Consider the following 56140-nt stretch of genomic DNA (forward strand, 5'->3'; position numbering starts at 1 on the left):
CATGTTGTCTCCGTCCTCGCCTGATTAAAGGGATGCGGCTGCCGCTGCTGCGGTCTAGATGTTTGAACTGATTGTGCGCCTGTATTGGCAGACTGCACCCTAGGGTTTTCCAGGCGCAACGCATGGGGTGTGGCGGTTTTGCCGCAAGGGGTGCAGCATGAATTTCATGTGCGCGCGCAGCATTTCAATCGGCGTTCGATAAGGCCGTTTCAACGTTTGGATTGCGCTACGATGGCGGCATCCCATCACAGAAAAAGGCGGTCCCATGCCGCAGAGATTGCGCCCCGGCACGCGTGCCACGCTTCAGGTCAGGCAGCTCATGCCGGGCGAATTCGCATGGATCATTACTTTGCTCGACCCTGAAACCGGCAATGTGCACAGCACCAATTATTCGGAAAGACGCTATAGCAGCCAGGATGAAGCCTCTGCGGCAGGCAAGGCCGCCGTGGTGAAATTTCTGGGCAGTGATGGCAAAAATGTCACGACGATGCCGAAAGACGATAAAACCAAGCCCTGAACGCGCCGTGCTTCGGCTCGATGAATTAGCCCTCGCCTGAGGGCTTTTTTGTGTCTGGACACGGGCTGGCTCGCTGCCGGGAACGCCATTTGCTGTGCATCACCGCGGCGTAATACGCGCCGGAGGAGCAGAACATGACCCCAACCCCGCATCGAGAGCCCGGCTTGCCCGACGACTTGTCGCCGGATGATCCCGCGCTACCCGGCAACTTGCCGCCCGACGATCCTTTGCCGGACCCGAATCAGCCGCCCGACGATCCGCCGCCGCACGATCCCACGCCGCCTGCGCCCGATCCGCGTATGCCTGGCGCCATTGATCTGGCCTGAGCGGCGGGCGTCTGCTCGCATTCAATTCATCAAATCATCAGGAGTCCGATATGCGTTCCATCTTGCTGTGGCTGCTTGGCGTGCCAATCCCCATCATCATTTTGCTGGCGCTTTTCTGGCATTGATGTGTCTGCCGTTTCCCGCATCGGCGTTTGGGCTTGAAGCTGGCCTGACGGCCGGCGCGATAAAACAATGAATAAGGAATCACCATGGAAAACGCATCATCAGTAGTCGGCCAGCCCTACGCTGCTGGCGTACCTACGCAAGAATCAGCGGTGTCGGCGGTGTCCTGGGCGGCCGTTTTCGCGGGCGCGGTGATTGCCGCCGCGCTGTCGCTGGCGTTATTCGCCGGCGGCACGGGCCTGGGTTTTCTGTCGGTCTCGCCGTGGAGCGATGAAGGCATGTCGGCGCCCGCCGTGGGCATCGGTATCATCGTGTGGATGTTGCTCACGCAGATCATTTCTTACGGCATCGGCGGCTATGTGGCTGGCCGGTTGCGTACGAAATGGGTCGACGTGCATTCGGATGAAGTCTATTTCCGCGACACCGCGCACGGCTTTCTGGTGTGGGCGCTGAGTGCGGTGGTCAGCGCTGCGTTGCTGGGTTCCGCGATTGCCACGGTGGCTTCCGGCGCGGCGAAAACGGGCGCGACGGTGGCTGCAGGCGCGGGCGCGGCAGTTACCGCCACGGCGGCGGCTGGCGCGGCCGGTGCAGGGGGCGGCGGCATGGATCGGGCAACCGATTACCTGACCGACACGCTGCTGCGTTCGGACCGGCCCGATGCGGGTGGTGACCGCAATGCGGCCAAGGCAGAAGTGGGCCGCATTGTGGCGATGAGCCTGGCGCGCGGCGACATCACGCCCGAAGACCGCGACTATGTCGTGAAGGTCGTGGCCGCACAAACCGGCCTGGAGCCCGCCGTGGCGCAACGCCGTGTCGAGCAAACCATTGCCAACGCCAAGAAGGCGGCGGCAGACGCCAAGCAAAAAGCCAAGGAAGCGGCCGATGCCGCCCGCAAGGCAGCGGCGGCATTCGCGCTGTGGGGCTTCGCCTCGATGCTGATCGGCGCCTTCGTGGCCAGCCTGTCGGCCACGTGGGGCGGCAAGCGCCGGGATATGCTGCGCCGGCTGTAATTTGGCGTGTTGCTTTGGCGCGTTGCGGCGCTGGGGGGTATACGTTGAAGGCGTAGTTTTCCCCCCTTTCTCCCTCACCTTCCCCGCCCCAATGCAAAAGGCCCTCACCGAAGTGAGGGCCTTTTTAATTCTTGGTGGCGCATCCCTGATTCGAACAGGGGACCTGCGGATTATGATTCCGTCGCTCTAACCGGCTGAGCTAATGCGCCAATCCTTGTTCGCTGTCTGTGCTACGTAAGTAGTGCTGAGCAACGAAGAACGAAATTCTAGCATGAAACTTTTTTCGTTTGCAAGCGGGTGCGGCGCAAAAAATTTAAGACGCGTTTTATGCGTCGCGCGCCAGCCGGATGCCCGAGAATTGCCAGCGCGCATCAGGCGGGAAAAAGTTGCGGTAGCTGGGGCGAACATGGTCGCGCGGTGTGGCGCAAGAGCCGCCGCGCAACACGTATTGATTGCACATGAACTTGCCGTTGTATTCGCCGACCGCGCCCGCGTCCGGCTGGTAGCCGGGATAGGCGTCGTAGGCGCTGGACGTCCACTCCCAGGTGTCGCCGAATAGCTGCACGGGGCCGCCCGAACCGTTGCGGGCGGGGGCGGGGCGCGGGTCCAGGTGGCCGTTTTCCAGCATGTTGGCGCGGCCGGGAAATGCGGGGTCGGCCAGTTGGCGGGCGGCGTATTCCCACTCGGCTTCGCGCGGCAGGCGCACGCGAGCCCAGCGCGCGTAAGCGTCGGCTTCGAAATAGCTGACGTGCGTGACGGGCGCTTGGAGCTCAAGCTCCTGCATGCCGCGCAACGTGAAGACGCGCCAGTCGTCGCGCTGGCCTTCCCAGTAAAGCGGCGCACGCCAGCCTTCGGCGCACACGCGATCCCAGCCGGCGGATAGCCAGAGTTCGGGGCGCTTGTAGCCGCCGTCGCGGATGAAGGCCAGGAATTCATGTTGCGTGACAAGCCGGTCCGCCAGATGGAATGGAGCGACCAGCACTTCATGCGCGGGGCCTTCGTTGTCGAACCCAAAGCCGCGGCCATCGTGGCCGATGCGGGTGATGCCGCCTGAATAGCGCGTCCAGCCGGCGGGCGTGCCGGGGGGCAGGGCGGCCGAGCCCGGCGCGATGTAGGCGGGCTTGAGCGGGTTGCAGGACAGCATGTGCTTTACGTCGGTCAGGATCAATTCCTGGTGCTGCTGTTCATGGTTCAAGCCCAGTTCAAGCAGCGCGTCAAAGGCCGGGTCATTGCCGCCCAGCCGGGAAATCAGGTCGTGCATGGCGCCATCGACGTGCTGGCGGTATTGCAGCACATCAGACAGCGCGGGCCGCGACAGCAGGCCGCGTTGCGGACGCGGATGCTTGGCGCCGATAGCGTTGTAGTAAGAATTGAACAGCATGCGGTACTGCGGATGGAACATCGTGTACGGCGGGTGGAAATGCGTCAGCAGAAATGTCTCGAAGAACCACGTCGTGTGCGCCAGATGCCATTTGACCGGGCTGCAATCCGGCATGGATTGCACCTGGCAATCTTCAGGGCTGAGCGGCGCGGCAAGCGCCGTGCTGGTGGAGCGCACGGCATCGTAGCGATCGTGCTGGCCGGCCTGCCCGCTGGCATAGGGTCCGGTGGCGGGGTGTGTCAGCAGGCAGGCAGGTTCCATGGCGATCCTCCAGTGGCGTTGAGGGCGGGGCCGCGTCAGGCGCGGGCGCTGAAAACGGAAAACCAGCCGCGCGCATCCGACCAATGCATGACGTCGCGAAAGCCCGCGCGTTGCAGCAGATCGGTAAACGCCTCTGGCGTGAACTTGTAGGAATTTTCGGTGTGGATGCGTTCGCCCGCGGTGAATTCACGTGCGCCGCCAGGCCATGTCACGCGGACGGCGCGTTGCGCTTCCAGGTGCATTTCAATGCGCGAGCGCTGGCTGTTGAACAGCGCCACGTGACGCCAGTCGGCGACGTCGAAGTCGGTGTCCAGCACGGTGTTCACATGGCGCAGCAGGTTCAGGTTGAAGGCGGCGGTCAGATGCAGCGCATCGTCATACGCGGGTTCCAGCACCTGCTTGGATTTGACGCGGTCCACCCCCACCAGCAGTCCGCCGCCGTCGCATTGCGCGCGAATGCGTTGCAGCATGGCGAGCGCGTCGTCGGGACTCAGGTTGCCGATGCTGGAGCCAGGGTAAAAGAACAGGCGGTGATCGGCCGGCACATTGGAAGGCAGCGCCAGCGTTTGCGAAAAATCCTGGCCGATCGCCGTCACGCTCAAATCGGGATACGCCAGGCGCAGCCGCCGCACGGCGGCTTGCAGGTAGTCGGCCGAAATGTCGATGGGAATGTAATGCCGTGGGCGCAGACGGGCGAACAGGTTTTCGGCTTTGACGCAGTCCCCCGCACCCAGGTCGATCATGGACGTGATCTCACCCACATGCTGGGCGATGTCCGCGCCATGGCGCTGGAAAATCTCGGCTTCGCAGCGCGTGGGGTAGTACTCGGGTAACTGGGTGATAGCGGTGAACAGCGACGAACCCAGGGCGTCATAAAGAAACTTGGGATCGATATGGGCGGGGTCGTCCAGCAGACCGTCCCGCAGTTCAGCTTGTTCGGGACTCGGGGCCTGAGAACCGCGCGCCAGGAAAGCCGGCGCGGCATGGGCAAGGACTGCAGAAGGGGAAACCATGCGTTCATTTCCTTTTTTGAGGCGGTTGAAGCGCATTGCAAGGGGCTATTGTGGCGGCCAGGGGGGTTGCGGTGTCAAGCGCTAAGCCAATGAATGCAATGGACTTTTACGAAATTGAGGCGGTCGTCACGCTTGTTGCGGCGGCTCATCTTGCCTAGCCCTTAGCAAGTTTCGCTCCGCTGAAATATCGAATTACGGCTGGTTGCCAAAGCTCGGGCGGAAGCGCCGAATGATCGGCACAATGGGGACATGGTCAAACAAGCATCTGGCCGGACACAGCGATGTGTCCGGCCAGGCACTTGAGAAGACCCAATCTTCATAAGGAGCGACTATGAATCGAAAGCACCAACGCGCCGAGATGGCTCTGCATCGCGACCGGGTCAACGACAGCTTCCACGAGCTGCTTGCGGGTACGGAAGACCTTTTGCGTTCGACGGCTTCTTATACCGGCTCCGAAATTGAATCGGCCCGTGCGCGTTTGAAGCAGCAGCTGGCCGAAGCGCGCGACCACTCGCGCGACTGGGAAGGCGCCGCGCGCGAACGCGCGTATCGCGCCAAGGCCTATGCCGATGAGTATGTGCATGAACACGCCTGGAAGTCTGTCGGCGTGGCGGCACTGGTCGGCGCCCTGCTGGGGTGCCTGGTGGCAAGCGGCCGGCGCTAAGTCGCCGTTGCCATGAGGCCGTCTCCGGCCGGGGGCCGGATCGTAACGTGTCCGGGCGCGCTTAGCGGCTTGCCCGGCGCGCTGCCCGGCCTGCGCCGCTGGGCGCAGGCGCTGCTGCTGGCCTGCGCCACCCTCATGCTGGCCGCCTGCGCCAGCGTGCCTGATGCGCAGGAGCGGCAGGCGCGCAAGGCGCAAGCCGGCCTGTCCGCCGATGCGGCCCGCGACAGTTACCGCCGCGGGCAAGGCATTGCGGCGGACCCGAAGACGCCCAAAGATGATTTCCTGGCGCGCCATCTGGCCGTTGAACAAGCCGTCAGCGGCGCGCCGCTGGTGGCTGGCAACCGTGTTCGGTTGCTGGCCGACGGCCCAAGCACCTATCAAGCCATGCTGCAATCCATCCGGCAAGCGCGCCGGTATGTGCACATGGAAACCTATATTTTCGATGACGACGCCGAAGGCGCACGCTTTGCCGACGCGCTGATTGACGCGCGCAATCGGGGCGCCGAGGTGTCGCTGATGGTCGACGCCGTGGGCACCATCAAAACGCCTGACGCGCTGTTCCAGCGTATGCGCGATGCCGGCGTTCAAGTCGCCGTGTTCAACCCGGTGAATCCGGCAAGCGCCCGTGCGGGCTGGTCGCCGAATCAACGCAACCACCGCAAGGTGCTGGTGGTGGACGGCAAGGTCGGCTACGTGGGCGGCATCAACGTCAGCAGCGTGTATGAATCATCGCCGGGCTCGGGGTCAAGCTCAGTGGTGGGAGCAAGCGGCGGCGGCGCGGATACCCAGGCAAAGGGCGACGCCAAGGCTGCGCCGTGGCGCGACACGCATCTGCGCATCGAAGGCCCGGCGGTGGCGCAGGTGGAACAGGTGATTCAGGCGGGTTGGGCGTCGCAATCCGACGAACCGATCAAGGGCGGCGGCGCCTATATTGCGCCGGCAGTGGGCGCGACCAGCGTGCGCATCCTGGCCAACCAGCCTGACCGCAGCGACGGCTACACGGTCTACCTGACGCTGATGTCCGCGTTCGAAAGCGCGCAGAAATCCATCCACATCACGATGGCGTACTTCGTGCCGGACCCGGCTTTCATTGAAGCGCTGTCCAGCGCCGCTCAGCGTGGCGTGGACGTGGTGCTGGTGCTGCCGGGGTTCAGCGATTCGTCGCTGGTGTTCAACGCGGGGCGTTCGCATTACACCGACTTGCTGCGCGCTGGCGTGAAGCTCTACGAACGGCGCGACGCCTTGCTGCATGCGAAGACGGCCGTGGTCGACGGCGTGTGGTCCACCGTCGGGTCCAGCAACATGGATTGGCGCAGCTTTGCGCTGAACTATGAGATCAACGCCGTCGTGCTGGGGCCAGAATTCGCGAGCGAAATGGAAGCGTTGTTCCAGCGCGATGTGGCGGACTCGGTGCAGATCACGCCAGAAGCCTGGCGTGACCGAGGCGCCGATGACCGCTTCATGGAATTCTTTTCGCGGATGTTCGAGCGCTGGCTGTAGTGGGCCGTAGTCGGCCGTAGTCGGCCGTAGTGGACAGCGGTGAGCCGTCGTGGCCGGGGTTACCGGTCATAGGCCGTCTGAGCCGATCGCCGCCGTTGAACATCCGCTGTCTGTTGCCTTGAAACTTTAAGCGCGATGCTCCGCCAGCGCCGTCGTGATGTCTTGCGTCGGCTGGAACGAGCTGGCTTGCGCCATCGCCCAACCCACCCTGAAGACCTGATGGCGGAATTCGCCGCGCAGCAATTCGCCCGGCGCCAGTTCGGGGAACAGCGCCGACAGCAGGCGGATTTCGCTGGACGAAATGCGGCGTGCGATATGGTGCGGGCGCAGTTGGCCCGGGTGGGTCAACCCGGCTGCCGCCAGCAGTTCGGCCAGCGCATGCAGCGTGTTGCGATGGAAGAACGTCACGCGCTGCGCCTTGTCTGGTACGACCAGCGCGCGTTGGCGCAGCGGGTCTTGCGTGGTGACGCCCGTGGGGCATTTGCCGGTATGGCAGGCCTGCGCCTGAATACAGCCGATAGCGAACATGAAACCGCGCGCGGCGTTGCACCAGTCTGCGCCCATCGCCATGACGCGCGCCATGTCGAAAGCGGTGATGATCTTGCCCGACGCGCCCAGTTTGATGCGCTCGCGCAGGTTCACGCCAATCAGCGTGTTGTGCACCAGGCGCAGCGCTTCGCGCAGCGGCGTGCCGACGTGGTCGACAAATTCAACGGGCGCCGCACCCGTGCCGCCTTCCGCCCCGTCCACCACGATGAAGTCCGGGGTGATGCCGGTTTCCAGCATGGCCTTGACGATGGCGAACCATTCCCACGGATGGCCCACGCAGAACTTGAAGCCCACGGGCTTGCCGCCTGAAAGTTCGCGCAGGCGGGCCACGAATTTCATCAGGCCGATGGGTGAGTCAAACGCTGAATGGCTGGCCGGCGAATTGCAATCTTGCCAGGCGGCCACGCCGCGCGCTTCGGCGATCTCGGGCGTGACCTTGCCCGCAGGCAGGATGCCGCCATGCCCGGGCTTGGCGCCCTGCGACAGCTTGATCTCGATCATCTTCACCTGCGGCGTACAGGCGTTCTTTACAAAGGCTTCTTCCGAGAAGGCGCCGTGTTCGTCGCGGCAGCCGAAGTAGCCCGAGCCTATGTTCCACACCAGGCTGCCGCCGGGTTGGCGGTGGTAGCGGCTGATGCCGCCTTCGCCTGTGTCATGCGCGAAGTCGCCTTGGCGTGCGCCTTCGTTCAGCGCCAGAATCGCGTTGGCGGACAGGGCGCCAAAGCTCATCGCCGACACGTTGAACGCCGACATCGAATAGGGCTGCTTGCAGTCCGGCCCGCCCACCGTGACGCGGAAATCCGTGTCGTTGATGTGCGAGGGCGACATGGAATGGTTGATCCATTCGTAGCGGTCGCCGTAGACGTCTTCCTGCGTGCCGAAGGGGCGCTTGTCGATCTCGCGCTTGGCGCGCTGATAAACGATGGAGCGTTGCGCGCGCGAGAACGGCGCGGCTTGCGTGTCATCTTCCAGGAAATACTGGCGGATCTCGGGGCGGATGAATTCGAACAGGAAGCGCAGGTTGCCCAGCACGGGGTAGTTGCGCCGGATCGCGTGCCGCGTCTGGATCAGGTCATAGACACCCAGCACACCCAACGCCGCCAGCGGCACGGCCGCCCACAGCCACCAGAGTGAACCGGTGATGGCCAGGAAGGCGGTGATGGCCGCGCCTGCCAGGGTCAAGATAAAGGCCGTGTAGCGGCCGACAAACCAGCTCATAGTCCTCTCCGTGTTGCGGAATGCAGCAACCATACACCAGCTGATCCCCCAGAAAAAAAAGACCCCCTTAAATAAGGGGGCCGATTCTGGAACACTGTTTTTCAGCGCCGGGGTTAAGCCGCGAGGCTTAGCAGCTGGAAGCGGGCGGCGTCTTCTCAACCGCCAGGCCGAAGGCCGGGCGCAAATGCACGCCCAGGGCGCTGCCCGCGAATGCGGCCGGCAGCCACAGCCAGGCGTGCAGGCTGCCCGAGAGGATGCCGCTGAAGTAGGCGCCGATGTTGCAGCCGAACGCCAGGCGCGAACCATAGCCCAGCAGCAGGCCGCCAATGACGGCGCCAGCCAGCGAACGCGCGGGCACCTTCCACACCGGCGCGAACTTGCCCGCCGCGCTGGCCGCGGCCAGTGCGCCCAGCATCAGGCCGATGTCCATGACGGTCGTGACGTCCTGGCGCAGCGGCGCGCCCAGCGCGGGCTGCTTGCTCCAATAGGCCCAGGTGGCCACGTCGCCGCTGACGGCGTTCAGGGCCTTGGCGCCCCACAGCGCAAAGGCTGACGTGATGCCCCATGGGCGGCCGGCCAGCGCCAGCGTGGCAAAGTTCAGAACGACCAGCGCCACGCCGCCCCAGATCAGCGGCCAGGGGCCTTGCAGCAGCGACACCGGACGCGCGGTGCGCGAGGCAAACGACACCACGTGGCCGTGGCGGCGCTTCTCAAGCGCGGTGGCCACCCAGGCGATCAGCGCGAACACGGCCAGGTTGGCGGCAAGCGCCGGCGCCAGGCCCCAGGTCTTGATCAGCGAGGTGGGCGCCAGCGCGGGCAGCGCCGACCACCAGCCGAAGTTGGCGGTGGCAATCACCGAACCGATGATGAAGAACAGCAAGGTCACCAGCATGCGGGTATTGCCGCCGCCCACGGCGAACAGCGTGCCCGAGGCGCAGCCGCCGCCCAGCTGCATGCCGATGCCAAAGAGAAAGGCGCCCAACAAAACCGACACGCCGGGTGGCGACACCAATCCCGTGACGGGCTGGCCGAACAGCGAGCCCGATGCCAGGAACGGGAAGAACAGCAGCACGCCCACGCCCAGCATGAACATTTGCGCGCGCAGGCCCGCACCCCGGCGGTCAGACACAAACACGCGCCACGCTTGCGTGAAGCCGAACGACGCGTGATACAGCGTGACGCCCAGCAGCGCACCCACCACCCACAGCGCGCCTTGGCGCCAGCTGACGGTCTGGTTCAGATAGAGCGCGCCAGCCAGCAGCAGCAACAGCGCAATCCAAAGCGGCTTGCGGTTGATCTGGATGGGCGGCAGGGCCGAAGGCAGGGGAAGGGTCGAGGCGTTGGAGCTCATGGGTATCCCGATGGGATGGGTGATGTCAAAGCAAACGGGCGCATTGAGGGCGCCCGTGGGAATGAAGGAAGTTTAAGGGGGAGCTTAAATCTCCCAAACCATTAAATTCTGCTTGAATAATAACTAAAAGTTATTAAGAGAGGATCACGAAACCGGGTGCGCGCTGATCCAGGCCACCAGCAGGCTGACGGTCAGCACCGAGGCCACGGTCGAGACGAGGATGGCGCGCGACGTGACGCGCGCATCGCGGCCATACATATTGGCCAGCATGAACGGGCCGGTGCCGATCGGCAACGCGCTCATCAGTACGGCGGTCCAGGCCCACAGCGGGGGCATGGAAAAAACATAGAAGGCCAGCACCGCCGTGACGGCGGGCTGCAGCAACAGCTTGCCCAGCACCAGGCGCAGAACGCCTGGGCCGGCGCTGGCCGTTTCCGTTTGCGCCAGGAACAGGCCGATCGTCACCAGTGCGCACGGGCTGGCGGACGCGCCCAGCAAGGCCACGTAGCGGTCGATGCCTTCGGGCAGCGCGACGCCGGTCGCGGCCCAGGCCAGGCCCAGCACGGGGGCGGCCAGCAAGGGGTTGCGCATCAGCGCCCGGCCCACTTTGATCAAGGTGGCGGCGGCGTTGGGGGTTTGCTGGCGGTCGAATTCAATCAGCGCGATGGCGAAGCCGAACAGCACGCTGGCCGTGAGCAGGGTGGTGAATGTGGCGGGCGCAAGGCTGTCCGCGCCCAGCAGCGCCAGGCATAGCGGAATGCCCATATAGCCGGCATTCGCGTAAGAGGCCGCCAGGCCCTCGATGCTGCGGTCGGTGAGGGCGCGCCGCGTGTTCTTGTCAGCGCCCCGGCCAGGCAGAAACGCCACCAGAAACGTCACGGCGATGCCGCCGGCAAATGCGCCCACAAAACCCCAGTGCGCCATGTGCGCCAAGTCCACCTGCGTCATCGCCCGGAACAGCAGCGCCGGCAGCGACAGGTAGACCACGTAGCGGTTCAACGCGTCGGTTGCGCCGGGCCCAAGCACCTTGGCGCGGGCGGCCAGCCATCCAGTCAGGATCAGCGCAAAGACCGGCAGGGCGGCGGTGATGACGGCATTCATGGTTGAGGGGGAGGGCGCGGGAAGGCGCTCATTCTACTGGGCGCGCGCGGGCGCTGCGGGTCACCAGCAAAATGCCCAGCGCGGCCAGCGCCATGCCTGGCCATGCCAGCGCTGGAATGGGTTCGCCCAGCGCCATCAATGCGAACACCGCCGTGCAGGGCGGCACCAGGAAGAACAGGGCGGATACGCGCGAGGCTTCGCCGTGCCGGATCATCGTCAGCAGCAGGGTGATGGCGATAAGCGAATTGCCCACCACCAGATAAGCCAGTGCGCCCAAGAGCGGACCGGTCCATTCGATATGCATGGGTTCCAGCCAGAACGCCAGCGGCGCGGTGACCGCCAGGCCCACCGCGTACTGCACCAGGTTGGACGTGACGGGATGCGTGGCCGTGCCGTAGCGCTTTTCGTACAGCGTGCCGCTGGTGATGCAGAGCAGTGCGCCCACGGCGAACAGCAGCCCCAGCGGCGCCAGCACATCAATCGACGCCTTGGCGATGATGACGAGCGCGGCGCCCGAAACGCCCAGGCCCAGGCCAGCCCAACGCCGGAGGTCGACACGTTCCTGCGCGATCATCGGCGCCAGCAGTCCGATCAGAATGGGTTGCAGCGATGCAATCAGCGCCAGGCCGCCCGCGGACATGCCCAGCTTCAACGACAGGTACGTGCAACAGAAATAGCCCGCTTGCAGCAGCAGCCCGACCATCGCCAGATGGCCCCAGGCGCGAGCGCCGCGCGGCAGCGGCGGGCGCATGATCAGCATGAAGGGCGCCAAGATCAGCACGACGCAGGCGTAGCGCACCGCCAGAAACGTCATCGGGTCGGCATACGCCAGGCCGATCTTGAGCACGACGAATCCACTGGACCACAACAACAGGAAAAGCGCGGGCGCGATTTTCAGCCAGGTCGGCGGGGTGGCGGGCGTCATGTTGGGTGCAGGCAACGTGGGCAAGCCGCGATCGTACCCCTTTTCGGCGCGGCGTCATCCTTGCGAGAATGCGGCGTAGGATATTTATTGTTGATCCGTTGCACGCGAGGGAATGGACATGTCGACCAGCAAACCATCAAAAAAATCAGCAGTGCGTATCGCGCTCGGCACGTGGGACCGCTTGCGCGAAGACGCCTACTCGGTTCGATACGAAGTTTTCGTCGTCGAACAAAAGGTTCCTCCAGAGGTCGAGCTGGATGATGACGATGCCGTGTCAGTACACGCCGTGGCCTATGGGCCGGACGGCACGCCGATGGGCACGGGCCGCTTGCTGCCCGATGGCCATATCGGCCGCATGGCCGTGCACAAGAAAGCGCGCGGCATGGGCGTGGGCGGGCAGTTGCTGGATGCGCTGATCGAGCAAGGCCACGGCGACGGCCATCGCATGTTGGTGTTGCACGCGCAAACGCACGCCGCCGGCTTTTATCAAGCGCACGGCTTCGCGGTGGAGGGCGAGGAGTTCGTGGAAGCGGGCATCCCGCATGTGGTGATGACGCGCGAACTGAAGTAGGGCGGCCACGCAAAACCTAGAAGAAAAAACCAAAAGAAAAAACCCCGGTCGTTTTCACGAACGGGGTTTTTCTTGGCGCATCACGCAGGTACCTCGTGATGTAATAATTGGTGCCCAGGAGAGGACTCGAACCTCCACACCTTGCGGCACACGGACCTGAACCGTGCGCGTCTACCAATTCCGCCACCTGGGCGCTGTCGCTTTACTTGTTGCGTCGCTTTCGCGTCGTTTCTTGTTCAGCAGCAGAGGAACGAGATTATGCATACTTTTTTGAAGGTGTGCAAGCGACGGTGAATCTTTTTTTCTCTCTTTCCGCATTTTTTCGTGCGGCTCACTTTCGCTATAGTGTCGCCCCATGTCTCGCCCTCTTTGCACGCGCTGCCTGCGCCCCGAATCGCACTGCCTGTGCGCGCTGATCCCGGCCTTGTCCTGCCGCACCCGCGTCGTGGTATTGCAGCATCCCAGTGAATCGCGTCACGCGTTGAACACCGCCCGCCTGGCGGTGCTGGGGCTGACGGGGGCGCGGCGGGTGGTGGGTGAACACTTTGAGCCCAGCGCTTGGGCCGCGCCTGGCTACGCGCCCCGCTTGCTGTTTCCGGGGCCGGCTGCCGAGGTCTTGCATCCGGGGTATGGGCAGGATCTGGATCAGCCGATTCAATTGATCGTGCCGGATGGCACGTGGGGCCATGCGCGCAAGTTGCTGCACATCAATCCCGAGCTGGCGGCGTTGCCGCGCGTGATGTTGCCGCCGGGCCTGACCACGCGTTATCGCGTGCGTCATGCCGATATTCCTGGGGCGCTGTCCACCATCGAAGCCATCACGCATGCGTTGAATGCGATCGAGGCGCCAATGACTGTCGATGCGTTGCTGCGCCCATTCGAAGCGTTGATCGACGGGCAGATCGAAGGGATGGGTGAAGATCTTTATGCGCGGCATCATTTGCAGCGCAAGGTGCCATGGCGATAATTTGGCAGCCGGGCAGGGCGCGCAGAACATAATCGGGTTTGATTATGGCGCGCGCCATTTCTTTATGCGGATTGCGAGATGCGCAGAAAGAGATGTGTGGAAAGAGATGCGCAGAAAGAGGTGCGCAGAAAGAGGTGCGTAGAAAAAAGGCGAACATAAAGCAAAAGCCCCGAATATCTTTCGATTTTCGGGGCTTGTCGCCTTTGCTATCCAACCAGCTAAAAGCTGATCCGACGTATATGCGGGTGGTGCCCAGGAGAGGACTCGAACCTCCACACCTTGCGGCACACGGACCTGAACCGTGCGCGTCTACCAATTCCGCCACCTGGGCACAGAAAGAGCTGTTGGCTCTTTATGGTCTTGCTGATGTCTTGCTGTACTGACGTTTACTTCACTTGCTTGCTATCCAACTCGCTCGAAAGCCAATCGGACTTAAATTCCGTGGTGCCCAGGAGAGGACTCGAACCTCCACACCTTGCGGCACACGGACCTGAACCGTGCGCGTCTACCAATTCCGCCACCTGGGCACTGAGAGATACTGTGTCAGAACTATGTGCTACGCTGCCGCTCTAGTTGCGTTGTTTAAGTCGTAGTTTTTATTTAACTACAACTAAAACATGCGTCCTGAGCGCAGTTGGTTTTACAATGGGTCTTTCGACCCCTCTGACCATTTCTGCTTCAGTGTTCAGCCTTGGGCGAACCACAGAAGCTGCGCATTATATACGGAAATTTCAGCTTTGGCAAAACGATCGAATAACGAATCGAAAAACAACAGATCAACACCCTTGCCCGAAGCGCCGCCGGACTTCGACCCTGATGTCCCGTCCCGTGAAGCCATTTTGACGGCGCTGCGTTCCGCAGGCTCGCCGCTGTCTCCGGTTGAGTTGGCAGAGCGCATGGGCATCGAGCGCGCGGCGACGATGGTCGGTTTCGAGCGCCGATTGGGCGCCATGGAACGCGACGGGCAATTGATGCCCAACCGCAAAGGCGTGTTGTTGCTCGCTACCAAATTGGACTTTGTCGCCGGCAAGGTGCTGGGGCATCGCGACGGCTTCGGCTTCCTGCTGCGCGATGACGGCGGCCCGGACTTGTTTCTGTCGCCGCGCGAAATGCTCAAGGTGCTGCATGGCGACCGCGTGCTGGTCAAGCCGTCGGGCGAATACCGGGGCAAGCCGGAAGGCACCATCGTTGAAGTCATTGAACGCCGCACCAACAAACTGGTGGGCCGCTTCCTGCACGAGCATGGCCTGTCCATCGTGGTGCCGGAAGACCAGCGCATCAAGCACGACATCCTGATTCCGCCCAGCGACACCAACGGCGCCCAGCATGGGCAGGTGGTCGCGGTTGAAATCATGGAGCAGCCCACCCGCCACACGCAGCCGCTGGGCCGCGTGGCCGAAGTGCTGGGCGAAATCGATGACCCCGGCATGGAAATCGAGATCGCGGTGCGCAAGTTCGATGTGCCCGTCGAATTCTCGGAAGCCGCTCGCAAGCAGGCCGCGCGCCTTCCTGATGTGGTGCGCAAGAGCGACCTCAAAGACCGCGTTGACCTTCGCGATGTGCCGCTGATCACCATCGACGGTGAAGACGCGCGCGACTTCGACGACGCCGTGTATTGCGAGCCGGTCGAGCTTGGCACGGGGCAGCGCAAGCGCCCGGGCTGGCGTTTGCTGGTGGCCATTGCCGACGTCAGCCATTACGTGCGTCCGGGTGACGCCATCGACGACGACGCCATCGAACGCGGCACCAGCGTGTACTTCCCGCGCCGGGTCATTCCGATGCTGCCGGAGTCGCTCTCCAATGGCCTGTGCTCGCTGAATCCCGATGTCGACCGCCTGGTGCTGGTCTGCGACATGGTCATTCCGGCAACCGGCGCCAAGGCCGGCACGGTCACGGCGTACCAGTTCTATAACGCGGTGATGCACTCGCATGCCCGCACCACCTACACGAACGTCTGGGCGGCATTGCAGCAGCCGGGCGGCCCCGCCGCCGCAGCGATGCGCGCCGTGATGCCCCAGGTTCAGCATCTGTATGAGCTGTTCCAGTTGCTGGTGCAGGGCCGCAAGAAGCGCGGCGCGATCGACTTCGATACCGTCGAAACCAAGATCGTCTGCAACGAGCTTGGCCGTATCGAACAGATCGTGGCGTCGGTGCGTAACGATGCCCACAAGCTGATCGAAGAATGCATGCTGGCCGCCAACACCTGCGCGGCCGACTTCATGACGCGCAGCAAGCATCCCGGCCTGTACCGTATTCACGAAGGCCCCACGCCGGAACGCCTGCAATCGCTGCGTGAATTCCTGCGCACGATGGGCTTGTCGCTGGGCGGGGGTGAAACGCCCACCGCCAAGGACTACGGCGACTTCCTCGACACCGTGCGCGGCCGCCCCGATTACCAACTGCTGCAAACCATGTGCCTGCGTTCGATGCAGCAGGCCGTGTACAGCCCGGACAACATGGGCCACTTTGGCCTGTCGTACCCCGGCTACAGCCACTTCACGTCGCCCATCCGCCGCTACCCCGATCTGCTCACGCACCGGGTGATCAAGGCGTTGCTGGCTGGCCAGCGTTACGTGCCCAGCCTGGACGATCACCAGGCGGTGGTCATCGGCCGCACGCAAAAGGAACACGAGCAAGCCATCTGGGAAAAGATGGGCTTGGTGCTGTCGGCCAGCGAACGCCGCGCCGACGAAGCCTCGCGCGATGTCGAGGCCTGGCTCAAGTGCTGGTTCGTCAAGGAACGCGTGGGCGAAGACTTCAGCGGCACCGTCACCGGCGTGGCCAGCTTCGGCATCTTTGTCACGCTGGATACGCTGCACGTGGAAGGGCTGGTGCACGTGTCCGAACTGGGCGGCGAGTACTTCCAGTTCAACGACGCGCTGCATGAGCTGCGCGGCGAACGCACGGGCATGCGCTATCGCCTGACCGACAAGGTGCAGGTGCAAGTGGCCCGCGTCGATCTGGAAGCGCGCCGCATCGAATTCCGCTTGGTGCAGGGCACGAGTTTCGATGCCTTGCGCAAGGCGGCGGCCCGTGGGCCGGACGAGCCGGTGCGCCGCGTGAAGAAGGCGGCCGCGCCCAAGCCCGCTGCGCTCAAGGGCCAAACGGCCAAAGAGCGGCGTGCGGACGCCAAGAAGGCCAGCAAGCCGCCTCGGTCATCCAAGCGCGCCGCCCCGGCCAAAAAAGCCACGCACAAGCGGCACTGATCCCGCCCGATGTGTGCGCTTTATGGCCACCCTGTCTTAGGGCGGGGCGGCCATAAGGGGTAACATTGCGCTGATGGCCGGCTTGGTCCGGTGGCCCGCCCCCTCTGGGGCGGGTATTCGTTTATCTAAAGGTATTGCATCTATGGCGTCGACCCAAGTTCTAGCCGGGTTTCACGCGGTTGTCGCGCGGCTGCGCCACGCGCCCGAGTCGATCAAGGAAATCTATGTAGAAGCGTCGCGCCGCGACAAGCGCATGCAGACGCTCATCGAGCAGGCCGAGAAGGCGGGTTGCCGCCTGCATCCGGTCCCGATGGAACGCCTTGACGGTCTGGCGCGCGGCACCCGCCATCAGGGCGTGGTGGCGCTGGCTGACGAACGCCAATTGGCGGTGGATGTGGACGAAGTGCTTGACGTCATCGAAGGCCCGCCGCTGCTGCTAATTCTTGACGGCGTGACCGATCCCCATAATCTTGGCGCCTGCCTGCGCACCGCCGATGCCGCCGGCGTGCACGCGGTGATTGCACCGCGCGATCGCGCCGTGGGCCTGAACGCCACCGTGCAGCGCGTGGCGTGTGGCGCGGCCGACACCGTCCCCTATGTGATGGTCACCAACCTGGCGCGCACGATGCGCAGCCTGAAAGACCGCGGCGTGTGGCTGGTTGGCACCGATGATCAGGCCACCGACAGCATGCACCAGATCGATGCGCGCCAGCCGATGGCGTGGGTCATGGGGGCGGAAGGCGAGGGCATGCGCCGCCTGACGCGTGAAACCTGCGACCAGCTCGTCAACATTCCCATGCTGGGTTCGGTGGAAAGCCTGAACGTCAGCGTGGCCAGCGCCGTCTGCCTTTACGAAACCGTGCGTCAGCGCCAAGCCTGACCGGTTCAACCCTTCGTTTGTAGATCTTCCTTTACGCGTCAGCCCATCATGCACCAGAACGGCTTTACCACCACGATCCTCCATTCCGACCGCCAACAATCCGTCGAGCACGGAGCGGTGCACAAGCCGATGCATCCGTCATCGGAATTCGCTTACGACGACGCGCGCGAACTGGCTGCGGTGTTCCAGGGCAAGGCGGGCTTTACGTACGCGCGCCAAGGCACGCCGACCACCACGGCGCTGGAAGCGAAGATCAACCACATGGAAGGCGGCAAGGGCACGGTCAGCTTCGCCACGGGCATGGCGGCGTTGTCGGCCATCTTCACGACGCTGCTGCGCCGGGGCGACCACCTGGTGTCCAGCCAGTTCGTTTTCGGCAACACCAACAGCCTGCTGGGCACGCTGCTTGAGCTGGGCGTTGAAATCACCTTCGTCGATGCGACGGACGCCGCGCAGGTGCGTGCGGCCATTCAGCCGAACACGCGCATGGTCTTCACCGAAACCATCGCCAACCCGGGTACGCAGGTTGCCGACCTGGCCGTGATTGGCGAAATCTGCCGCGAAAAGCATCTGGTCTACGTGGTCGATAACACGCTGACCTCGCCCTGGATGTTCCGCCCGTCGACGGTGGGCGCGTCGCTGGTGATGAATTCGCTGTCGAAGTACATCGGCGGCCATGGCAATGCGCTGGGCGGCGCGGTAACGGATACCGGCCTGTACGACTGGGCGGACTACGCCAATATCTATGACGCTTATCGCAAGGGCGCGTCCACCAGCTGGGGCCTGACGCAGATCAAGAAGAAGGGCCTGCGCGACATGGGCGGCACGTTGGCCGCCGAGCCCGCGCACCGCATTGCCGTGGGCGCTGAAACGCTTGCGCTGCGCATGGCCAAGCATTGCGCCAACGCGCTGGCGCTGGCGCGCTTTCTGGAAGAGCACCCAGGCGTTGCCAAGGTGCATTACCCCGGTCTGGCCAGCCATGCGCAGCACGCGCGCGCGGCGGCCCTGTTCGGGTCGCGCTTTGGCGGGCTGCTGGGTGTGGAGCTTGCCGACGGCGTGGACTGCTTTGATTTCCTGAACCGCCTGCGCATTGTGCTGATGGCCACCCACCTGGGCGACACGCGCAGCCTGGCGCTGCCGGCCGCGCACACCATCTACTACGAGATGGGCGCTGAACGCCGCAAGCAGATGGGCATTGCCGACAGCCTGATCCGCGTGTCGGTGGGCATCGAAGACGAGGCCGATCTGCTGTTTGATTTCGATCAGGCGTTGAATGGGTGTCTGAAGGGATAATCCGGCAAGCGCACGCTGGCCGCTTGGGTGCGGCCGTGATGACGCCAGGACAATATTCATGCTGATACAGATCGCAGAAGTATTCACGCCCGACGAGGCGGCTGATATCCGGCGCAGATTGGATGCGTCCGAATGGGTGGACGGCAAGGTCACGGCGGGCTACCAGTCGGCCGAGGTCAAGCGCAACCGGCAGCTGCCCGAACAGCATCCCTTGGCGCAGGAACTGGGCAACCTGATCCTGCAACGCCTGGCCACGAACAACCTGTTCATGTCGGCCGCATTGCCGCGCAAGATCTTTCCGCCGCTTTTTAACCGCTATGAAGGTGGCGAGGCGTTTGGCTATCACGTGGACAACGCGGTGCGCGGTATTGCAGGCACGGCCGAGCGCGTGCGCACGGACCTGTCGGCCACGCTGTTCTTCTCTGAACCTGATTCCTATGATGGCGGCGAGCTTGTCATCGATGACACCTATGGTCCGCGCGCAGTGAAGCTGCCGGCAGGATATATGGTGTTGTACCCGGGCACGAGCCTGCACAAGGTGAATCCGGTGACGCGTGGCGCTCGCGTCAGTTCGTTCTTCTGGATGCAGAGCCTGGTGCGCGAGGACAGTCAGCGCGCCTTGCTGCTGGACATGGATGTGGCCATTCAGCGCTTGAATCAAGACGTCGCGGGGCATGCATCAATCGTGCAGCTGACCGGCATTTATCACAATTTGCTGCGCCGCTGGGCGGATGTTTGATTCAGGCTTGAAGCGTTGTTAAGGGGTGTCGCGCAAACCCCGAAATGCGCGTTTTTGTTTATTGCGAAATCAGCTAAAAGCTAGTATTGGCGCGGGTTGTGGTGAGGTTTTCGCTTGACAGCCGCTCTACGCCAAGGCCTAATACATCTCTGCGTCGCTGACGGTTTGAAGGCAGGAATGCCATCAAATCCTAAGCGGCGCAGCAGTTTAAAAGTTGTGCTTTGCAGCGCAAGAAAAAGTTTATCCACTGTCTGTTCGTCGTTTGTCGGGCCTAGCGTAAGTTGGTGGCGTCCCTGCATGACAGCCATGAACCGCACGGCCTCGCCAGACTCAATACCTTGTGAGGGGTACACCTGAATGAACAAAACCGAACTCATCGATCACATCGCCAGCAAGGCCGATATCTCCAAGGCTGCAGCCGGCCGTTCGCTCGACGCCCTGATCGGTGCCGTGAAGACCACGCTGAAGAAGGGCGGTACGGTCACGCTGGTTGGCTTTGGCACGTTTGCCGTGTCGGCACGCGCTGCGCGCACTGGCCGCAACCCGCGTACGGGCGAGACCATCAAGATCAAAAAGGCCAAGGTGCCGAAGTTCCGTCCGGGCAAGGCCCTGAAGGACGCCGTCAACTAATGGACGGCACGGCGATCGCGGGGCTGGCCCCACGCGATTTGCCGACAATCACGCGGTCCGGTATACTCCGGCCCGCGTATTGCTTTTGAGTACCCCGAGTTGGCAGTTGCTTCACACGAAACCTCGTTTTGAGGCATCAACGGAAGTGTCAGGATCGGGTGCTTAGCTCAGTTGGTAGAGCGGCGCCCTTACAAGGCGTAGGTCACAGGTTCGACCCCTGTAGCACCCACCATCAAAAGCCATCGACGCCATCGGTTTTCCGCTGGCGGCCGATACACCCAGCAAGTTCGAATCCTCACGGATTCCATATCAAACCCGCACACGTCGCCGTGGCGGGTTTTTTGTTTTCCGGCGTCCGCATCACGGGGGTGTGGCGCTGAGCACGTCCCGATGCGCTACGGCCGCACCGAGCACCAAGCACGTCGCAACTACCTGGGCTTGCGCCGGCGCGCAAGCAATTTCGTAAGCGTTTTGTGCATCCTGGCTTGATCGGAATCAGCAGTGTTACGCTACCCCAATCGAAATAGGACGTGCGAATCATTCGCATTTAAGATATTATGTTCGGCTTGTACCGGTCAGCCGACGTTACCCTTTTGCGCGCGTCCTTTCCCTGGCTGGCCGGCTAAGTCAATGCACCCCTGGCTGATTCATGCCTAGTTCTCAACGCGGTTGGAATTCTTCTTCGCCGTCTTCATTTGGTATACGCGCAGGCGCTGGCCTGGCGGTTGTCGCACTTCATGCGGCTGTGATCGGCGCCATTTTCATGGCTCCTGCGAATCGTCCTGAACTGGAGGAACCCGAGGCTGTCATGGTCAGTCTGGTGAATGCGCCCATCCCGCAGGTCGCCAAGGCCGAGCCCACGCCCGAAGTGCCGCAGCCCGTGGTGGAGCCGCCGCCCGAGCCCCAGCCCGAGATCGAGCCGGAACCCGAGCCCGAACCCGAACTGAAGCCCGAGCCGGAACCTGAGCCTGAACCGGTGGTTGAAAAGCCGCCGATGCCGGCCCCCAAACCTAAGCCCAAGCCGAAGCCCAAGCCCCAGCCCAAGCAGGAAGTCAAACCCGAACCCAAGCCGGAAACGCCGCCTCCGCAAACGCCGCCCGCCGGCGCCACGGATGGGGCTCAGGCTTCGCAGAGCCCGCAGCAAGGGCCTCCGCCTGACCAGCCGGTTCTGGTGTCGAGTATTGAGTTCCAGGGCGCGCGCCCCATGCCCACCTACCCGATGGCGTCACGCCGCATGCGGGAAGAGGGACGGGTGCTGGTGCTGGTGGAGATCAATACGCAGGGGCTGGTGGACCGCGCCACGATCGACACGTCGTCGGGATTCCCGAGGCTGGACGAATCCGCGCTGACCGCCGCCCGCAAGGCCAAGTTCAAGCCCTATACCCGTAATGGCGTGGCTTATGCCGCCAAAGCCAAAATTCCGTTCGATTTCGTAATGAGGAACTGAGATGTCCAACGCACTGCATAGCGCCACTCTGGTGGCGCAGGCGACCACCAGCCCGGCAGCGCCGGCTGCTGCCGGCGCCGCTGCGCCTGCCGCCGCCGCGGCTGCGCCCGCAGCCCAACAAGCCGCGACGACCGCTGGCGCGGTCGCCCAGCAATCGGCGGACGCGCTGCACAGCGCCGCCGCTGCGCTGCCGGCAGCCCCGGCTCCGGCCGCGGTTCCCGACATGGGCTTTCTGCACTTTGTCGCCCAGAGCGACTTCGTCGGCAAGAGCCTGTTCATCATCCTGATCCTGATGTCGCTGGTGACCTGGTACCTGATCCTGGTCAAGGCCGCCAGCAACGTCAGCATGCGCAAGCGTTCGGCCGACTTCCTGAACAAGTTCTGGAACGCCAGCTCGCTGGAGCAGGTTGAGCACGAAATCAGCACGCACGGCGCGCGCGATCCGTTCTCGCATCTGGCCAGCCACGCCATGCACGCGCAAGCGCACCACAACAAGTTCGGCGCGACCAAGCTGGAAGAGTCCGGCAGCAACTCCGATTTCGTCACGCGCACCATGCGCAAGGTGATCGACGAAGAAACCGCCAAGCTGGAAAACGGCCTGACGGTGCTGGCCTCGGTGGGTTCGACGGCGCCGTTTGTCGGCCTGTTCGGTACGGTGTGGGGCGTGTATCACGCGCTGGTGGGTATCGGCCTGTCCGATGGCGTCACCATCAACCGCATCGCCGGTCCGGTGGGCGAAGCGCTGATCATGACGGGCCTGGGCCTGGCAGTGGCCATTCCCGCCGTGCTGGCGTACAACACGTTCGTGCGCAACAACCGCGTGTTCCTGTCGCGCCTGGATGCGTTTGCCCATGACCTGTTTGCGTTCCTGACCACCGGCCAGCAAGTGGCGCTGTCCGACGGCAAGGTGCGCGCCCTGCGCCGCCAGAACGGTAGCGGCGCCGCGGTTCAACGCGGGAGCGAATAATGGCCTTTGGCAGCTTTGAGGGAAAAGGGTCCGGGAGCCATGCGGTTTCCGAGATCAACATGGTGCCGCTGATCGACGTCATGCTGGTGCTGCTGGTGATCTTCATCATCACGGCGCCGCTTCTGGCGCACTCGATCAAGATCAACATGCCCCAGGTGGCCGCCGAGCAGATCGAAGAAGAGCCCAAGACGGTGGACCTGGCCATTGACGCCAGCGGCGCAATGTTCTGGGACGAAAAGCCGGTCAATATCGATGACCTGCCCAATCGCTTCAAGTCGATCGCCGGCACCAAGCCGCAACCGGAAATCCGTATCCGCGCCGACCAGAACACCCGCTACGAAACGCTGGCCAAGGTCATGGCCTCGGCGCGCCGCTCGGGCATGTCGCGCATTGGGTTCGTGACGACGCCGCCGACAGGCGGGGCCGCCGCAGCCGAAGCGCCAGCCGCGGGTGGCGCAACGCCAGCTCCGGCCGGGGCGCCGTCCGGCCGGTGAACGAATCCTGCTAGAAGGGGGCGCATTTCGCGCCCCTTTTTTTTCGGATCGCGCTAGAATCGCGGCATGCGAGTACTGGTAATCGAAGACGACACCACCCTGGGCCACGCGCTCCAGGAATTCCTGGCCGACCAGGGTTATGCGGTCGACTGGCTGACAGAAGGCGACCGTGTCCTGGGCGCTCTGGCAGGCCAGCCGTACGACCTCATGCTGCTCGACCTGAATCTTCCCGGCATGAGCGGGCTTGATGTGCTGCGGCAATTGCGCCAAGACGGCAATCAGGTTCCCGTGCTGATCCTCACCGCGCGTGATGGCATCGAAGACCGCGTTGCGGGCCTGGATGCCGGCGCTGACGACTACGTCACCAAACCCTTTGAACTGCCCGAGCTGGCGGCGCGCGTGCGCGCCTTTGGCCGGCGGCGCGCCGGTCAGGCCCAGCCGCTGATCGAAGTCGGCCCCCTGGTGTTCGATACGGTCGGCCGCGAAGTGCGCGCCAATGGCCAACGCCTGTCGCTGTCCGTACGCGAGCTCTCTGTGCTTGAGATGCTGATGGCCCGGGTGGGCCGCGTCGTGACCAAGCGCCAGATCGTGAACTCGTTGTCCGCCTGGGATGCCGATTTCAGCGAAAACGCGGTTGAAGTCTATGTGTACCGTCTGCGCAAGCGCCTGGAAGGCACGGGCGCCAGCATCCAGACGGTGCGCGGCTTCGGCTACATGCTGGATGTGGAAACGGCCTGACGGGCCGGGCGCGACCGGCAAGCTCCGGCTGCGCATTTGCATCCGCCACAGCGAGGGTATCGCGTCATGACGCACGAACGCACTCCTTCCGCTCTTACTCCTTCACGCCCCTTGCTCCCTTCACGCTCGCTGGCGCGGCATCTGGTAATACGCCTGATGCCGCCGATTCTGCTGCTCGTCCTGCTGGATCTCGCAGCCACGTGGGTCATCACGCACAAGATCGACATGTCGCTCTGGATGCTGGAAGACTTCTTCTGGCTGATGGTCGTGGGGCAGGTGGCGCTGATCGCGCTGTTCACCTGGGTGGTGGTTCAGGGCGTGCGGTCGGGATTGCGGTCGGTGAACCATTTGTCGGAAGAAATCCGCCAGCGCTCCATCGATGACATGCAGCCGCTGGAAGTGGCGGGCGTGCCGGTTGAGATCGAACCGCTCGTGACGCACACCAACGACCTGCTGCTGCGGCTGGACGCTTCGCTTGCCGCGCAACGCCGTTTCATCGGGCATGCCGCGCATCAACTGCGCACCCCCTTGTCCGGCCTGCGGCTGGAATCCGAACTGATGCTGGCGCGCCCCTTGCCCGACGATGTGCGGGCGCGTGCCGAGCGCATCAAGGCCGTCAGTGACCGCATGATCCGCCTGGGCCAGCAGTTGCTGGTGCTGGCGCGTGCCGACCCCAACGCCCGGCCGCAAGACAGCTTTGTGCGCATCGACCTCTGCGAATGGGTGCGGGCGCATGGGGCCGAGTGGTTTCCGCGTGTGCGCGAGGCGCGCTACGAGCTGGACCTGGTGGCGCCGGATGCGCCCATCTGGATCGACGCCGACCCGCTGCTGCTGGCCGAACTGCTGGGCAACCTGATCGACAACGCCTTGCGATACGGCAACGAAACCGGGCGCATCACGCTGATCGTGGGCGCCAACCCGCCGTCGCTGACGGTTGAGGACGACGGCCCCGGCATCCCCGCCGAAGAACGCGACCGCGTGTTCGAAGCCTTTTACCGGTCACCCACTGCAACCGCGGGCGGCTCGGGATTGGGACTGGCGATTGTGCGCGAGATCGCGCACGCGCATGGCGCCTGGTGGAAGCTCACCAGCCGGCCCGACTTTTCCGGAACGCGGCTATCCGTCGTGTTCCCCGGCCCCCGCAAAGGGGCTCAACTTACTCGTCAAGAACCGACATCATGAGCCAAGCCTCGGCTGGTGTTTCTTCCCCGACCGGCGCGCACGCAGGCGGGGTGCATGCGCCATCGTCGCGCGCGGCGCTGATCATGGGCGCGCTGGGCGTGGTGTATGGCGACATCGGCACCAGCCCGCTTTACACGCTGCGCGCCTGCCTGACCGGCCTGAGCGTGCACACGGACCTTGAGCCTGCGCATTTGCTGGGCGTGCTGTCCATCCTGTTCTGGATGCTGATGGTGGTGGTGTCCTTGAAGTACGTGACGCTGGTGCTGCGCGCCGACAACCGGGGCGAGGGCGGCACGCTGGCCCTGCTTGAGCTGGCGGTGCGTAACCGCGACGGCAAGATGCGATGGGTGCTGATCGTGCTGGGCATTTTTGGCGCGGCGCTCTTTTATGGCGACAGCATGATCACGCCGGCTATTTCAGTGCTGTCGGCGCTGGAAGGGATCGGCATCGTGTCGCACACGCTGGATGCCTGGGTGGTGCCCGTTGCGCTCGTCGTGCTGGTGGCGTTGTTCGCCATCCAGTCGCATGGCACGGGCGTCATGGGCAAGCTGTTTGGGCCGGTGATGCTGGTGTGGTTCGGCACCTTGGCGGCGCTGGGCGGGTGGCAGATCTGGCAAACCCCCGAAGTGCTGGCGGCGCTGAACCCGATGTGGGGCTTGCGCTTCATCATCGAGTTTCCGCTGATCAGCTTTGTGTTGCTGGGCGCGGTGGTGCTGGCGTTGACGGGCGCCGAGGCGCTGTACGCCGACATGGGCCACTTTGGCCGGCCGGCCATTCGCAGCGCCTGGTTCAGCATGGTGCTGCCGGCATTGACGCTGTGCTATTTCGGCCAGGGCGCGCTGCTGCTGCGCGACCCGACGGCAATCCGCAATCCGTTCTTCCTGATGGCGCCGGAGTGGGGCCTGGCACCGCTGGTGGCGTTGGCGACAATCGCAACCATCGTCGCGTCGCAGGCGGTGATTTCCGGCGCGTATTCGGTGACGCGCCAGGCGGTGCAACTGGGATTCTGGCCGCGCATGCAGATTCTGCATACCTCGGCCATTGAGAAGGGCCAGATCTATCTGCCGCAGGTGAACGCGCTGCTGTTGTGCGCGGTGCTGGTGCTGGTGCTGCTGTTCCGCAATTCCGACAACCTGGCCGCCGCTTACGGCTTTGCAGTGACGGGCACGATGTTGACGACGTCGGTGCTGGCGTTTGCGGTGCTGCCGCGCGGCACGACAGGCGTGAAGCGGATGCTGTGGTTTGGCGTGCTGGGCCTGTTGCTGCTGTTTGACGTGCTGCTGTTTTCGGCCAACGTGTTCAAGATTCATGAAGGCGGCTGGTTGCCGCTGCTGGTGGCGATCGTGGTGTTCACGCTGATGATGACGTGGCGCCGCGGCCGTCATCTGCTGTCTGACATGCAGCATCGGGACCGCCAGCCGCTCAAGGAATTCATGGAGCAGCTTGAGGAGTATCCGCCGTCGCGGGTGCCGGGTACGGCGATCTTCATGACGATGAATTCGGGCAATGTGCCGCCGGCGCTGCTGCACAACCTGAAGCACAACAAGGTGCTGCATGACCACGTGCTGTTCCTGACGATTCTGGTGGCGGACGTGCCGTATATCTCGCCGGAAGAGCGTTTCGTGGTGAAGAAGCTGAGCGCGTCGAGCTGGACGGCGACGGTGAATTACGGCTTCAAGGAAGATCCGGATGTGCCGGAAGCGCTGCGGCTGGTGGCTGAAGCGTATCCCGAGCTGGATCTGGAACCGATGCGGACGTCTTATTTCCTGTCGCGGCAAACCGTGGTGGCGGCGAGAAAGCCGGCGCTTTGGCGGTGGCGGCGGGCGGTGTTCTCGTTCATGGCTCGAAATTCGACGCGGAGCACGAAGTTTTTCAAGATTCCGGCGAATCGGGTGGTGGAAATGGGCATGCAGGTGGAGTTGTAGGGCGCTTTGGGTGTTGTGGTTTCGCGCCCGCTGTCCTTTACCTGCCCGCAAACAAAAAACCCCTCGACATCGTCGAGGGGTTTTTTTATGGCGCTGAAGAATTACTTCTTCTTGCCGTCGTCTTTCAGTTGCGGCAGCGACGTGCCGCTCGAAGCCAGCAAACCGGTCTTCACGTACGTAAAGAGCTTTTCGCGGGTGTCGACGATGTCGAGGTTGCGCATGGTCAGCTGGCCGATGCGGTCTGCCGGCGTGAACGGGGCGTTTTCGACCTTTTCCATCGACAGGCGCTCGGGCGCGTACGTCAGGTTGGCCGATTCCGTGTTCAGCAGCGAGTAGTCGTTGCCGCGGCGCAGTTCGATGGTGACTTCGCCGGTGATGGCGCGGGCGACCCAGCGTTGGGCGGTTTCGCGCAGCATGATGGCTTGCGGGTCGAACCAGCGGCCTTGGTACAGCAGGCGGCCCAGCTTGCGGCCGTTTTCGCGGTACTGCTCGATGGTGTCTTCGTTATGAATGCCGGTGACCAGGCGTTCGTAGGCGATGAACAGCAGCGCCAGGCCCGGGGCTTCGTAGATGCCGCGGCTCTTGGCTTCGATGATGCGGTTTTCGATCTGGTCGCTCATGCCCAGGCCGTGGCGGCCGCCAATGCGGTTGGCTTCCAGCAGCAGTTCGACCGGGTCGCTGTATTCCACGCCGTTCAGGGCGACCGGTTGGCCTTCCTCGAAGCGGACGGTGACTTCTTCGGCCTTCACGGCTACGTCGTCGCGCCAGAACGCCACGCCCATGATGGGCTTGACGATGCGGATGCCGGAGTTCAGTTGCTCCAGGTCCTTGGCTTCGTGGGTCGCGCCCAGCAGGTTGGAGTCGGTCGAGTAGGCTTTTTCGGCCGACATCTTGTAGTCGAAGCCGGCTTGGCGCATGTATTCGGACATTTCCGAACGGCCGCCCAGTTCGTCGATGAAGCGCTGGTCGAGCCAGGGCTTGTAGATCTTCAGGTCGGGGTTGGTCAACAGGCCGTAGCGGTAGAAGCGCTCGATGTCGTTGCCCTTGAAGGTGCTGCCGTCGCCCCAGATGTTGACGTCGTCTTCCTTCATGGCGGCCACCAGCATCGTGCCGGTGACGGCGCGGCCGATGGGGGTCGTGTTGAAGTACGTGATGCCGGCGGTCGAGATGTGGAACGCGCCCGCTTGCAGGGCGGCGATGCCTTCAGCCACCAACTGCGCGCGGCAGTCGATCAGGCGGGCGTTTTCGGCGCCGTAGGCCAGGGCCTTGCGGGGGATTTCGTCGTAATCGGATTCGTCGGGCTGGCCCAGGTTCGCCGTGTAGGCGTACGGAATGGCGCCGTTATTGCGCATCCACAGAAGCGCTGCGCTGGTGTCGAGGCCGCCGGAAAAGGCGATGCCGACCTTCTGGCCGGTGGGAAGGTTCGGGAGGATAGTGGTCATTGTTTGAGGTGAGACGCCAACAGGACTTTGACAAAAGGCTTTGACAGCAGCAAGCCGCCAAACAAGAAAGGTAGCGGGCATTTTAACTCTTTTGACCGGGACGGGCGGCGCGCGTCGGGCGGCTGGCCGCATCTGTCCCCGTGCAGGCCTTGTCCGCCGCCCGCGACCGCGAACCTGTCCGTTTTGTCAGGATGCGGACAGCGTGGGGTCCGGGACCGGTTTCTACAGTGGAGCCATATCCACAAGTGGCCGGGGACCCGGCGCGCGACATGAACACGGGAAATCGCAGGGGGCCGCGTTGGGCGGGGGCAGGGTTGGCGGCCGCGCTGGCACTGGCCGGCTGTGCGGCCGGGCCGGATTACACGCGCCCGGCGATGGACCTGCCTGCCGCCTACAAGGAAGCCGGCCCGTGGAAGCCGGCCGAACCCGGGGCGATCGACGGCAATATGCGCTGGTGGGAAGCGTATGGCGACGCCACGCTGAACGCGCTGATCGACCAGGCCAACGCCGCCAACCAGACGATTCAACAGGCGCAGGCCCAGTACCGCCAGGCGCGGGCGGCCGCAGACGCTGCGCGGGCTGGCTTCTGGCCTACGGTGGGCGTCAGCGCTTCCGCCCAGCGGGCGCGCGCGAAAAGCAATGGCGTGACCGCGGTGTCCAATGGCTATGCCGCCGCGCTGGACGTGTCGTGGGAACCCGACCTGTGGGGCGCGGTGCGCCGCCAGGTCGAGGCCAGCGACGCCACAACCCAGTCCAGCGAGGCCAGCCTGGCCGCCGCCCGCTTGAGCATTCAGGCCGCGCTGGCGCAGGATTATCTGCAACTGCGGGCGGTCGACCGCGAAAAAGAGCTGTACGCCCGCACGCTGCAAGCCTATGCGCGCACGTTGAAGCTGACGCAAAGCCAGTACGACGCGGGCGTGGCCTTGCGCTCGGATGTGGCGCAGGCCGAAGCCCAACTTAAAACGGCACAGGCGCAGTCCATCGACCTGGACGCGTCGCGCAGCCAGTTGGAACACGCCATCGCCATCCTGACGGGGCGCACGCCCGCGCAGTTTGATCTGCCCGCCTTGCCGGCCAGCCAGCCCTGGACGTATCAGGCGCCGCCCGTGCCTACGGGCCTGCCGTCGGCGTTGCTGGAACGGCGGCCGGACATCGCCGCGGCCGAGCGCAACGTGGCCTCAGCCAATGCGGGCATCGGGGTGGCGCGTGCCGCGTATTTTCCGTCGCTGGTGTTGTCGGCCAGCGGCGGCTTTGGCGCCGCCAGCTTCGCGCAGTGGTTCAACGCGCCGGGCCGGGTTTGGTCGCTGGGCGCGCTGCTGGCCGAAACCGTGTTCGACGGCGGCTTGCGCAAAGCGCGTGACGCGCAGGCCGTGGCGGTATTCGATGCCAGCGCCGCGCAATACAAGCAGACGGTGCTGGGCGCGTTCCAGGAAGTGGAAGACAACCTGTCGACCTTGCGCGTGCTGGACGATGAAGCGCGCGTGCAGGACGACGCGGTAGCCGCTTCGCGCTTGAGCGAGCAATTGGCCCTGGCGCAATACCGCGCGGGCACCACCACCTTTCTGACCGTGGCCGTCGCGCAGGCGCTGACCCTGTCAAACGAACGCGCCGCGGTGCAACTGCGCGGCCGGCAGCTGGTGGCCAGCGTGGCGCTGGTGAAGGCCGTGGGCGGAGGCTGGAACGCCGCCGCCTTGAACACGCCCGATGCCGCCGCGCTGGCGGTGGCGGGCCCCGGGCAGGCCGCAAGCACAACTACCCAGAACGAGTGAGTCCATGGATCAAGTGTTGACTTCCCCCCATCGGCGCGCCGGGTTGCGCGCCGGGCTTGTGGCGCTGGCCGTTGCGGTGTGCGTGCTGGCCGCGTGGCTGCTGTTGCGCGATCGGGGCGCGCCGCCCGCCACGCCCGACCCCGTTGTGCCTGTCGCAACGGTGCGGGTGCAGCAGCAGGAAGTGGCGCGTTATCTGACCGGGGTCGGCACGGTAACGGCGGCCGCCAGCGTCACGGTCAAGGCGCGGGTGGATGGGCAGCTGGACAGCGTGGGGTTTGTGGAAGGGCAGGACGTCAAGGCAGGCCAGGTGCTGGCCAATATCGACCCGCGCGCGTTGCAGGCGCAACTGGCGCAGGCGCAGGCGCAGCGCGCGAAGGATCAGGCAACCTTGCTGAACGCCCGCCTTGATCTGCAACGCTACACCCGCTTGCAGCGCGAAGACGCCGCCACGCAGCAGACGCTGGATGCGCAACGCGCGCTGGTCGCGCAACTAGAGGCGGCAACCCAGACCGACGACGCGCAGATCAGCTACGCCCGCGTGCAGCTGGACTACACGCGCATCGTGGCGCCGATTGCCGGCCGGGTGGGCGCGCGGCTGGTGGACCCGGGCAACATCGTGCACGCGGCGGACGCGAATGGGCTGGTCGTGATTAACCAGATCGACCCGATCACCGTGCAGTTCTCGCTGCCCGAAGAATCGGTGCCCGCCATCAACGCCGCCATGAACCGGGGCCAGCCGCTGCCGGTTGTGGCGTATGCGCGCGACAGCAATGAACCTTTGGAAACGGGCACGCTGGTGCTGCTGAACAACCAGATCGACACCACCACCGGCACCGTGCAGTTAAAGGGCCGGTTCGACAACCCCCGTCATCGGCTGTGGCCCGGCTTGTATGTGAACGCCCGGCTGGTGCTGGACGCGCATGAAACCGTGCTGACCGTGCCAGCGGCCGCCGTGCAGCGCAGCCAGACCGGCACCTTCGTGTACGCGGTGGACGACAACGGCGTGGCGCAGCCGCAAGCGGTCACGGTGGAGCGCATGCAGGACGGCCTGGCGATTATCCAGAGCGGCCTGACAGCCGGGCAGCGCGTGGTGGTGGACGGGCAGTACAAGATCAAACCGGGCAGCAAGGTGCGTGAGCTGGCCGCTACGCCTGCCGCCACACCGGCCCCTGCGGGGAATGTGAAATGAGCATCTCGGCCAATTTCATCAAGCGGCCCATCGGCACGTCGCTGCTGGCGCTGGCGATTCTGCTGGTGGGCATCGCGGCCTGGCCGCTGTTGCCCGTGGCGCCGTTGCCGCAGGTGGATTTTCCTACCATCCAGGTGCAGGCCAACTTGCCGGGCGGCAGCCCCGAGACCATGGCGTCCAATGTGGCGCAGCCGCTGGAGCGGCAGTTTTCGCTGATCGCCGGTTTGTCGCAGATGACTTCCGTCAGCGCCATCGGCAACACGCAGATCACCTTGCAGTTCGACCTGAACCGCAGCATTGATTCGGCGGCGGTGGATGTGCAGGCGGCCATCAATGCCGCCACCGGGCAACTGCCGGCCAACCTGCCCAACCCGCCCACGTTTCGCAAGGTGAACCCGGCGGACGCGCCCATCATGGTGATGGCGGTGCAGTCCGACACGCTGCCGCTGATTCAGGTGAATGATTACGCCGACAACATTCTGGCGCAGCAGATTTCACAGATATCCGGCGTGGGGCTCGTCAACATCGGCGGGCAGCAAAAGCCTGCCGTGCGCATACAGGTGGACCCGGGCAAGCTGTCGGCGCTGGGCTTGAGCCTGGAAGACATCCGCGGCGTAATCGCCACCACCACCGTCAACCAGCCCAAGGGCACCATCGACGGCGCGCGCCAAAGCTTCACGACCTATACCAACGACCAGTTGCTGTCGGCCGCGCAGTGGAACGACATGGTGCTGGCCTACCGCAATGGCGCGCCCATCCGGGTGCGCGATGTGGGCGTGGCGGTGGACGGCCCCGAGAACACCAAGCTGGCCGGCTGGGCCTACGCGGGCAAGGCCTCGCCGCCTGACAACACGATCACCAACGGCCGATCCATCGTGTTGCAGATCAGCAAGCAGCCGGGCGCCAACGTCATCGAAACCGTGGACCGCATCCGCGCGGCGTTGCCCAGGCTCGAGGCATCGATTCCGCCCTCGGTGCATGTGAACACCATCATCGACCGCACGCAGACGATCCGTGCGTCCGTCACGGATGTGGAGTTCACGCTGACGCTGACCATCCTGCTGGTGGTGCTGGTGATCTTTCTGTTCCTGCGCAACGTGCCGGCCACGCTGATTCCCTGCGTGACGGTGCCGCTGGCGCTGATGGGCACCGCCGCCATGATGTATGTGGTGGGCTTCAGCCTGGACAACCTGTCGTTGATGGCGCTGACGATCTCGGTGGGCTTCGTGGTGGACGACGCCATCGTGATGCTGGAAAACGTGTACCGCCATGTCGAGGCCGGCATGTCGCCGCTGGAAGCCGCGTACAAGGGCGCGGGCGAAATCGGCTTCACCATCGTGTCGATCTCGGTGTCGCTCATCGCCGTGTTCATTCCGTTGTTGCTGATGGGCGGCATCGTCGGCCGCCTGTTCCGCGAATTTGCCGTGACCGTCACGCTGGCCATCGTGGTGTCGGTGCTGGTGTCGCTGACGTTGACGCCGATGCTGTGCTCGCGCTATCTGAAGAACCATCACGGCGAGCGCCACGGCCGGCTGTACCAGCTGTTTGAACGCGGCTTTGACGCCATGTTGCACGGCTACGAACGCGGGCTGAAGCTGGTGCTGCGGCACCAGTTCGCCACCTTGTGCGTGTTCCTGGCCACGGTGGCGTCCACGGTGGTGTTGTTCGTGGTGATCCCGAAAGGCTTCTTTCCGCAGCAAGACACGGGCTTTATCTTCGGCTTTGCGGAGTCGGCGCAGGATTCCTCTTTCGCGTTGATGAACCAGCGCATGATCCAGATGGCCGAGGTCATTCGGCAAGATCCGGACATCGCCAGCTTTGGTTTCAACGGCAGCCAAAGCACGTACAACACCGGCAACTTCTATATCGGCTTGAAACCCAAGGACGAAGGCCGCACGGCGTCTGCCGATGAAGTGATCGGGCGGCTGCGTCCGCAGCTGGCCAAGCTTGAAGGCGTGACGCTGTTCATGCAGGCGGGGCAAGACATCAACGTGGGCGGACGCCTGTCGCGCACGCAGTACCAGTACACGCTGACAGATTCCAACCTGGACGAGCTGAACGTCTGGGCGCCGAAACTGTTGACGGCGTTTCGCAAGTTGCCGCAGCTGACGGATGTGGCCTCGGACCAGCAGAACAACGCGGCCACGGCCTCGCTGACGATAGACCGCGCGCGGGCGTCGTCGTTCGGCATTTCACCGGCGCTGATCGACGCCACCATCTATGACGCGATCGGCCAGCGCCAGGTGGCGCAGTACTTCACGCAGATCAACAGCTACCACGTCATTCTGGAAGTGACGCCCAAGCTGCAACAAGACCCGAGCCTGTTTTCCAAGCTCTATCTGACGTCGCCGCTGACCGGGCAGCAGGTGCCGCTGTCCACCTTCGTGAAGCTGGACACGGACAAGACGGCGTACCTGTCGATCAGCCACCAGGGGCAGTTTCCCGCGGTGACCATTTCGTTCAACCTGGCGCCGGGCGCGTCGCTGGGCAGCGCCGTGCAGGCGATTCAGCAGGCGCAAAACCAGATGGGGGCGCCGGCCAGCCTGACGGGCGCGTTCCAAGGCACGGCCAAGGCGTTTGGGGATTCGTTGTCGACGCAGCCGTACCTGATTGCAGCCGCGCTGATCGCCGTCTACATCGTGCTGGGCCTGCTGTACGAAAGCTATATCCACCCGCTGACGATTTTGTCGACCTTGCCGTCGGCGGGGGTGGGCGCGCTGCTGATCCTGATGCTGGGCGGATATGACCTGAGCGTCATCGCGCTGATCGGCATCATCTTGCTGATTGGCATCGTGAAGAAGAACGGCATCATGATGATCGACTTTGCGCTGACCGCCGAGCGCGAGCACGGCATGGCGCCGGCCGAGGCCATCTACCAGGCTTGCGTCTTGCGCTTTCGGCCCATCATGATGACGACGATGTGCGCGCTGCTTAGCGGCCTGCCGCTGATGCTGAGCCACGGCCAGGGGTCGGAACTGCGCCGGCCGCTGGGCTATGCGATGGTGGGCGGCCTGATCGTGTCGCAGGCGCTGACCTTGTTCACGACGCCGGTCGTCTACCTGTATCTGGACCGGGCGCATTACTGGTACATGGAACGCAAGGCGGCGCGGGCGGCAAGCAAGGCGGGGCAGGTGACGATGGCGAATCAGGCGAAGGCGCGCAGCGCCGGGCGGACTTGAGTCAAAATAGCGGTCAACCGTAGCGTTTGCGGGGCGGCACATGAAAATCCTGATAGTCGAAGACGAACTGAAGACGGCGGATTACCTGCGCAAAGGCTTGGGCGAGCAGGGCTGCACGGTCGATGTCGCGCATAACGGCATTGACGGCCAGCACCTGGCCCTGGAGCACGATTACGACGTGATCGTGCTGGACGCCATGCTGCCCGGCATGGACGGCTTTGCGGTGCTGCGCTCGCTGCGCACGGTGCGGCAGACGCCCGTCATCATGCTGACCGCCCGCGACGGCGTCGAAGACCGCATACGCGGCCTGCACGACGGGGCCGACGATTACCTGGTCAAGCCATTTTCCTTTCTTGAATTGCTGGCGCGCCTGCAAGCGCTGACCCGGCGCGGCCGCGCGCAAGAACCCGTGCAGCTGCGCATTGGCGATTTGCAGATCGACCTGATCAGCCGCAAGGCCTGGCGGGCCGGCACGCGGCTGGACCTCACCGCCAAGGAATTCGCGTTGCTGGCCGTGCTGGCGCGCCGCCAGGGCGAAATCCTGTCCAAGACGGCGATAGCCGAATTGGTCTGGGACATGAATTTCGACAGCAACGTGAACGTGGTGGAAGTGGCCATCAAGCGGCTGCGCGGCAAGGTGGACGCACCCTTTGGCCGGCGCCTGCTGCACACGATACGCGGCATGGGCTATGTGCTGGAGCTGCGCGACGAGGCGGCCGCGCCATGATGGGCGAACGATGAAGCTCCCTTCATGAAGACGTCACTGAAATCCCGGCTGGTCATTCTGTACGCGGTAGCGGCGGCGGTGACGTTCGCGCTGACCGGGGTGGCGCTCTACGGCGTGCTGGACCGCCAGCTTGACCGCATCCAGCAAGACGCGCTGCGCACGACGGCGCAAGAGGTCAGCTATTCGCTGGCCCGCAGCGGCGACCTTGACCGCTGGGGCCGCTTCAAGACCAAGCTCGACACCCTGACGCCCGCCGATGGCAGCTTGCGCTTCTGGGTGCTGTCGGACGACCCCGCCTACGAATATGGCAAGGGCCTGGCCGATATCAGCAGCCTGGAACGTCACCCCGACGGCTTTGGCAAGATCACCTTGCCCGAACGCGACTACGCGCTGCGCACGCTGACGGTGACGGTCGACGCGTATCTGGCGCGGCCGCCGGTGCGGCTGATCGTCGGCATGGACTCCGCGCCTTATGCGCATACGCTGCGCTACCTGCTGTGGGCGATGGCGGGCCTGTCGCTGACGGCCATTCTGCTGGTGGCGCTGCTGGGGTTCTGGGTGACGCGGCTGGGGCTGCGGCCCTTGAACCGGCTGTCTGCCGAGGCGCGCGCGCTGCGTCCCAGCGCGTTGTCTCAGCGGCTCAGCATGGCCGAGTTGCCGGTGGAACTGGAAGACCTGGCCACGTCGTTCAACGGCGCGTTGGCGCGCTTGGAGGGCGCATACAACCAGCTGGAAGGATTCAATGCGGATGTCGCCCACGAGCTGCGCACGCCGCTGACGAACCTGATCGGCCAGACGCAAGTGGCCTTGTCGCGCCCGCGCAGCGCGGATGATCTGCAAGAGGTGCTGCAATCGAATCTGGAAGAGCTGGACCGCTTGCGCGCCATGATCAATGACATGCTGTTCCTGGCGCGCGCAGACCAGGGCGAAGCCGCCAGCGGACGGGTCCACGCGGTGCTGGCGGATGAGGTCGGCAAGACGGCGGAGTTCTTTGAGTTCCTGCTGGACGAAGCCGGCATGCGGGTGCGCATCGAGGGCGACGGCGAGGCCAGCGCGCTGATCGACACGGCATTGTTCCGGCGCGCCGTCACCAACCTGCTGCAAAACGCTATCCAGTATTCGCAGCCGGGCGCCGAGATCGGCATCGATATCCAGCGCCAGGGCGACCGCTTGGAGGTTGCCGTCAGCAACGCGGGGCCGGCCATCGACGCCGCGCATCTGCCGCACCTGTTCCAGCGCTTTTACCGCGTGGATGCGGCGCGGCGGGGAGATGGCGTGGAGCACAGCCACGGCCTGGGGCTGGCAATCGTGAAGGCGGTGGCGCTGATGCATGGCGGCGCGGTGTCCGCCAGCAGCGAAGGCGGCACCACGCGCGTGGCGTTCAGCGTCGAGGCGCGGCCGTAACGGCGGTAATGATTGCAGTGGCCGCAGTGTCCGCGGTGTTCGCACCTTCTGCCGTAGCCGTTGTCGCTACCCCGCCCGGCGCGCCTGGCCCGCAGGTTGGAACAATTCCGCGAGCTTCAATTGCCGGATCATCTGGCCCGTTGCGGTGGCCAGCCGCGTGGCCGGCCGATGGCGGGCGCTGGCCAGCACCAGGTTATTGGTGATCTTGGGCGACCCGATATCGCATAGCGACAGCGCGTGTTCGGCGGCTGGGCCTTGCGCGGCGGAGCGCGGCAAGATGGCATACGCGTCGCCTTGGGCCGCGAGCTCGACAATGGTTTGCACCGCGTCCACCTCGGCGGCCACCTTCAGCCGCACGCCTTGCGCGCGGCACACGCTTTCAACCAAGGTGCGGATGGCGTTGGGCAGGCTGGGCAGCACCAGCGGGTAATTGCCCAGCTGCGCCACGGCCACGCGCGCGGGCAGCGGCGGCTGATGCGCGGCCGCGGCGGCCAGCACCAGGTCTTCGCGAAACAGCGATTCATACGCCAGTTGGGGCGAGGGCGCGGGGTCATACAGCAGGGCCAGGTCGACCCGGCCCGCCAGCAGCCATTCGCGCACCTGGGCGCTCAGGCCTTCGGCGACCGCGATGGACGCATCAGGGAAGCTGCGGCGAAACGCCTGCACCAGCGGGGGCGTCAGCACGCGCGCAATGCGCGGCGGCAGGCCCACCACGACCTTGCCCGTGGGCGTTTCCCGCAGCGTCTGCAAATCTTCCTTGGCGCGTTCGGCCAGCGTCAGCAACGCGCGGGCGTGTTCCAGAAAGCGCAGGCCGGCCTCGGTGGGCTCCGCGCCGCGGCCGTTGCGGTACAGCAGATGCTGGCCCAGTTCGAGTTCCAGCAGGCGCACCTGCCGGCTGAGCGTGGGTTGGGCCACGTCCAGCATTTCGGCGGCGCGCGAGAAGCTGCGCCGCTCGGCGACCCTGACGAAGTATTCGATTTGCTTGAGGTCCATCTGATATATGGTTTTTCTATATCTGAAATCAAAGATATAGCATTGTTAGCCAGCCCGCAATCCGGGACGATGTCGGTTTTCCCCCGCAGGAATTCGCCCGTGCCAGATTGCCGCCCTCCGCTTGCGTCGCCTTCCCGTCCCCGCCACGCCTTGCCCCCTGGCGCGTGCGACACGCATTGCCACGTCTTCGGGCCGGGCGATGTGTTCCCGTACGCCGAGGGGCGCTCGTACACGCCGCCTGATGCGCCCTACGCAAAGATGGCGGCCTTGCACGCGCATCTGGGCATTGAGCGAGCGGTCGTGGTGCAGGCCAATTGCCATGGCTCGGACCACAGCGCCTTGCTGGATGCGCTGGCGCAAAGCGGCGGCCGTTATCGGGGCGTGGCGTTGTTGGGCGCGGACGCCACGGCCGACAGCGTCAAGCAATTGCACGACGGCGGCGTGCGCGCGGCGCGATTCAATTTCGTGCCGCACCTTGGGGGTGCGCCGGAGCCTGCGGTGTTCGACCATGTCGTGTCGCTGATTGCGCCGCTCGGCTGGCATCTGTGCCTGCATGTGGACGGCGCCATGCTGCCCGACTTGCTGCCGCGCCTGCTGGCGTTGCCGGTGCCGTTCGTCGTGGACCACATGGGCCGGCTGAAGGCGGCCGATGGCCTGGATTCGCCCGCGATGCGCGCCTTGCTCAGCCTGGCGGATGTGCCGCAAGCGTGGGTCAAGGTGTCGGGCATTGATCGCATCTCGTCGGGTAAACGGCCCTACGCCGAAGGCATTCCGTTTGTGCGCGCCCTGATCGACGCCATGCCCGGCCGCACCTTGTGGGGCACCGACTGGCCGCATCCGAACGTGGCGGGCGACATGCCCGACGACGGCGAATTGGTCGATACGTTCTTCCAAGCGTGCCCCGACGCGGCTTTGCGCCAGCGCGTGCTGGTCGACAACCCGGCCCGGTTGTACGGATTTCAGTAATCGGCAGACGCAGGATCGTCAGGCCATAAAAAATTCATTCATTGAGGAGACACCATGTTCAAGAAAATCATCTCGGCCACCGTGCTGAGCCTGGCTGCGTTCAGCGCAGCGCATGCCGATGGCCCCGTTCGCCTGATCATCGCGTTCCCGCCCGGCGGGCCGGTGGACCTGGTGGGGCGTGTGTTGGCCGAGCAATTGGGCAAGGAGCTCAAGCAGCAGGTCATCGTTGAAAACAAGGCCGGCGCCAACGGCAACATTGCCGCGGCCTATGTGGCCAAGGCGCCGGGCGACGGCTCGGTGCTGTTCCTGACGAGCGTGGGCGCGGTGGCGATCAGCCCGGCGCTGTACAAAGACCTGCCTTACGACCCGGTGCGCGACTTTGCGCCCGTGTCCAAGGTCGTGAACAACGCAACCGTGTTTGTCGTGAACCCGTCCAACCCGGCCACCGACGCCGCCGATTTCGTGAAGAAGTCGCAAGCCGCGTCGCAGTCGGTGGCGATTGGCTCGTCGGGCATCGGCAGCATTCCGCATCTGACGATGGAAATGTTTGCCGACGCCAGCAAGGCCAACGTGCTGCACGTGCCGTACAAGGGCGCCGCGCCCGTCATCAACGACGTGATGGGCAATCAGGTTGCCGGTTTCTTTGGCGACGTGCCGGGCCTGATCGGCCACATCCAGGGCGGTAAGCTGAAGCCGCTGGGCATTGCCGCGCCCACGCGCCACCCGCTGTTGCCGGACGTGAAGACGCTGGCCGAGCAGGGCATTGCCGGCGTCGAGTCGAACAACTGGTATGGCATCGTGGCCCCCGCGTCCACGCCGGCCGCCACCGTCGACAAGCTGAACCAGGCCGTGCGCGCCGCATTGGGCAATGAAGCCGTGCGCGCCAAGCTTGAGAAGTTCGGCGCGCAGGCGGCGCCCAGCTCGCCGCAGGAACTGACCGCCTTGATCGCGTCCGACCGCGACAAGTGGACCGCGCTGATCCAGCGCAAGAACATTCGTCCGGAGTAAGCATGAGCGCAAGCCGAGTCGCGCCCGTTGAACCGGGCACCCGTCAGGAACTGGCCACGCTTGAGGCGCGCATCAGCGCCGCGCGCGGCCGGATTTCACCGCTGTATCAGGTGCTGCTGAACAGCCCGGCCGTGGTCGAAGGCTGGGAGGCCATGCTGACCGCCATCCGCCAGAAGACGTCGCTGGCGCCGCGCTTGCGCGAGCTGATCATTCTGCGTGTGGCGACGTTGAACAACGCGCCCTATGAATTCGATGCGCACGTGCCGCATGCGCTGGCGGGCGGCATGCCGCAGCAGGTGATCGATGCGCTGCGCAGCAACCCTGCGCCCGATGCCGTCGAAGGGCTGGCCCCCGGCGAGGCCGAGGTGCTGGCGCTGACCGACGCCATGACGCGCGACATTGAAGTGCCGGACGCCGTGTTCGCACCCTTGCGCGCACGCTACGATGACACGCAACTGGTCGAGCTGGCGGCCACGGTGGGGGCGTACAACATGGTGTCGCGCTTCCTTGTCGCGTTGCGCGTCGGCCACTGAAAGGAGAAGACCGTGCAGGAATCGGTATTGCTGGTGTCGCTGGGCGAGCGCTTTGACGAAGCGCGCGCGGCGGATATGGCCCAACGTTTGACGCAGGGGCTGACGGGCGTGTCCGTCAGTGCATTTGCCGCGCTGGAAGAGGAAGACACCTACGTGTATCTGCGCGGCGCGCCGGACGCGTTGCCCGAGATTCAGGCGCGTCTGGCGGAAAGCTTTCCCGGTGCGCGGGTGCGCGTGCTGCATCAGACGCTGGATTTGGCGGGCGCATCGGCCGGGCAGGATGCGCCGTGGCACTACATCGTTGAAACCGATGTCGTGCCCGAGGCCGAAGCCGATCTGAACGCCTGGTACGACCAGGAACACTTGCCGGGTCTGGCGTCGGTGCCTGGCACGGTGCGCGCGATGCGATATGAATGCCGCGACGAAGCGCCGCGCTATCTGGCCTGCTACGACCTGCACACGCGCGAAACCTTCGGCAGCCCGCCGTGGCTGGCGGTGCGCGCCACCGATTGGAGCAGCCGCGTGCGCCCGTCGTTTCGCAATACGCGCCGGACGATGTTCCGCAAAATCCTGTAAACGCAGCGGGCGCAGACCCGAACCGAGGAGACATGATGATGAAGTTCTTGCTAAGCGGCTTGACGCTGTCGTGCGCGGCCGTGGCCGCCAGCCCCGCGTTGGCCGATGCGCCCAAACGCGTGAATGTGGTGGTGGGCAACGGCGCCAGCATCGAAGTGCTGGACCAGGGGGCTGGCCCGGCGCTGGTGTTGCTGCCGTCGCGCGGCCGTGGCGCGGAAGATTTCGATGAGCTGGCCGACCGTTTCGTGCAAGCCGGCTACCGCGTATTGCGTCCGCAGCCGCGCGGTATCGGCGGCAGCACGGGGCCGATGTCCGGCATCACGCTGCATGATCTGGCCGAAGATCAAGCCGCGGTGATTCGCAACGTGGCGCGCCAGCCTGTTGTGATGGTGGGCCATGCCTTTGGCAATTGGGTGGCGCGCACGACGGGCGTGGATCACCCCGAACTGGTGCGCGGCGTCGTCATCGTGGCCGCCGCGGCCAAGCAGTATCCCAAGGGCTTGAGCGAACACGTGGACCGCAGCGCCGAGCTGTCGCTGCCGGACGCCGAACGCTTGAAGTCCATTCAGTACGCGTTCTTCGCGCCGGCTAACGACGCACGCATGTGGCTCAACGGCTGGTATCCCGCGGTCAGTGAAAGCCAGCGTCTGGCGGGCAAGGCCACTCAGCAATCCGATTGGTGGTCGGGCGGCAATAAGCCCCTGCTGGATTTGCAGGCCGAGCTGGACTTGTTCAAGCCGCCCGCCACGCGCAACGAAATCCGCGATGAATTCGGCAGCCGGGTGTCGGTGGTGGTGATTGATGGGGCAGGGCATGCGCTGGTGCCCGAGAAGCCGCAAGCGGTCGTGGACGCCATCGCCGCGTGGGAACGCACGCTGCGCTGATCGCTGCCGCCAAGCAACGAAAGAAACAGAAAGGGCCTGGATATCGAAAGACATCCAGGCCCTTTGCCATGTTCAGCGGGCTTACTTCAGTTGGCCCAGCAGCAGGAATTCCATCAGCGCCTTTTGCACGTGCAGGCGGTTTTCGGCTTCGTCCCAGACCACGCTTTGCGGGCCGTCGATGACTTCACCGGTGACTTCTTCGCCGCGGTGGGCGGGCAGGCAGTGCATGAAGACGGCTTCGGCGTCGGCCGCGGCCATCATTTCGGCGTCCACGCACCAGTCGGCAAACGCCGCGCGGCGTTCTTCGTTTTCCGCTTCGTAGCCCATGCTGGTCCAGACGTCGGTCGTGACCAGGTGCGCGCCCTTGCAGGCTTCCATGGGGTCTTTGAACTGGCGCAGCACCTTGGCGGACGGCGTGCCGATGCGCGAGGCTTCAAGCTCGTAGCCGGCCGGCGTGGACACATGCAGCGTGAAGCCCAGCATTTCAGCCGCGTGCAGCCACGTGTAGGCCATGTTGTTGGCGTCGCCCACCCAGGCCACCGTCTTGCCGGCGATGGGGCCGCGGTGCTCGATGTAGGTGAAGATGTCGGCCAGGATCTGGCACGGGTGGAATTCGTTGGTCAGGCCGTTGATGACCGGCACGCGCGAGTGGGAAGCGAAGCGCTCGATGCGGGTCTGCTCGAACGTGCGGATCATGACAATGTCGACCATGCGCGAGATGACGCGCGCGGTGTCTTCAATGGGTTCCGAGCGGCCCAGCTGCGAATCGTTCGAGGTCAGGTTGATGACCGATCCGCCCATCTGGTACATGCCGGCTTCAAACGACACGCGGGTGCGGGTGCTGGCCTTTTCAAACACCATCGCCAGCGTGCGGTCGTGCAGCGGCATGTGGGGTTCGTAGCGCTTGAACTTTTCTTTGATCAGGCGCGCGCGGTCCAGCACGTAGGCGATCTCGGCGGGCGAGAAATCTTTGAACTGAAGAAAATGCCGCAACGGGCCGTTTTGAGTCGTGGGAGGAGTCATGGTGATGTCGCAGGTCATTGGGTCCCGCCAGGCTCGTGGCCCGGGCGGGACGTTGATTATGGTTTTTCGGCCAGGAACTGTTGGATGAGCGGAACCAGCGTGTTGACGATCTGGTCCGCTTCTTGATGGTTCAGGATCAGGGGCGGCAGCATACGGATGACGCGGTCGCGCGTGACGTTGATGAGCAGGCCGGCTTCCAGCGCACGCAGCGCCAGTACGCCGCAGGGGCGCGCAAGCTCGATGCCCAGCATCAGGCCCCGGCCACGCACCTCGGTCACGCCTGGGGTGCCTGACAGGGCGCTGGCCAGCTTGTCTTTCAGGTAGTCGCCCACGGTGTGGGCGTTGTGCAGCAGGTTTTCGGATTCCAGCGTGTCCAGCACGGCAAGCCCGGCGGCGCACACCAGCGGGCCGCCGCCGAAGGTCGTGCCATGGCTGCCCGGCGTGAAGACGCCCGCGGCGGGGCCAGCGGCCAGCATCGCGCCAATGGGCACGCCGCCCGCCAGGCCCTTGGCCAGCGTCATGACGTCCGGCACGATGTCTGCCCACTGGTGGGCGAACCATTTGCCGGTGCGGCCGATGCCGGACTGCACTTCGTCGATCATCAGCAGCCAGCCGCGCTCGGTGCACAAGCGGCGCAGCGCTTGCAGATAGGCGATGTCGGACGGGCGTATGCCGCCTTCGCCTTGCAGCACTTCCAGCAGCACCGCCGTGGTGCGCGGTTCGGCGTCGCCCGCTTCGCGCACGGCGTCAAGATTGTTGTAGGGAACCTGGATGAAGCCCGAGGGCAGGGGTTCGAAACCCTTGCGGGCTTTGTCGCTGCCGGTGGCCGCCAGCGTGGCCAGCGTGCGGCCATGCCAGGACGAGTCCATGGTGATGATGTGGGCGTGCTTGTTGCCGCGCTGGTAGGCGTAGTAGCGCGCCAGCTTGATGGCGGCTTCGTTGGCTTCAGAGCCGCTGTTGTTGAACGCGACTTCCTGCATGCCGGACAAGGCCGTGAGCCGGGCGGCCAAGGCCGTCTGCTGAGGCACTTCGTAGATATTCGACGTGTGGATGACGCGCGCGGCTTGCTCGCTGATGGCGGCAACCAGTTTCGGATGGGCGTGGCCCAGGCACGACACGCCGATGCCGGCGAGCGCGTCCAGATATTTTCGGCCTTCGGCATCCCACAACCAGACGCCCTGGCCGTGCGTGAACGCAACCGGCAGGCGGGCATAAATATTGGCCAGAGGCGAGGTCATTGCGGCTCCTCCTGGGGGATTACCAAAAAAAGCGGCCCTCTTTTCGATAGGTTCAGGCGCGATTCCCTGGGAGAAACGGCTTTTGAAAGAGGGCAAAGGATCAATCATATACAATTCGCGGCGCAGGGCGCATGTTTGATCACGCCGAAGATCCGGCTTTCGTGAAAGGCGCGCTGTAGTGAAGAACTCATGGCAACTCGCGTCAGACAATTCGTAATTCATGGCGTTACCGAAAGCGGTAGCCGATTCCGCCCCAGCGATTGGGCGGAGCGGCTCGCTGGCGTAATGGCACAGTTCCGGCCCGCCGGCTGTGCTGGTAACCACCTCACCTATTCGCCTTATGTGCTGCCCGTCGTTATCGACGGCGTGCGCGGAATCGTGGTCGACCTGCGTTTGCGCGACCTGGAACCGCTGGCGTACAAGTTCGTGGTGGATTTCGCTCGCGACAACAACCTCAAGACGGAAGAACGCGAAATCTAGGCCCAAGAACGAAAAAGCGCCCCGACCGGGCGCTTTTCTCATTCTCGGGGGAACCGGCACGCCCATCGGGCGGGCTAGCCCCTACGTGCCGTATCGATCCAGGATCTTGCGGATATCCCGCACGCCTGCGCCATCCGTGCTGAGCAGCGCGCGCGCGGTGACGGATTCCAGATGGTGCTCCAGCAGATGCAGCACATGCTTCTCGTCGCGCGCACGCAAGCCTTCCACGATTTCCATGTGTTCGCTGACCGCGCATTCGCTGGAATGCGGCCGGCCGTAAAGCGCCAGGATCAGCGAGCAGCGCGACACAATCTCGTTCACGTAGCGCGCATACACCGCATTGCCCGAGAGCTCGGCCATCAGGATATGGAATTCGCCCGACAGCCGGATGGATTCATTGGTGCTGTTGCGCTTGCGGGCGGCTTCCTCTTCTTTCACATGCTGCGCCAGCCGCGTCAGCCCGGCTTCGGTGATGTGTTGCAGCAGCCGGCGCGCCACGTCGCGTTCCAGGCAGCGGCGGGCTTCGAAAATATCGTGCGCTTCTTCCAGGCTCGGGCGCGCGACCGCCGCGCCCCGGTTAGGCCGTAAATCGACCAGCCCTTCGCTGAACAGCCGCGTCAGCACCCCCCGCACGATGGTCCGGCTGACGCCGAAACGCTCGCCGATGATGTCTTCGGGCAGCTTGTCGCCGGGCAGCAGCGCCTGCTCGATGATGGCGCGGCGCAAATTTATGTATACGATTTCGCTGCGATTTGTGTCTTTCTTGGCAGGCTCGTTGGCCGGCGGCGCGAGGGTTGTCATCGTCTTATTGGCTCCTGTGCATGCGCATTTTCGTTGTAATGGGAGGGGTCCGGCATTCGCTGCCGGCGCGCTCTGCGGGGTGTAGGCAAGCATACACCAGCTGACGGTAAGGGTTAGCGATAGCTTGAAGGCTGATTTGAAGCGCGTACATTGTCGGCATAAATCGTATACAAACATTTATACAAAATGGCTAAGGACTTCAGGAGTTAAGCCATGTGTTTGTATACATACCGACAGAGGTCTGTTTCATGCCAGCCACGCTCGACGCCATCGTCCTTGATCCGCCCGCGATCAATCCGACCGCCTTTCAGCCCTACCGCCTGCTGGTGGTCAACGGCAACACCACGTCTGACCTGACCGCCAGTCTGGCCGGCCAAGCCCGGGCGTTCTTCGACGGCGCCGCTCATGTGCATGCGGTGACCGCCGTGTTCGGCCCGGCCTATATCGCCAGCCGCGTGGAAGCCGCCGTGGCCGCCCACGCCGTGCTGGAAACCGTGGAGCGCGAAGTGGCGCAGGCCAAGGCGCCTTTCGATGCCTGCCTGCTGGCCTGTTTTGGCGAACCCGGCATTGGCGCCGTGCGCGAAACCTTGAATGTGCCCGTGGTGGGCATGGCCGAAGCGTCCATCATGGCCGCCATGCAGCGCGGCGACCGCTACGCCATCGTGACCGTCGGGCAGCGCTGGCCCGGCATGCTGCGCGAACAGATCCGCCAGTTGGGTCTGGACGCCCGCTGCGCCGGCATCATCGCCTTGCCGGGCAACGCGCTGGACTACGTGTCGCGCACGCCCGAGTCCGCCGCCGAGGTCAGCCGCGCGCTGGATGCCGCCGTGGCGCAGGGGGCCGACGTGGTGATCGTGGCGGGCGCGGCGCTGGCGGGCTATCTGCCCGTGCTGCCGCAGAAACCGGCCGTACCCATCATCGATTCCTACCGCGCCGCGCTGGCGCAAGTGCTGGCGCTGGCCTCGCTGGACCGCGCGCAACGCCAGTTCGCCCCGGCGTGATCACTTCACACATTGCGCCGGGCCTGCCCCTGGCGACATCAAACCGGTATTGAAAACCGATAGACAAGGGAGAGTTGCAGCCATGAAGACGTTGCTCAAATGGACAGCCGGCGCCGTGATCGCGTTGTCGGCCATCTCGGGGGCTTCGGCCGCCAACACGCTGAAGTGGGGCGCCGCGCGCGACCTGGATTCGCTGGACCCGTATTCCTACGGCAGCACGTTCAACCTGGCGTTTCTCAACCATGTGTACGAAGCGCTGATCCGCTACGACGACAAATTCAACATCACGCCGGCGCTGGCCGAATCCTGGGAAGCCACATCGCCCACCGTGTTGCGCTTCAAGCTGCGCCAGGGCGTGAAGTTCCACAACGGCGCGCCGTTCACGGCGGACGACGTCGTGGCGTCGATGACCCGCGTGTCGGATGACGCGTCGCCCTTGAAGGGCAACCTGCCGGCCTTCAAAGCCGTGCGCAAGGTGGATGACTTCACCGTCGACATCGAAATGACGCATCCGTATCCGCTGATGCTGAACGACCTGACCAACATCTTCATCTTCAACCGCCAGTGGCTGGTGGACAACAACAGCACCAAGCCGACGGACGCCGCCAAGAAGATCGAGGGCTACGCCACGCACAACGCCAACGGCACTGGCCCGTTCAAGGTGGAGTCGTACCGGCCGGACACGCGCACCGTGCTTGTCGTGAACAAAGACTGGTGGGACAAGCCCCGCCATAACCTGGACCGCATTGAATTCACCCCCATCGCGTCCGCGCCCACCCGGGTTGCCGCGCTGCTGTCGGGCGACATCAACTTCACCGAGAACGCGCCCTTGCAGGATCTGGACCGCCTGCGCGCCGCGTCCAACGTCAAGGTGCTGGCATCGACCGAGTTGCGCACGCTGTACTTCGGCTTCAACCTGGGCGACAAGCTCGTCGGTTCGAACATCACCGACAAGAACCCGCTGAAAGACCTGCGCGTGCGTCAGGCGCTGTACATGGCGTTGTCGCCCGACCTTTTGCAAAAGCGCGTGATGCGCGGCCTGTCGCGCAGCACGGGCGCGCTGGTGGCGCCGTCGATTCCGGGCTACGAGGCCAAGCAGGAAGCGCGCTTGCCGTTTGACGCCGCAAAGGCCAAGACGCTGTTGGCGGATGCCGGGTATCCCGATGGCTTCACGGTGTCGCTGCTGTGTTCGAACGACATGTTCGTCAACGAGGAAGAACTGTGCCAGGCCGCCGCGTCGATGTGGGCGCGCATTGGCGTGAAGGCGTCGCTCGCCAGCGGGCCGCGTTCGTTGCAGAACCCGAAGCGTTCGCGCGGCGAGTTCGACATCACCATCCACGGCTGGGCCAACGAGCCGCAGATTGATGCCTTGTCGATTCTGCTGCAAGTGATGCACAGCCGCACCGGCCCCGCCGGCGTCTTCAACTGGGGGCAGTGGGGTGATGCCGCGCTTGACGCCAAGATCGATGCGGCCGCGGCCGAGATGGACCGCCCAAAGCGCATCCAGATGATGTCCGAGGTGTTGCAAACCCTGCATGACGACGTGCGCTTCCTGCCGCTGCACCAGCAGCCAATGGCCTGGGCCGTGGGCGACAAGGTGGGCGACGTGCTGCAAATGCCGGACAACAAGGCGCGCCTGTGGACGGTGCGCATGCAGTAGCGCGCCGCGCGCGGCGTATGAGCGGGGGCGGCGTCTGAAGCCGGGCGCTGCCGCCAGAGTCTGACATCGGGTTTGAAGGGAGCCACACATGCTGGCGTTCATTGTTAGACGGGTCTTCAACGCGGTTGGCGTGATGCTGGCGGTGGCGTTGCTGGCCTTTGTGATATTCCGCTTTGTCGGCGACCCCGTCGACATGATGCTGAACGAGCAGGCCTCGCAGACGCAGCGCGACGAGCTGCGCGAACGGCTGGGCCTGAACGCGTCGGTAGGCATGCAGTTTGTGCACTTCGTCACGAACGCGGCGCAAGGCGAGTTCGGCATTTCGTACCGCAACCAGCAGGACGTGTTCGCGCTGGTGGCCGAACGCTTTCCCGCCACATTTGAACTGGTGATGATGGCGACGCTGCTGTCGCTCGTCATCGGCGTGCCGCTGGGCGTGCTGACGGCCATCTACCGCAAGTCCCGCGTGGCGCAGGCCTTGCAGTTTGTGTCCATCCTGGGCATTTCGCTGCCCAGCTTCGTGGTCGGCATCATGCTGATCCTGATCTTTTCGGTGCAGCTGGGCTGGCTGCCAGGCTTTGGCCGGGGCGAAACGGTGAAGATCGGCTGGTGGTCCACGGGCTTGTTGACGCCATCGGGCCGGGCCGCGCTGGTGCTGCCGTCGATCACGCTGGCGTTGTTCCAGATCACGCTGATCATGCGGCTGGTGCGCGCCGAGATGCTGGAAACGCTGCGCACGGAATTCATCAAGTTCGCGCGCGCGCGCGGCCTGCCGAACCGCATCGTGCATTTCCGGCTGGCGCTGCGCAACTGTCTGATGCCCGTCATCACCGTGACGGGCATGCAGATCGGCAACCTGATCGCCTTTGCGCTGATCACGGAAACCGTCTTCCAGTGGCCGGGCATGGGGCTGTTGTTCATCCAATCGGTCATGTTCGTGGACATTCCCGTCATGGCTGCCTATCTGGTGATCGTGTCTTTCATCTTCGTGGCGCTGAACACGTTGGTCGACATGATGTACGGCGTGGTTGACCCGCGCCTGCGCAGCCAGCACGTCAAAGGAGGCGCAAATGCTCACTAATCCCTTTACCCGATCCGCCTCCAAGCCCTTCAAGGGCGGCGCGCAAAGCCGCATGTCGCGTTTCCTGCAAAGCGATCTGTGGTGGAGCCTGCGGAACGATTACGTGGCCATGGGCGCGGGCATCGTGCTGCTGGTGGTGGTGCTGCTGGCCGTGTTCGCACCGTGGATTGCGCCGCAGAACCCCTACGATCTGGCGCAGCTGGACTTGCTGAACGCCGAGCTGCCGCCGTTCTGGGTGGACGGCGCCGACCCGCAGTTTCTGCTTGGCACCGACACGCAAGGCCGCGATGTGTGGTCGGCCATTTTGTATGGCTCGCGCATGTCGCTTGTCATTGGATTGGCGACGGTGGTGTTGTCGCTGGCGATCGGGCTGATGGTGGGCTTGGCGGCCGGCTACTTCGGCGGCTGGGTCGATAACGCGCTGATGCGCCTGGGCGACACGCTGCTTAGCATCCCGACCATTCTGGTGGCCATCCTGGTGACGGCGGTGTTCCGCCAGCTGTTGCCGCCGGGCCTGCGCGAAACGTTGTCAGCGGTGATCCTGATCCTGGCGATCTCGATGACGAACTGGGTGCAGTACGCGCGCACGGTGCGGGCGTCGGCGCTGGTTGAGCGCGGCAAGGAATATGTGCAGGCGGCGCGGCTGATCCGCGTGAGCTCGATGCGCATCATGCTCACGCACATCCTGCCCAACACGCTGACGCCGGTGATGGTGACGGCCACGCTGAACCTGGGCCTGGCCATTTTGATCGAGGCCACGTTGAGCTTTCTGGGCGTGGGCATGCCGCCGACTGAACCGTCGCTGGGCACCTTGATTCGCCTGGGCAACCAGTTCCTGTTTTCGGGGCAATGGTGGGTGGTGGTGTTTCCCGCCCTGTATCTGAGCCTGATTGTGCTGGTGGTGAACTTGCTGGGCGACTGGCTGCGCGATGCGCTGAACCCCCGTTTGCGCTGAGGCGCGCTGTTGAATAAAGGTTGAAGCATGGAAAACGCAACGCTGTATACGAACGTCCGTCCGGCCGGTGGCGAGCTGACATCGGTGCTGGTGCGCGACGGGCGAATTCAGGCAGTGGGCAACCCGGCGCTGTGCGGCTTGCCGCTGGAAGGCGTGCTGGTGGAGGATGGGGGCGGCGCGCTGATGCTGCCCGGGCTGATCGACGCCCACGCGCATCTGGACAAGACGATGTACGGCATGCCCTGGTATCGCAACGAGGTCGGGCCGCGGCTGATCGACAAGATCGAAAACGAGCGCGCCGAAAAGAAGCGTTTGGGCATTGATCCGTACCGGCAGTCGGCGCGGCAGATCGTGATGTCCATCGCCGATGGCACCAGCCATATCCGCAGCCATGTGGATGTAGACACGGATATCGGCCTGGCTGCCATCGAAGGCGTGATGCGCGCGCGTGAACAATACCGTGACCAGATCGACGTGGAGCTCGTCGCCTTTCCGCAAAGCGGGTTGCTGATTCGCCCCGGCACGCTTGCGCTGATGGACGAGGCGCTGCGCATGGGCGCGGAAGTGGTGGGCGGGTTGGACCCGGCCGGCATGGACCGCGATCCCAAGGGCCATCTGGACGCCATCTTCGGGCTGGCCGAAAAACACGGCAAACCCATCGACATCCACCTGCACGAGGCCGGCGAGCTGGGCGCGTTCTCCATGCAGATGACGATAGACCGCGTGCTGGCGCTGGGCATGCAGGGCAAGGTCACCTTGTCGCACGCGTTCTGTCTGGGCATGCCCGACACGCAGGCGGTGCAGGCGCTGACGGAGGGGCTGCTGAAGGCGGGCGTGCACATCATGACAACGGGCTCGGCGTCGCGCCCGGTGCCGCATGTGGCGAGCCTGCGCGCGGCGGGCGTCACGGTCTGTACCGGTAACGATGGCATGCGTGACACCTGGGGCCCTTACGGCAAACCCGACATGCTGGAACGCACCATGCTGGTGGGCCTGCGCAACAACTTCCGCCGCGACGACGAGCTGGCGCTGGCGCTGGACGTGGCCACCTATGGCAACGCCCGCGTCATGAAGTTGGCCGACTACGGGCTGGCGCCAGGCTGCCATGCCGACTTCGTGTTGGTGCAAGCCGAGACCGTGGCCGAGGCCATCGTGGCGCGTCCGGTAAGGAAACGGGTCGTCAAGCGCGGCCGCGTGGTTGCGCGCGATGGCCGCGCATTGGTGGAGGCGCCGTGATGCCCGCCGCCGAAGGCCCCATCCTGCTGACGGCCCGTTGGGTGGTGGGCCACGAGAACGGCCGCCACTGCCTGTATGAAAATGGTGAAGTCGTGTTCGAGGGCGACCGCATCGTCTACGTAGGCCACCGCTATCCGGGGCCGGTGGCGCGCCGCCACGATTACGGCCGCGCGGTGATCGGGCCGGGCTTCGTAGACCTGGACGCCTTGTCTGATCTGGACACCACCATCCTGGGCTTTGACAATTCGCCCGCGTGGCGCAAAGGCCGCATTTGGCCCGACAGCTATATGAAGCGCGGGCCGTATGAAATGTATACCCCCGCCGAATTGGCGTTTCAGAAGCGCTACGCGTTTGCGCAGCTGATCCGCAACGGCATCACCACGGCGCTGCCGATTGCATCGCTGTTCTATCGCGTCTGGGGCGAGACCCGCGAAGAGTTCCTGTCGGCGGCCAACGCCGCAGGCGAGCTGGGCTTGCGCGTGTACCTGGGGCCGGCGTACCGCAGCGGCCACACGTACGTGGATGCCGAAGGCAAGATCCGTTGCCACTACGACGAGGCGCGCGGCATGGCGGGCCTGTCCGACGCCTTGGCGTTTTGCGACGAGATCGACGGGCGCCACGATGGCCGCGTGCGCGCCATGTTGTCGCCCGACCGCATCGAAACCTGTACGCCGGACTTGTTGCGTGCGTCAGCCGCCGCCGCGCGTGAACGCGATATGCCGATCCGACTGCATTGCTGCCAATCGCGTTTGGAGTATGACCTGGTCGTGGAGCAGCACGGCATGAGTCCGCCGGAATGGCTGCACAGCCTGGGCTTTCTGTCCGAGCGCGCGCTGCTGCCGCATGGCACGTATGTGTCGGGGTCGCGCCATATTGATCGCCCGGGGCGTGATCTCGACATCATCCGCGACGCCGGCGCCAGCATCGTGCATTGCCCGCTGGTATCCGCACGCCATGGCGCGGCGTTGGAGTCCTTCGCGCGGTATCGCAAGCAAGGGGTGAACATCGGCATGGGCACGGACACCTGGCCGCCCGACATGGTGTTGAACATGCAGGTAGGAATGATGCTGTGCCGCGTGGCCGACGGTTCGACCGAAGCCGTGCGCTCCGAAGACTATTACGACGCCGCCACGGTGGGCGGCGCCAATGCGTTGGGGCGGCCAGACCTGGGCCGCCTGGTCGTGGGCGCCAAGGCCGACATCGTGGTGTTCGACTTCTCGCATGACCGCAACGGCCAGATGATCGACCCGATCCAGACCTTGATGGTCAGCGGCAGCGGCCGGGATGTGTCGCAGGTGATCATCGATGGCCGCTTCGTCATGATCGACGGCCACATCCCCGGCTTTGACGCCCGCCTGGCGCAAGAGCAGGCGCAGGCGCAGTTCGACGGCCTGGTCGCACGCTATCCCGACCGCACCTGGGGGCATCCCCCGGTGGAACAGATTTTTTCCTCAAGCTATCCGCGTCCCGCAAGGAGCCCGTCATGATGGCCATTGTTCCCAACAACACGCAGCCGCCCGCTTCGGCCGGCCAGGCCGGCATTCCGACGTTGTCCGTGCGCGGCCTGTCGGTGGAATTCCCCACGCGCCACGGCACGCTGGTCGCCACGCGCGACATCAGTTTCGATATCCAGCCCGGCGAAATCCTGGGCATGGTGGGCGAGTCCGGCGCGGGCAAGTCCCTGACCGGGATGGCGGTGATTGGCCTGCTGGAGCCGCCCGGCCGCTTGGGCGGCGGCGAGATTCATCTGGCGGGCAAACGCATCGACAACCTGCCGCCCAAGGCGCGCCAGCGTCTGCGCGGCAAAGAAATCGGCGCCATCTTTCAAGACCCGCTGACAAGCTTGCACCCCTTGTTCACGGTGGGCGACCAACTGGTCGAGACCATTCGCCACCACGACAAGTCGTCCGCGGCGGCCGCCCGCGCGCGTGCGCTGGAGCTGCTGCTGGCGGTGGGCATTCCCGCAGCCGACAAGCGCATTGATCACTATCCGCACCAGTTCTCTGGCGGCATGCGTCAGCGCGTGGTAATTGCGCTGGCCTTGGCCGCGCGGCCGGCGCTGATCATCGCCGATGAACCGACGACGGCGCTGGACGTATCGGTGCAGGCGCAGATCACCGCGCTGCTGCGCCGGCTGTGCCGCGAGCAGGGCACGTCGGTGCTGCTGGTGACGCACGACATGGGGGTCATTGCCGAAACGGCTGACCGTGTGGCGGTGATGTATGCGGGCCGCATTGTGGAGATCGGCCCGGTGCTGGACGTGTTGCGCCGGCCGGGGCATCCCTACACGCAAGGCTTGATGAACGCCATTCCCGGCTTGCGTCATCGCGCAGCACGCCTGAACCAGATCGACGGCGCCATGCCGCGCTTGCACGCCATGCCCGATGGCTGCGCGTTTCATCCCCGCTGCACGCTGGCGGGCCCGCGCTGCGCACAGACACGCCCGGCGCTCGCGCCATCGCCAACCGGCGCGACGGTCAGCGCGTGCTGGCTGCATCAAGGAGGCGTCGCCCATGCCGCGTAACGATGATTTTCTCTTGCGGGCCGATGACCTGGCCTGCTGGTTCGATGTGTCGCCGCCCTGGCTGGAACGCACGCTGTCACGGCAACCGGCGCAAATGCTGAAGGCGGTGGACGGCGTGTCGCTGGCCGTGCCAAGAGGCACGACGTTAAGCATCGTAGGCGAATCGGGTTGCGGCAAGTCGACGCTTGCGAAGCTGCTGGTGGGCCTGGTTGCGCCCACGCGCGGCAAGCTCGCGTATGGCCGCAACCGTTCAGGCGGCGTGCTCTACCCGCAGATGATTTTCCAGGACCCCTACGCGAGCCTGAACCCGCGCTGGCGGGTGGGCAACATCGTGGCCGAACCCATCATCACGCTGGGCTTGCGGCCCACGCCCGCCGAAACGCGCCGCCGCGTGGACGAGCTGCTTGAACTGGTGGGCTTGTCCGCCAGCGACGCGGGGCGCTTTCCGCATGAGTTCTCGGGCGGTCAACGACAGCGTATTTCGATTGCCCGGGCGTTGGCGACGGAAGCGGAATTTCTGGTCTGCGACGAACCCACGTCCGCGCTGGACGTATCGGTGCAGGCGCAGATTCTGAACCTGATGGGCGACTTGCAAAAGGAGTTCGGGCTGACGTATGTGTTCATCAGCCACAACCTGTCGGTGGTGCGCCATGTGTCGGATAACGTGGCGGTGATGTACCTGGGAAGAATCGTCGAACAGGCGCCCGCGGATCAGCTATTCGACGCCCCGCAGCATCCGTACACGCGGATGTTGCTGGACACGATTCCCGATCTGGAAGACCCCAGGCGGGATCGGGAGCCGATGGGGGGAGAGGTGCCAAATCCGATCCAACCGCCAACGGGATGCACGTTTCATCCCCGGTGTCCGGAAGCAAGGGATGAGTGCCGCATAGACGTGCCGGAGGTGAGTGTCGTGGCGGGGCGGCAGGTACGGTGCCATGCGGTGAATTGGGTTCGGGCTGTGGCGGCTTAGGGTTTTTTTAGTGGTACTGGGTTGGCTGGTGGTGCTGGGTTGTCTGGGGGTATTGGGTTCTCTGCTGGTATTGGGTTCTTGTGACGCCCGGGGTGTCGGGGGCCTGGGGTGCGCGGGGCAACGATTGCGGTCCGGAGCCTTCGCTCCGGACTTCCCCGTCGTCATCTTCGTCACCCGCCTTCGGCGGGTTCCTTCAGATTCCCTCGGGCTTATCGACGCCCCGCGCACCCCAGGCCCCCGACACCCCGGGCTCCGTCAGTTGCAATCTGACGTCAGCGGGGGAGATTTGTTTCCTTAGGGTTCTCGCCACGAATTTTGGGGTGGGGGAAGATCTTGCGGGGCCCGCTCCAGGCCGGCCGCGCGGGCGGCCTTTTGGAGCTTACGCGTCGTGGTGCGTCGTCGCGGTGTTCGCTTCGCGTGTGGCGGCGTTGTTCGTAATTTCGGTGTCAGACTGCATTTCCCATCCTACGAATGACAGCCGGCACTTGAACCCCGGTGCGTGGCGCGCAATGGGTCGGCATGCGCAAGACAGTGCGCGCTGCGCGCCACCTTTCTCCCCCCCAAAAAATCGGGAAGGACATTAGCAAACAGCTCTAAAAATCCGCGAATGGATCTGCAATCAGACTGCATTTCTCATCCTACGAATGGCAGTCGGCACTTGAAACCCGGTGTGTGGCTCGCAAAAATGACAGCCGGCACTTGAACCCCGGTGCGTGGCGCGCAATGGGTCGGCATGCGCAAGACAGTGCGCGCTGCGCGCCATCTTTCTCCTCCCCAAAAAAAATCGGGAAGGACATTAGCAAACAGCTCTAAAAATCCGCGAAAGCGACCGCCGCCCAGTCGACCACCGACGCGTATGCCGAGTAAGGCCGCCCGCGCGGCCGGCACTCGGCGGGCCCCGTTGCACTCGTGATTAAGGCAAATCCTAGCGGCGCCCCGATCCAAGACATCGGCAGCCCGTCGGCGCGGTGGCCCTGACGGTGCGCAACCTCGATGCGCCCGAGGGAATCTGAAGGCAGCGGCCGTAGGCCGCAACGAAGATGACGACGGGGCAGTCCGGAGCGAAGGCTCCGGACCGCAATCGTGGGCGCGCGCCGTCAGGGCCACCGCGCCGACGGGCGACCTATACCAGCATCTTCCGCCACCCGCCAAATCAACCCGCTAAATCAACCCGCTCACTTCCCGTAAACCAAATCCCTTAACCCCAGTGATAACCCCGGCCAATAAGTAATCACCATCAGGCAAACAATCACCACCCCGACAAACGGAATCAGCGGTTTGATCAACCGCTCAAGCGGCAGCTTCGCCACGGCACACGCCGCGAAAAGATTGACGCCGAACGGCGGGGTAATCATCCCCAATGCCAGGTTGACCACCATGATGATGCCGAAGTGCACCGGCTCTACACCGAACTTCAGCGCCACCGGAAGCAGCAACGGCGCCAGCACCACGATCGATGCCGACGTTTCGATGAACATGCCGATCACGAACAGTGCGGCGTTCACGCCCATCAGGAACGA

The 56140-nt window shown here is 64.4% G+C and carries 50 protein-coding genes and 5 tRNA genes (2 of these 55 running past the window's edge); 38 read left to right on the top strand and 17 right to left on the bottom strand.

All coding sequences use genetic code 11. From position 1 onward, the window contains the following. Positions 1-3, bottom strand: the 5' portion of a protein-coding gene (locus ACFZAI_RS11700) for a hypothetical protein (RefSeq protein ID WP_054423414.1). Its footprint begins 189 nt before the window's first position; 3 of the gene's 192 nt are visible here — the first part of the coding sequence; its start codon is at positions 1-3; the stop codon falls past the left edge of the window. A 262-nt stretch (positions 4-265) separates the two neighbouring features. Here ACFZAI_RS11700 and ACFZAI_RS11705 point away from each other — a divergent pair, with 262 nt between their 5' ends. The 3 genes from ACFZAI_RS11705 (at position 266) to ACFZAI_RS11715 (ending at position 1976) form a co-directional block, all read left to right on the top strand. Beyond that, complete coding sequence (locus ACFZAI_RS11705) at positions 266-517, top strand: hypothetical protein (RefSeq protein WP_391567013.1); 252 nt, start codon at positions 266-268, stop codon at positions 515-517. A gap of 134 nt (positions 518-651) precedes the next feature. Continuing rightward, complete coding sequence (locus ACFZAI_RS11710) at positions 652-843, top strand: hypothetical protein (protein ID WP_391567014.1); 192 nt, start codon at positions 652-654, stop codon at positions 841-843. Positions 844-1052: 209 nt separating this feature from the next. Then, entirely contained in the window at positions 1053-1976 is a 924-nt protein-coding gene (locus tag ACFZAI_RS11715; RefSeq protein WP_391567015.1) for a hypothetical protein, read from the top strand. A 132-nt stretch (positions 1977-2108) separates the two neighbouring features. Here the strand turns inward: ACFZAI_RS11715 and ACFZAI_RS11720 are convergent. From ACFZAI_RS11720 to egtD, 3 genes are all read right to left on the bottom strand, one after another. After that, positions 2109-2185: transfer RNA gene (locus ACFZAI_RS11720), tRNA-Met, on the bottom strand. 116 nt (positions 2186-2301) lie between these two features. Further along, positions 2302-3618, bottom strand: a complete 1317-nt coding sequence (gene egtB / locus ACFZAI_RS11725; RefSeq protein ID WP_391567016.1) for an ergothioneine biosynthesis protein EgtB — start codon at positions 3616-3618, stop codon at positions 2302-2304. A 35-nt stretch (positions 3619-3653) separates the two neighbouring features. Then, complete coding sequence (gene egtD, locus ACFZAI_RS11730) at positions 3654-4631, bottom strand: L-histidine N(alpha)-methyltransferase (RefSeq protein ID WP_391567017.1); 978 nt, start codon at positions 4629-4631, stop codon at positions 3654-3656. A gap of 331 nt (positions 4632-4962) precedes the next feature. On the opposite strand from egtD, the gene ACFZAI_RS11735 reads away from it, so the two are divergent. Further along, positions 4963-5295 carry a YqjD family protein gene (locus ACFZAI_RS11735; protein WP_054423408.1) on the top strand — a complete coding sequence of 111 codons (333 nt, stop codon included), beginning with the start codon at positions 4963-4965 and terminating at the stop codon, positions 5293-5295. A gap of 135 nt (positions 5296-5430) precedes the next feature. After that, positions 5431-6795 (top strand): phosphatidylserine/phosphatidylglycerophosphate/cardiolipin synthase family protein, encoded by a 1365-nt coding sequence (locus ACFZAI_RS11740; protein ID WP_391567112.1) that lies wholly within the window; start codon positions 5431-5433, stop codon positions 6793-6795. A 126-nt stretch (positions 6796-6921) separates the two neighbouring features. Here the strand turns inward: ACFZAI_RS11740 and ACFZAI_RS11745 are convergent, their stop codons facing one another. From ACFZAI_RS11745 to ACFZAI_RS11760, 4 genes are all read right to left on the bottom strand, one after another. After that, positions 6922-8562 carry an FMN-binding glutamate synthase family protein gene (locus tag ACFZAI_RS11745; protein WP_391567018.1) on the bottom strand — a complete coding sequence of 547 codons (1641 nt, stop codon included), beginning with the start codon at positions 8560-8562 and terminating at the stop codon, positions 6922-6924. 127 nt (positions 8563-8689) lie between these two features. Next, complete coding sequence (locus tag ACFZAI_RS11750; RefSeq protein WP_391567019.1) at positions 8690-9913, bottom strand: YeeE/YedE family protein; 1224 nt, start codon at positions 9911-9913, stop codon at positions 8690-8692. A 144-nt stretch (positions 9914-10057) separates the two neighbouring features. Then, entirely contained in the window at positions 10058-11014 is a 957-nt protein-coding gene (locus ACFZAI_RS11755) for an AEC family transporter (RefSeq protein ID WP_391567020.1), read from the bottom strand. 28 nt (positions 11015-11042) lie between these two features. After that, the gene (locus ACFZAI_RS11760) at positions 11043-11939 is read right to left on the bottom strand and encodes a DMT family transporter (protein ID WP_391567113.1); all 897 of its coding nucleotides are present in this window, start codon (positions 11937-11939) and stop codon (positions 11043-11045) included. 112 nt (positions 11940-12051) lie between these two features. Here ACFZAI_RS11760 and ACFZAI_RS11765 point away from each other — a divergent pair, with 112 nt between their 5' ends. Continuing rightward, positions 12052-12510, top strand: a complete 459-nt coding sequence (locus tag ACFZAI_RS11765) for a GNAT family N-acetyltransferase (protein WP_391567021.1) — start codon at positions 12052-12054, stop codon at positions 12508-12510. Between the two features lie 108 nt (positions 12511-12618). Here ACFZAI_RS11765 and ACFZAI_RS11770 read toward each other — a convergent pair. Beyond that, positions 12619-12703, bottom strand: a tRNA-Leu gene (locus ACFZAI_RS11770). A gap of 162 nt (positions 12704-12865) precedes the next feature. On the opposite strand from ACFZAI_RS11770, the gene ACFZAI_RS11775 reads away from it, so the two are divergent. Next, positions 12866-13477 (top strand): tRNA-uridine aminocarboxypropyltransferase, encoded by a 612-nt coding sequence (locus ACFZAI_RS11775; RefSeq protein ID WP_391567022.1) that lies wholly within the window; start codon positions 12866-12868, stop codon positions 13475-13477. Between the two features lie 246 nt (positions 13478-13723). On the opposite strand, the gene ACFZAI_RS11780 is transcribed toward ACFZAI_RS11775, so the two are convergent. Both ACFZAI_RS11780 and ACFZAI_RS11785 read right to left on the bottom strand, forming a co-directional pair. Continuing rightward, positions 13724-13808: transfer RNA gene (locus ACFZAI_RS11780), tRNA-Leu, on the bottom strand. Between the two features lie 111 nt (positions 13809-13919). Next, positions 13920-14004, bottom strand: a tRNA-Leu gene (locus tag ACFZAI_RS11785). A gap of 210 nt (positions 14005-14214) precedes the next feature. On the opposite strand from ACFZAI_RS11785, the gene rnr reads away from it, so the two are divergent. From rnr to ACFZAI_RS11845, 12 genes are all read left to right on the top strand, one after another. Next, positions 14215-16683 carry a ribonuclease R gene (gene rnr, locus ACFZAI_RS11790; RefSeq protein ID WP_054423402.1) on the top strand — a complete coding sequence of 823 codons (2469 nt, stop codon included), beginning with the start codon at positions 14215-14217 and terminating at the stop codon, positions 16681-16683. 142 nt (positions 16684-16825) lie between these two features. After that, positions 16826-17563, top strand: coding sequence for a 23S rRNA (guanosine(2251)-2'-O)-methyltransferase RlmB (rlmB, locus tag ACFZAI_RS11795; RefSeq protein WP_175169752.1), 738 nt, complete (start codon positions 16826-16828; stop codon positions 17561-17563). A 48-nt stretch (positions 17564-17611) separates the two neighbouring features. Beyond that, complete coding sequence (locus tag ACFZAI_RS11800; RefSeq protein WP_342067570.1) at positions 17612-18856, top strand: cystathionine gamma-synthase family protein; 1245 nt, start codon at positions 17612-17614, stop codon at positions 18854-18856. A gap of 58 nt (positions 18857-18914) precedes the next feature. Continuing rightward, positions 18915-19595 carry a Fe2+-dependent dioxygenase gene (locus tag ACFZAI_RS11805; RefSeq protein ID WP_391567023.1) on the top strand — a complete coding sequence of 227 codons (681 nt, stop codon included), beginning with the start codon at positions 18915-18917 and terminating at the stop codon, positions 19593-19595. A 357-nt stretch (positions 19596-19952) separates the two neighbouring features. Continuing rightward, a complete protein-coding gene (locus ACFZAI_RS11810) occupies positions 19953-20225 on the top strand; it encodes an HU family DNA-binding protein (RefSeq protein WP_003812968.1) in 273 nt (90 codons plus the stop codon). Between the two features lie 156 nt (positions 20226-20381). After that, positions 20382-20457: transfer RNA gene (locus tag ACFZAI_RS11815), tRNA-Val, on the top strand. Between the two features lie 417 nt (positions 20458-20874). Next, a complete protein-coding gene (locus ACFZAI_RS11820; RefSeq protein ID WP_391567024.1) occupies positions 20875-21672 on the top strand; it encodes an energy transducer TonB in 798 nt (265 codons plus the stop codon). Position 21673: 1 nt separating this feature from the next. Then, positions 21674-22639, top strand: coding sequence for a MotA/TolQ/ExbB proton channel family protein (locus ACFZAI_RS11825; RefSeq protein WP_391567025.1), 966 nt, complete (start codon positions 21674-21676; stop codon positions 22637-22639). Further along, positions 22639-23133 carry an ExbD/TolR family protein gene (locus tag ACFZAI_RS11830; protein WP_391567026.1) on the top strand — a complete coding sequence of 165 codons (495 nt, stop codon included), beginning with the start codon at positions 22639-22641 and terminating at the stop codon, positions 23131-23133. Before ACFZAI_RS11825 ends, ACFZAI_RS11830 begins: the two co-directional genes overlap by 1 nt. 66 nt (positions 23134-23199) lie before the next feature. After that, positions 23200-23871, top strand: a complete 672-nt coding sequence (locus ACFZAI_RS11835; RefSeq protein WP_006218435.1) for a response regulator transcription factor — start codon at positions 23200-23202, stop codon at positions 23869-23871. A 156-nt stretch (positions 23872-24027) separates the two neighbouring features. Then, positions 24028-25053, top strand: a complete 1026-nt coding sequence (locus ACFZAI_RS11840) for a HAMP domain-containing sensor histidine kinase (protein WP_054423396.1) — start codon at positions 24028-24030, stop codon at positions 25051-25053. Next, positions 25050-26978: a potassium transporter Kup gene (locus ACFZAI_RS11845; RefSeq protein ID WP_391567027.1), complete on the top strand. Its 1929-nt coding sequence runs from the start codon at positions 25050-25052 to the stop codon at positions 26976-26978. The genes ACFZAI_RS11840 and ACFZAI_RS11845 overlap by 4 nt, the downstream gene beginning before the upstream one ends. Before the next feature lie 101 nt (positions 26979-27079). Here the strand turns inward: ACFZAI_RS11845 and argG are convergent, their stop codons facing one another. After that, positions 27080-28420 (bottom strand): argininosuccinate synthase, encoded by a 1341-nt coding sequence (gene argG / locus ACFZAI_RS11850; protein WP_391567028.1) that lies wholly within the window; start codon positions 28418-28420, stop codon positions 27080-27082. Between the two features lie 269 nt (positions 28421-28689). On the opposite strand from argG, the gene ACFZAI_RS11855 reads away from it, so the two are divergent. From ACFZAI_RS11855 to ACFZAI_RS11875, 5 genes are read left to right on the top strand one after another with little or no spacing between them, the layout of a single operon-like run. Beyond that, on the top strand, positions 28690-30189 hold the full coding sequence (locus tag ACFZAI_RS11855) for an efflux transporter outer membrane subunit (protein WP_391567029.1): 1500 nt from the start codon (positions 28690-28692) through the stop codon (positions 30187-30189). 4 nt (positions 30190-30193) lie between these two features. Next, the gene (locus ACFZAI_RS11860) at positions 30194-31378 is read left to right on the top strand and encodes an efflux RND transporter periplasmic adaptor subunit (protein WP_391567030.1); all 1185 of its coding nucleotides are present in this window, start codon (positions 30194-30196) and stop codon (positions 31376-31378) included. Further along, positions 31375-34557, top strand: a complete 3183-nt coding sequence (locus ACFZAI_RS11865) for an efflux RND transporter permease subunit (protein WP_391567031.1) — start codon at positions 31375-31377, stop codon at positions 34555-34557. Before ACFZAI_RS11860 ends, ACFZAI_RS11865 begins: the two co-directional genes overlap by 4 nt. A gap of 40 nt (positions 34558-34597) precedes the next feature. Beyond that, positions 34598-35284 (top strand): heavy metal response regulator transcription factor, encoded by a 687-nt coding sequence (locus ACFZAI_RS11870; protein WP_054423390.1) that lies wholly within the window; start codon positions 34598-34600, stop codon positions 35282-35284. A gap of 24 nt (positions 35285-35308) precedes the next feature. Next, positions 35309-36688: a heavy metal sensor histidine kinase gene (locus ACFZAI_RS11875; protein WP_391567032.1), complete on the top strand. Its 1380-nt coding sequence runs from the start codon at positions 35309-35311 to the stop codon at positions 36686-36688. A gap of 66 nt (positions 36689-36754) precedes the next feature. Here ACFZAI_RS11875 and ACFZAI_RS11880 read toward each other — a convergent pair whose 3' ends face one another. Next, positions 36755-37681 (bottom strand): LysR substrate-binding domain-containing protein, encoded by a 927-nt coding sequence (locus ACFZAI_RS11880; protein WP_391567033.1) that lies wholly within the window; start codon positions 37679-37681, stop codon positions 36755-36757. Between the two features lie 99 nt (positions 37682-37780). Here ACFZAI_RS11880 and ACFZAI_RS11885 point away from each other — a divergent pair, with 99 nt between their 5' ends. Genes ACFZAI_RS11885 through ACFZAI_RS11905 form a run of 5 tightly spaced genes read left to right on the top strand, consistent with a single transcriptional unit; the run spans position 37781 to position 41648 of the window. After that, positions 37781-38647, top strand: coding sequence for an amidohydrolase family protein (locus tag ACFZAI_RS11885; RefSeq protein WP_391567034.1), 867 nt, complete (start codon positions 37781-37783; stop codon positions 38645-38647). A 54-nt stretch (positions 38648-38701) separates the two neighbouring features. Then, the gene (locus tag ACFZAI_RS11890; protein ID WP_391567035.1) at positions 38702-39655 is read left to right on the top strand and encodes a Bug family tripartite tricarboxylate transporter substrate binding protein; all 954 of its coding nucleotides are present in this window, start codon (positions 38702-38704) and stop codon (positions 39653-39655) included. Between the two features lie 2 nt (positions 39656-39657). Next, the gene (locus ACFZAI_RS11895) at positions 39658-40188 is read left to right on the top strand and encodes a carboxymuconolactone decarboxylase family protein (RefSeq protein WP_391567036.1); all 531 of its coding nucleotides are present in this window, start codon (positions 39658-39660) and stop codon (positions 40186-40188) included. Between the two features lie 12 nt (positions 40189-40200). After that, positions 40201-40764 (top strand): hypothetical protein, encoded by a 564-nt coding sequence (locus ACFZAI_RS11900; RefSeq protein ID WP_391567037.1) that lies wholly within the window; start codon positions 40201-40203, stop codon positions 40762-40764. 32 nt (positions 40765-40796) lie between these two features. After that, positions 40797-41648: an alpha/beta fold hydrolase gene (locus tag ACFZAI_RS11905; protein WP_391567038.1), complete on the top strand. Its 852-nt coding sequence runs from the start codon at positions 40797-40799 to the stop codon at positions 41646-41648. Between the two features lie 81 nt (positions 41649-41729). On the opposite strand, the gene argF is transcribed toward ACFZAI_RS11905, so the two are convergent. Next, a complete protein-coding gene (gene argF, locus ACFZAI_RS11910) occupies positions 41730-42671 on the bottom strand; it encodes an ornithine carbamoyltransferase (RefSeq protein ID WP_054424607.1) in 942 nt (313 codons plus the stop codon). A 56-nt stretch (positions 42672-42727) separates the two neighbouring features. Beyond that, positions 42728-43909 carry an aspartate aminotransferase family protein gene (locus ACFZAI_RS11915; RefSeq protein ID WP_391567039.1) on the bottom strand — a complete coding sequence of 394 codons (1182 nt, stop codon included), beginning with the start codon at positions 43907-43909 and terminating at the stop codon, positions 42728-42730. Positions 43910-44098: 189 nt separating this feature from the next. Between ACFZAI_RS11915 and ACFZAI_RS11920 the strand changes: the two genes are divergently transcribed. Continuing rightward, positions 44099-44389 (top strand): DUF3579 domain-containing protein, encoded by a 291-nt coding sequence (locus ACFZAI_RS11920; RefSeq protein ID WP_013392635.1) that lies wholly within the window; start codon positions 44099-44101, stop codon positions 44387-44389. Positions 44390-44470: 81 nt separating this feature from the next. Here ACFZAI_RS11920 and ACFZAI_RS11925 read toward each other — a convergent pair whose 3' ends face one another. Then, complete coding sequence (locus ACFZAI_RS11925; RefSeq protein ID WP_054423383.1) at positions 44471-45190, bottom strand: GntR family transcriptional regulator; 720 nt, start codon at positions 45188-45190, stop codon at positions 44471-44473. Between the two features lie 248 nt (positions 45191-45438). On the opposite strand from ACFZAI_RS11925, the gene ACFZAI_RS11930 reads away from it, so the two are divergent. The 8 genes from ACFZAI_RS11930 to ACFZAI_RS11965 all read left to right on the top strand — a co-directional run bounded on the left by ACFZAI_RS11930 (position 45439) and on the right by ACFZAI_RS11965 (position 54620). Beyond that, positions 45439-46191: an aspartate/glutamate racemase family protein gene (locus tag ACFZAI_RS11930; protein WP_391567040.1), complete on the top strand. Its 753-nt coding sequence runs from the start codon at positions 45439-45441 to the stop codon at positions 46189-46191. 82 nt (positions 46192-46273) lie between these two features. Further along, positions 46274-47851, top strand: coding sequence for an ABC transporter substrate-binding protein (locus tag ACFZAI_RS11935; protein ID WP_391567041.1), 1578 nt, complete (start codon positions 46274-46276; stop codon positions 47849-47851). A gap of 88 nt (positions 47852-47939) precedes the next feature. Further along, the gene (locus tag ACFZAI_RS11940) at positions 47940-48932 is read left to right on the top strand and encodes an ABC transporter permease (RefSeq protein WP_391567042.1); all 993 of its coding nucleotides are present in this window, start codon (positions 47940-47942) and stop codon (positions 48930-48932) included. A 52-nt stretch (positions 48933-48984) separates the two neighbouring features. Next, the gene (locus ACFZAI_RS11945) at positions 48985-49887 is read left to right on the top strand and encodes an ABC transporter permease (protein ID WP_391567114.1); all 903 of its coding nucleotides are present in this window, start codon (positions 48985-48987) and stop codon (positions 49885-49887) included. Between the two features lie 27 nt (positions 49888-49914). Next, the gene (locus tag ACFZAI_RS11950; protein WP_391567043.1) at positions 49915-51123 is read left to right on the top strand and encodes an amidohydrolase family protein; all 1209 of its coding nucleotides are present in this window, start codon (positions 49915-49917) and stop codon (positions 51121-51123) included. Further along, on the top strand, positions 51123-52610 hold the full coding sequence (locus ACFZAI_RS11955; RefSeq protein WP_391567044.1) for an amidohydrolase family protein: 1488 nt from the start codon (positions 51123-51125) through the stop codon (positions 52608-52610). The genes ACFZAI_RS11950 and ACFZAI_RS11955 overlap by 1 nt, the downstream gene beginning before the upstream one ends. Then, entirely contained in the window at positions 52607-53647 is a 1041-nt protein-coding gene (locus tag ACFZAI_RS11960) for an ABC transporter ATP-binding protein (RefSeq protein ID WP_391567045.1), read from the top strand. Before ACFZAI_RS11955 ends, ACFZAI_RS11960 begins: the two co-directional genes overlap by 4 nt. Then, positions 53637-54620 carry an ABC transporter ATP-binding protein gene (locus ACFZAI_RS11965; protein ID WP_391567046.1) on the top strand — a complete coding sequence of 328 codons (984 nt, stop codon included), beginning with the start codon at positions 53637-53639 and terminating at the stop codon, positions 54618-54620. Before ACFZAI_RS11960 ends, ACFZAI_RS11965 begins: the two co-directional genes overlap by 11 nt. A gap of 1175 nt (positions 54621-55795) precedes the next feature. Here ACFZAI_RS11965 and ACFZAI_RS11970 read toward each other — a convergent pair. Then, a protein-coding gene (locus ACFZAI_RS11970) for a TRAP transporter large permease (protein WP_391567047.1) crosses the window boundary here: on the bottom strand, positions 55796-56140 show its end. Its footprint extends 933 nt past the window's final position; 345 of the gene's 1278 nt are visible here — the last part of the coding sequence; the start codon falls outside the window, past its right edge; its stop codon occupies positions 55796-55798.

It is taken from the genome of Achromobacter sp. NPDC008082 (assembly GCF_042957345.1).
GTDB classification, from domain to species: Bacteria; Pseudomonadota; Gammaproteobacteria; order Burkholderiales; family Burkholderiaceae_B; genus Achromobacter; species Achromobacter kerstersii_A.

Excerpts from the sequence above, each read along its gene's own strand:
- ACFZAI_RS11705 (WP_391567013.1), top strand. The coding sequence starts at position 266 with ATGCCGCAGAGATTGCGCCCCGGCACGCGTGCCACGCTTCAGGTCAGG.
- ACFZAI_RS11710 (WP_391567014.1), top strand. The coding sequence starts at position 652 with ATGACCCCAACCCCGCATCGAGAGCCCGGCTTGCCCGACGACTTGTCG.
- ACFZAI_RS11715 (WP_391567015.1), top strand. The coding sequence starts at position 1,053 with ATGGAAAACGCATCATCAGTAGTCGGCCAGCCCTACGCTGCTGGCGTA.
- egtB (WP_391567016.1), bottom strand. The coding sequence starts at position 3,618 with ATGGAACCTGCCTGCCTGCTGACACACCCCGCCACCGGACCCTATGCC.
- egtD (WP_391567017.1), bottom strand. The coding sequence starts at position 4,631 with ATGGTTTCCCCTTCTGCAGTCCTTGCCCATGCCGCGCCGGCTTTCCTG.
- ACFZAI_RS11735 (WP_054423408.1), top strand. The coding sequence starts at position 4,963 with ATGAATCGAAAGCACCAACGCGCCGAGATGGCTCTGCATCGCGACCGG.
- ACFZAI_RS11740 (WP_391567112.1), top strand. The coding sequence starts at position 5,431 with ATGCTGGCCGCCTGCGCCAGCGTGCCTGATGCGCAGGAGCGGCAGGCG.
- ACFZAI_RS11745 (WP_391567018.1), bottom strand. The coding sequence starts at position 8,562 with ATGAGCTGGTTTGTCGGCCGCTACACGGCCTTTATCTTGACCCTGGCA.
- ACFZAI_RS11750 (WP_391567019.1), bottom strand. The coding sequence starts at position 9,913 with ATGAGCTCCAACGCCTCGACCCTTCCCCTGCCTTCGGCCCTGCCGCCC.
- ACFZAI_RS11755 (WP_391567020.1), bottom strand. The coding sequence starts at position 11,014 with ATGAATGCCGTCATCACCGCCGCCCTGCCGGTCTTTGCGCTGATCCTG.
- ACFZAI_RS11760 (WP_391567113.1), bottom strand. The coding sequence starts at position 11,939 with ATGACGCCCGCCACCCCGCCGACCTGGCTGAAAATCGCGCCCGCGCTT.
- ACFZAI_RS11765 (WP_391567021.1), top strand. The coding sequence starts at position 12,052 with ATGGACATGTCGACCAGCAAACCATCAAAAAAATCAGCAGTGCGTATC.
- ACFZAI_RS11775 (WP_391567022.1), top strand. The coding sequence starts at position 12,866 with ATGTCTCGCCCTCTTTGCACGCGCTGCCTGCGCCCCGAATCGCACTGC.
- rlmB (WP_175169752.1), top strand. The coding sequence starts at position 16,826 with ATGGCGTCGACCCAAGTTCTAGCCGGGTTTCACGCGGTTGTCGCGCGG.
- ACFZAI_RS11800 (WP_342067570.1), top strand. The coding sequence starts at position 17,612 with ATGCACCAGAACGGCTTTACCACCACGATCCTCCATTCCGACCGCCAA.
- ACFZAI_RS11805 (WP_391567023.1), top strand. The coding sequence starts at position 18,915 with ATGCTGATACAGATCGCAGAAGTATTCACGCCCGACGAGGCGGCTGAT.
- ACFZAI_RS11810 (WP_003812968.1), top strand. The coding sequence starts at position 19,953 with ATGAACAAAACCGAACTCATCGATCACATCGCCAGCAAGGCCGATATC.
- ACFZAI_RS11820 (WP_391567024.1), top strand. The coding sequence starts at position 20,875 with ATGCCTAGTTCTCAACGCGGTTGGAATTCTTCTTCGCCGTCTTCATTT.
- ACFZAI_RS11825 (WP_391567025.1), top strand. The coding sequence starts at position 21,674 with ATGTCCAACGCACTGCATAGCGCCACTCTGGTGGCGCAGGCGACCACC.
- ACFZAI_RS11830 (WP_391567026.1), top strand. The coding sequence starts at position 22,639 with ATGGCCTTTGGCAGCTTTGAGGGAAAAGGGTCCGGGAGCCATGCGGTT.
- ACFZAI_RS11835 (WP_006218435.1), top strand. The coding sequence starts at position 23,200 with ATGCGAGTACTGGTAATCGAAGACGACACCACCCTGGGCCACGCGCTC.
- ACFZAI_RS11840 (WP_054423396.1), top strand. The coding sequence starts at position 24,028 with ATGCCGCCGATTCTGCTGCTCGTCCTGCTGGATCTCGCAGCCACGTGG.
- ACFZAI_RS11845 (WP_391567027.1), top strand. The coding sequence starts at position 25,050 with ATGAGCCAAGCCTCGGCTGGTGTTTCTTCCCCGACCGGCGCGCACGCA.
- argG (WP_391567028.1), bottom strand. The coding sequence starts at position 28,420 with ATGACCACTATCCTCCCGAACCTTCCCACCGGCCAGAAGGTCGGCATC.
- ACFZAI_RS11855 (WP_391567029.1), top strand. The coding sequence starts at position 28,690 with ATGAACACGGGAAATCGCAGGGGGCCGCGTTGGGCGGGGGCAGGGTTG.
- ACFZAI_RS11860 (WP_391567030.1), top strand. The coding sequence starts at position 30,194 with ATGGATCAAGTGTTGACTTCCCCCCATCGGCGCGCCGGGTTGCGCGCC.
- ACFZAI_RS11865 (WP_391567031.1), top strand. The coding sequence starts at position 31,375 with ATGAGCATCTCGGCCAATTTCATCAAGCGGCCCATCGGCACGTCGCTG.
- ACFZAI_RS11870 (WP_054423390.1), top strand. The coding sequence starts at position 34,598 with ATGAAAATCCTGATAGTCGAAGACGAACTGAAGACGGCGGATTACCTG.
- ACFZAI_RS11875 (WP_391567032.1), top strand. The coding sequence starts at position 35,309 with ATGAAGACGTCACTGAAATCCCGGCTGGTCATTCTGTACGCGGTAGCG.
- ACFZAI_RS11880 (WP_391567033.1), bottom strand. The coding sequence starts at position 37,681 with ATGGACCTCAAGCAAATCGAATACTTCGTCAGGGTCGCCGAGCGGCGC.
- ACFZAI_RS11890 (WP_391567035.1), top strand. The coding sequence starts at position 38,702 with ATGTTCAAGAAAATCATCTCGGCCACCGTGCTGAGCCTGGCTGCGTTC.
- ACFZAI_RS11895 (WP_391567036.1), top strand. The coding sequence starts at position 39,658 with ATGAGCGCAAGCCGAGTCGCGCCCGTTGAACCGGGCACCCGTCAGGAA.
- ACFZAI_RS11905 (WP_391567038.1), top strand. The coding sequence starts at position 40,797 with ATGATGATGAAGTTCTTGCTAAGCGGCTTGACGCTGTCGTGCGCGGCC.
- argF (WP_054424607.1), bottom strand. The coding sequence starts at position 42,671 with ATGACTCCTCCCACGACTCAAAACGGCCCGTTGCGGCATTTTCTTCAG.
- ACFZAI_RS11915 (WP_391567039.1), bottom strand. The coding sequence starts at position 43,909 with ATGACCTCGCCTCTGGCCAATATTTATGCCCGCCTGCCGGTTGCGTTC.
- ACFZAI_RS11920 (WP_013392635.1), top strand. The coding sequence starts at position 44,099 with ATGGCAACTCGCGTCAGACAATTCGTAATTCATGGCGTTACCGAAAGC.
- ACFZAI_RS11925 (WP_054423383.1), bottom strand. The coding sequence starts at position 45,190 with ATGACAACCCTCGCGCCGCCGGCCAACGAGCCTGCCAAGAAAGACACA.
- ACFZAI_RS11930 (WP_391567040.1), top strand. The coding sequence starts at position 45,439 with ATGCCAGCCACGCTCGACGCCATCGTCCTTGATCCGCCCGCGATCAAT.
- ACFZAI_RS11935 (WP_391567041.1), top strand. The coding sequence starts at position 46,274 with ATGAAGACGTTGCTCAAATGGACAGCCGGCGCCGTGATCGCGTTGTCG.
- ACFZAI_RS11940 (WP_391567042.1), top strand. The coding sequence starts at position 47,940 with ATGCTGGCGTTCATTGTTAGACGGGTCTTCAACGCGGTTGGCGTGATG.
- ACFZAI_RS11945 (WP_391567114.1), top strand. The coding sequence starts at position 48,985 with ATGTCGCGTTTCCTGCAAAGCGATCTGTGGTGGAGCCTGCGGAACGAT.
- ACFZAI_RS11950 (WP_391567043.1), top strand. The coding sequence starts at position 49,915 with ATGGAAAACGCAACGCTGTATACGAACGTCCGTCCGGCCGGTGGCGAG.
- ACFZAI_RS11955 (WP_391567044.1), top strand. The coding sequence starts at position 51,123 with ATGCCCGCCGCCGAAGGCCCCATCCTGCTGACGGCCCGTTGGGTGGTG.
- ACFZAI_RS11960 (WP_391567045.1), top strand. The coding sequence starts at position 52,607 with ATGATGGCCATTGTTCCCAACAACACGCAGCCGCCCGCTTCGGCCGGC.
- ACFZAI_RS11965 (WP_391567046.1), top strand. The coding sequence starts at position 53,637 with ATGCCGCGTAACGATGATTTTCTCTTGCGGGCCGATGACCTGGCCTGC.